Consider the following 57,162-nt stretch of genomic DNA (forward strand, 5'->3'; position numbering starts at 1 on the left):
GCGCTTGAGCAAGAACAATTAGAACATTTTGAAGCAGTAGCCCAGCAATTAGGCATGAGCGTATTGTTAGAACTGCATGATGCTTCTGAATTGGAAAAATGCCGAAATCTGACAACACCCTTATGGGGCGTAAACAACCGAAACCTGCGGACATTCGACGTATCTTTACAGCAGACTCTGGATTTACTGCCTGCGCTGGCAGGTAAAACCGTCGTTACTGAAAGCGGCATCCGCGGCAAATCCGACGTGGATTTTATGCGCAGCCACGGCGTGCATACCTTCTTAATCGGCGAAACTTTTATGCGCGCCGACGATATTGAAGCGGAAGTGCAGAAGCTGTTTTAAGGTTTCATATTGCGCAATCATGTAAAAAGTCGTCTGAAAACAGATTTTGGTTTTCAGACGACCTTTTCTTCAAACTCAAATAACGGGCAAAACCCTCCTTAATATCCAAATAAAAACTCAGACGGCGTCATTCCAATCCACACCATACCAATAATCCCGTTCCTCAAGAAACTTGCCGTATGGGTTCTGCCTGCAAGGATAATAAAAAAGAGGCCGCCTGAAAAGTTGCAACGGCATTGAAGCTGCATTTTCAGACGGCCTTTGCGGGTATTTTGCCGCAGGCGGATGTTCAAGAGATGTAAATCACGAGGCCGGTAATCAGCACTAGCTGGGCACCCAGCTTTATCAGCGCGGTACGGCTGACGAAGTAGATAAACCAAGTGCCGGTCAGAAGCAACAGTAGAATAATCAGCCACGGCCGCCATTTGTTGAGGTGGACGGTTTCGGTAAAGCAGGTATGAATATGGAGTAAGACGATGGCGACAACGAGCAATATAGGCACGATGAAGGCCATAATCTGATTTCCTTTTGATGAGGCCGTCTGCAAGGGGGTTTCAGACGGCCTTTGGGTAGTTTAGGCTGTAAACCCAACAAGTTTTGCGGATTTTAAGAAGTTGTTGGGTCTTGACCCAACCTACGCTTACTGAATTGATATAAAATAACAAGTATTCTCTTGATTGCATATTTTAAATTTGACAAGTTTAAGTAAACCTTCTGTTGTTAAATCCAGTTGATTCACTTCTATAAATTTCATTTCTTTATTATCTCTTAAAATATTAGTTGCCAAACGGTATATTTCACGTGCGATACTCTGCATTTTTATAGTATGCATGATGGAAAAGCCAGCCATTGTTTGACCAAGCTTAAAAGGCATATAAGATGTACCGTCATCTAATGTAATAGGGGTATTTATGTTACCGTCTCTAAGATTTTTAATGTCCTTTGTATTTGAAATAGGATTGGATAAATTTTCCATATGAGTAACCTTGCAATGTTCAATTAAATCAGGTCGCTGTTTATGTAAGATTTCAAGAACATCTTTTTCATACCAAATATTACCGTGCCCTTTCCCATGATTTTTGCTTAAGATAAAAAAGACTTCTTTATCTGTTACCAACCCTAGAGCAATTTCTTGTGTTCTTTTAATAAATCCATTTTCAATAGTATCTCCAAGATGGAAATGCTTAATACCAAAATTATCCATCATTCCATCTATACGATTTGCACTCAATGATGATTTACTTAAATATTCATTAACATTTTCCCCAGTAGCCAGCATATTGCATAGATTATCAAATCCTTTCTGATTTTCTAGACTAACTGAAAATTCTTTGGAGCATGTAATTTTGCGCGAAGTAGCTCTAACTAATTTTGCTTGATAATTTAGATATTGGATAAAGAAAGGCACTCTGCCAGTTTTTTCATATTCAACATTTGCTTCAATTAATTTATTTTTAGCCCAATCATTTAAGGCTAATAAAGCATCATTATATGAAAAAATTTTAGTTTTGTTATCCATAAATAATCCTCTTTAAAATTATAAAGCAGCCTGAAAATCCACCCCTCCGTTTTCAGGCTGCCTTTCTTACAACCAAATAACTACTATGCTTTCAACTTCGCCAACTGATTTTGCACTTTCGCCATCTTATCTTCCAATTCCGCCAAATCGGCTTTGTCTTTTTCCACCAGATGCGCGGGGGCTTTTTCGGTGTAGCCGGGTTTGGAGAGTTTGGCGTTGAGTTTGTCCAAGGCTTTTTGCAGCTTCTCGGCTTCTTTGCTCAAACGGGCGGTTTCGGCGGCTTTGTCGATTTCGACTTTCAGCATCAGGCGTGCGCCGTTGCAGACGGCGACGGGCGCGTCTTCGCTTTCGGGCAGGGCGGCGACTTGCTGTGCTTCGGTCAGGCGGGTCATCATCGGCAGGTATTTGAGGTAGTCCGCCAAGTCGTCCGCGCTTTCGACAAACAGCGGGGCTTTGACGTTGGGCTGGATGCCCATTTCGCCGCGCAGGTTGCGGACGGTGCCAATCAAATCCTGTAACACGGTCATTTGCTCGAAGGTCGTCTGAACGATTTGTTCGCGGTCGGCTTCGGGGAAACGGGCGAGCATGATGCTGTCGGCGGTTTTCGCGTCGCACATGGGGGCGACGGTTTGCCACAGTTCTTCGGTGATGAACGGGATAATCGGGTGCAGCAGGCGCAGGGCGGCTTCGAGTACGCGCAATAAGGTATGGCGTGTGGCGCGCTGACGGCTGGCGCAGCCGGTTTGGAGCTGCACTTTGGCGAGTTCCAGATACCAGTCGCAATAGTCGTTCCATACGAAGCTGTACAGGGTTTCCGCTGCCAAATCAAAGCGATAGGTTTCGTAGGCTTGCGTTACTTGCTCGATGGTCTGATTCAGACGACCTATGATCCACATATCGGGGAAAGAATAGCCGCGCGGTTCGGTGGCGGTTGCGCCGTAGCCGCAGTCTTGGTTTTCGGTATTCATCAAGACGAAGTTGGTGGCATTCCAGATTTTGTTGCAGAAGTTGCGGTAGCCTTCGGCGCGTTTGAAGTCGAAGTTCACGCTGCGACCGAGGCTGGCGTAGCTCGCCATGGTGAAGCGCAAGGCGTCCGTGCCCATGCTGGGGATGCCTTCGGGGAAGAGTTTGCGTGTGGCTTCTTCCACTTTCGGCGCGGTTTCGGGTTTTCGCAGGCCGGTGGTGCGTTTTACCAGCAGTTTGTCCAGGTCGATGCCGTCAATCAAATCGACAGGGTCGATGACGTTGCCTTCGGATTTGGACATTTTTTTGCCTTCGTGGTCGCGCACGATGCCGTGGATATACACGTCTTTAAATGGTACTTTGCCGGTGAAGTGGGTGGTCATCATAATCATGCGCGCCACCCAGAAGAAGATGATTTCGTAGCCGGTGACCAAGACGTTGGACGGCAGGAAGGCTTTGAGTTCGTCGGTTTCAGACGGCCAGCCGAGCGTGGAGAACGGCACGAGCGCGGAGGAGAACCATGTATCCAATACGTCTTCTTCGCGGGTCAAGCCTGTTTTGCCGGCTTGTTTTTCGGCTTCTTCCTGATTGCGGGCAACGTAAACATTGCCTGCTTCGTCGTACCATGCAGGGATTTGATGCCCCCACCACAGTTGGCGCGAGATACACCAATCTTGGATGTTGTTCATCCATTGGTTGTAAGTGTTGACCCAGTTTTCAGGGATAAAGCGTACCGCGCCGCTGTCGACGGCTTTTTTGGCTTTGTCGGCGAGGCTCAAGCCTTTGAATTCGCTGTCAGGCTCGCCGCCGTTTGGCGTGGCGGACATGGCGACAAACCATTGGCTGGTCAGCATCGGCTCAATCACCGAGCCTGTGCGGTCGCCTTTCGGCGTCATCAGCGTGTGCGCTTTGATTTCGACCAACAAGCCTTGTTCCTGCAAATCGGCAACCATTTGTTTGCGTGCGGCAAAGCGGTCCAAGCCTGCGTATTTTTCAGGCAGGGCAAAGCCTTGTTGCGCTTCGCCTTTGAAGTTGAACACTTCGGCGTTTGCCAGCACTTTGGCTTCCAAGTCGAACACATTAACTAACCGCGTGTCGTGGCGTTTGCCGACTTCGTAGTCGTTGAAGTCGTGCGCAGGCGTGATTTTTACGCAGCCTGTACCGAAGTCTTTTTCAACGTATTCGTCAGCAATCACGGGAATGGTGCGGCCGGTCAGCGGCAGGATTAATTCCTTGCCGATTAAGTGGGTGTAACGTTCGTCTTCAGGATTGACGGCAACGGCAACGTCGCCCAGCAGCGTTTCGGGACGGGTGGTCGCTACGATAACGGCTTCGGCAGGATTGTCCGCCAGCGGATAGCGGATGTGCCACATAGAGCCTTGTTCTTCCACGCTTTCCACTTCCAAATCAGACACTGCCGTACCCAAAACCGGATCCCAGTTCACCAAGCGTTTGCCGCGGTAAATCAAGTCCTGTTCATACAGGCGCACGAACACTTCGGTCACGGTTTCGGCGCGCACGTCGTCCATCGTGAAATACTCGCGCGTCCAGTCGGCAGAGCAGCCCACGCGGCGCATCTGCTGCGTAATCGTGCCGCCGGAAACTTCTTTCCATTCCCATACTTTTTCCAAGAATTTTTCACGACCCAAATCATGACGGGATACGTTTTGCGCGGCAAGCTGGCGTTCGACCACGATTTGCGTGGCGATGCCCGCGTGGTCGGTGCCGGGAATCCAGGCAGTGTTGCAGCCTTTCATGCGGTAGTAGCGGGTCAGGCCGTCCATGATGGTTTGGTTGAAGGCATGGCCCATGTGCAGCGTGCCGGTTACGTTGGGCGGCGGCAGTTGGATGGAAAAAGACGGTTTGGTCAAATCCATATCGGGCTGGAAATAACCTTGGGTTTCCCAGTTTTGATAGTGTTTGGATTCGATTTCGGCGGGATTGTATTTGTCTAACATGGTAAAAAATGCTGTCTGTAAAAGGGTTTGCGGGCAAACGTCTGTTTAAAAAATAATTGCGGATTATAGCGCAAAAAGGTCGTCTGAAACGGAATATCGTTTCAGACGACCTTTTTGAAACAAATCGAAACGGGCTTATTTGCCTTTGTCGGATTTGGCTTCTTTTTTCAGGGAAGCGTACAACTCAGGGTCGCGGTTTTTCAGCAGGGAGGCAATCGCCAAATCGTCGCGGTTTACTTTTGCCAAGTCAACGCGTTCGATGTGTACCAAGCGCAGCAGCTCGCGCACAGGTTTGGGCATATTGCGACCGGATTCGTAACGTGAACCACCGGATTGGGTTACGCCGATACGGCTCCAAAAGTCCATTTGGTTCAAACCGAGTTTTTTGCGGATATCGCGGATGTTGTCAATTTTCTCAAACGACTTCATGAAAATTCCTTTTTCTTCTGTATTGTTTGTTGATAAGCAAGAATCTGCTTCTCTGCAACGGGATGCGGAAGCCTTCAACACAGACCAATCGTTACACGAATGACAATCGGCTGCGCGATAGAAAACTATCTATACTGAATGTTTAGACAGTATATTCGAAAGAAGTTTTGTCAGATTCTTGATAATTTGCAAAAATATTTCCAAGTCAAATAATTTCAACAAAATTATTCTTATAAATCAAAAATATATATTTTAAGCATCAGTAATATTTTACAAAAATAAACAATCCAAACAGGAATATTGCACCTGTAATTATCAATTTATCATAATATTTTGCACAAAAAATACGCAATAGAACCGTATTCCAATGCGTATTTTCATCTATTCAGTCTCAAAACGCTGCCTAGCGTTTTCTCGGATAAAAGGTAATCGGCTGGACGATGGCGCGTGTCAGCTGTTTCGGCAAGGTCATCATTGCAATCATCCACACGCCCACCGTGTAACACAATATCCCGCCGTTACGCATCCCTCCCAATGCGGTACTGCCTAAAACTGCCTCCAACATCAAGCAAACGGCGGCAGCCACACAAGCTGCCATGCCGGCGAGAAACAGCGCATGGCGGGTATACCTGCGCAACATTTTTTTCAAAGCCGCTTTGACCAAAACGGCAGCAATCAACAGGTTGAAAAAGAAAAACATGCCTGCAACCAGCCATACCGCCGAATCGTTCCAGCCTTTCGCCACGGACCACCCGCCATCCTGCCGGCTAAACAGCAATCCGCCGCCGCCCGCTATCATGGCGAACACATCATGAATCAATAACGCCAACGGCAATGCGGCAAAAATCAATGCAGTCAACAAAGGCCGATAAGGTTTTTCCTGTTCGAGATACATCATGCCGTTCCAAAATCGAAAACAACGGCAATTATAGAACAATCGCTTCGAGGTATCAGCCTGAAGCGGAATCAGAAATGGAACAACACCAAACTCAAGGCGATCACCGCCATGCCGGACGTCAAGCCGTAAACGGTTTCGTGTCCATCGGAATAACGCTTGGCGGCGGGCAGCAATTCGTCCAACGCAAGAAACACCATCACGCCTGCAATCACGCCGAACACTGCGCCGAACACAAAAGGCGATAAAAACGGCTTGAGCAGGGTATAGCCCAAAACCGCGCCCAAAGGTTCGGCAAGCCCTGAAGCGAGGCAGGCGAGGACGGTTTTTTTGCGGTTGCGGGTGGCGAAATAAACGGGAGCGGCAATGGAAATGCCTTCGGGAATATTGTGTATCGCAATCGCGAGCGCCAGCGGCATCCCGACCGCGGGGTTTTCCAGCGTGGCGAAAAACGTTGCCAAACCTTCGGGAAAGTTGTGCGCGGTAATCGCAAACGCCGCCATCATGCCGACTCGGGCGATGTGGCGGCGTTTGTTTTCCTGAAAGGCGGGGTCGTGCGGGTCGAGCGTTTCATGCGGGTTCGGCACAAGGCGGTCAATCAGCGCAATCGAGCCCATGCCTGCCAGAAAAGCCAGCGTCGCGGCGGCGAAGGCTTTGTCTTTGTCGTAAACCTCCACAAAGGCTTCGTTGGATTTGTTGAAAATCTCTGTCAGCGACACATACACCATCGCCCCGCCCGCGAACGCCAATCCGAACGACAATACGCGCGGGTTGGGCGTTTTGGAAAACATCACCAACCCGCTGCCCAATACGGTGAACAATCCGGCGGCGAGGGTGATGCCGAAGGCAGTGATGAGGTTGGGCAAAGCAATATCAAGCATGAAAATCGGTTCTTCAATGAATTCAATGCCATCAGGCTAACACACATTCCCACAAAAGAGAATAGTTATTATTTTCATAAATAAAGATTACGCTGGAAAATTATTGAGACTGTCATTCCTTACTCTCTTACACGAAGGCGGCTGCGCAAGAATGGCAGCACGGGCTTTTCATTTCACTTTAACGTAACAAAAAGGTCGTCTGAAACCTGATTTCAAGTTTCAGACGACCTTTTCTGCTTTATCCCTGCAAGCGTTTTGTTCAACTCAAGAGCATTTCCTGCATCAGCTTCATACCCCATTGCCAGCCGCCGAGTGCGCCGTTGAGCGTGCCGGAATGTGGCGACAGCAGGAGGCGGGCGTTCCACAGGTTGGCCCGTTCTTCCGCCCAGTTGCGCGGCGTGCCGTTTTGTTCGGCGATTACAAGTGCGGTGCGGCAGGGGCAACGAACTCGCCGGAAGGTATGTATTTCATCGTCGGGGAAGGCTTCGGGGCGCGGCGAGACGAGGATGATGTTGACGATTTTTTTCTGCGTCAGGATGTCGGTTTGGTAGAGCCACGCCAAAAAAGCGGACACGCCTGCGCCGTGGGCGACGACGGCGATGTGTTCGCCGCTGATGCCTTCAAACGCCGTTTGAATATTTGCCTGCCATTGGGCGATGCTTTGATTGGCGGAAGCGGCGGCGGTTTGGACGACGGGATAGCTGACCTCCCAGCGGTCTATCCACATTTCCGCTTCGTCCGCGTCGCGTATCAAGAAAAGCGTCAGGTCTTCGAGTTCGAAAGTTCGCATTTCAGACGACCTATTTGAGCAAATCGTGGAGCGTATAGGTAATCAAGATCGCGGCAGGGACGCTTAAAACGGCACAGGTGGCGAGGCAGATCAGGATGTTGGCAATCAACCGCCAGCCTTTCCAGCCGAAACACTTGGCGGCAATCAGAAGACAGGGCAGCGAGAACAGCAGCCACACCAACGCCCAAAGCGGATTTGCGCGGGTCATTTCAACCCAGCCGGACATCCGCGCCAGCATGAATATCGTCCACACCAGCATAGGCAGTACAAACGCGGCGACCACCCATGCCGCGCCTATGCCGGTTTTACCGTTCACATTCCAATCGTATTTGCCGAAAACTTTATTGGGCAGCATAGTCATACTCCACGACCAAAGGTGCATGGTCGGAAAATTTCTCGTCTTTATAAACATGCGCGGATACCGCTTTGGCGGCGAGTTCAGGCGTAACCATCTGATAGTCGATGCGCCACCCGACATCTTTCGCATACGCCTGTCCGCGGTTGCTCCACCAAGTGTAGCCGGGGTTGTCGGGATAGAGCGTGCGCCACATATCCGTCCAGCCGAGCGTATGGATGACTTTGCCTATCCATTCGCGCTCCTCGGGCAGGAAGCCTGAGTTTTTCTGATTGCCTTTCCAGTTTTTTAAGTCGATGTTTTGGTGGGCAATGTTCCAGTCTCCGCAGACAACAATGTCGCGCCCCTCCGCCTTCATGGCTTCAAGCATGGGATAGAACGCGTCTAAAAAGCGGTATTTCAATTCCTGCCGCTCCGGCGCGCTGGTGCCGCTGGGCAGATAAAGCGAAATCACCGACAACTTTCCGAAATCACAGCGCACAAACCGCCCTTCCCTGTCGAATTCTTCAATGCCCATACCGATTTGCACATTGTCAGGCGCGCGTTTGCTGTACACCGCCACGCCGCTGTAACCGCGTTTTTCGGCGCAATGCCAATGGCCGTGCATCCCGTGCGGATTCTTCATTTCGTCGGACAAATCGGCTTCCTGCGCTTTGAGTTCCTGCACGCAGACAATGTCCGCGCCCGATGCGGCAATGTATTCGTAAAATCCTTTTTTGTAGGCGGAGCGGATGCCGTTGACGTTGGCGGAGATGATTTTCAGCATAATTTTGTGCTTTGGAATATTGGTTTAAGGAGAAAAAACGGATTGTAACCGATAGCGGCAAAGGTCGTCTGAAAAACAGGTTCGAACAAATCCATCCTATTCCCGATACTCGAATACCGCACCTAAAAACTGGGCCAACGCCGAAACATGGGAACGCTGCGGATTCTTGACGGCGGTCAGCAGCCATACCCTGCCGTTTTGCTTCTCCAACTCAAGCAGGCGGGCTACGGCGCGCTGTTGCACCTCACCCTGCAATTCTTCGTGATAGCGCGTAACGAAGCCGTCGAAATTCTGCTCCAGGTTTTCATGATACCAACGGCGCAGGGCGGCACTGGGCGTAATGTCTTTGAGCCAGAGGACGGAGGCGAACTTTTCCTTCGTAATCCCGCGCGGATAAAGGCGGTCGATAAAGACGGCGGTTTGTCCGTCTGCGGGGAAGTAGCTATAAATGCGTTGTACTGTAAACATCGTTTTTCTGCTTGCTTATATTGTGAAATCAAGCCCTAGTTTTTTCAGACGACCTTACACCCTCAAGCCTCGTCTGAAACCCGTTTCCATTCCAATGCCAAATCGTACAAGGCTTTTTTGCTTTCGCCGGTAATTTTGGCGGCAAGTTCGGCAGCCTGTTTGGTGGGCAGCTCGGCAGCGAGGGTTTTCATAACGTTTTGCGCGGCTTCGGGCAAGGTATCGTGTTTTTCACGAAGCGCAGGATGGAGGATGACCACCATTTCGCCGCGCGCTTGATTGCCGTCGTTTTTCAGGGTCGTCTGAATTTCAGTAACCGTACCACTGAGGAAGGTTTCGAAGGTTTTAGTGATTTCTCGAGCGAGGGTCAGGCTGCGTTCGGGGAAGAGAGCCGCCATGTCGGCAAGGGTGGCTTCGATACGGTGCGGGGTTTCAAACATCACAACGGGGAAATCAGCCTGCGCCCATTTGGCAAGCAGCTTCTGCCGTTCGCCGGATTTCGGCGGCAGGAAACCGTTGAAGTAAAAATTGGGTTCGGTAACGCCTGCGACGCTCAACGCGCCCATGACTGCGCTCGCACCGACAACGGGGACAACTTTAAACCCTGCCTCGCGCACGCGGCGGGCGAGTTTCGCACCGGGATCGCAGACGGCGGGCGTACCCGCGTCGGAAACTTGTGCGACGGTGAGGTCGTCTGAAAGATGGTTGATGATTTTGTCCGCCATCTGCTGTTCGTTATGCTCGCGCACGCTGACGAGCTTGCCTTGTATGCCGTATGCACTCAGAAGCTGTGCGGTAACGCGCGTATCTTCTGCGCAGATGATGTCGGCTTTTTGCAGGACGGCGAGCGCGCGCAGGGTGATATCCGCCAAATTGCCGATGGGCGTGGCGACAACGTATAATGTCCGTTTTTCAATACTGTCGGTGGCTTTTTGAAGGTGTTTTTGGAACATGGCTTTATCAGGTCGTCTGAAAACAATATAACGATATTATACGGGGTAAACCTCCATGCGTCTGAACCACAAACAAGGGGTGGCGGGCGAAGATGCCGCGCTGGCGTTTCTTCTTTCGCAAGGCTGCAAACTTATCGCGCGCAACTGGCACTGCGCTTACGGCGAAATCGATTTGATTGTCAAAAACGGTAACATGATTCTGTTTGTTGAAGTAAAATACCGCAAAAATCAGGGTTTCGGCGGTGCCGCATACAGTATTTCGCCGTCTAAGTTATTGAAACTGCAACGGTCTGCGGAGTATTATCTACAACAAAACGGCATGACGGATACCGCGTGCCGCATCGATGCGGTACTCATAGAAGGAAACCGCCCGCCCGAATGGATAAAGAATATTACAGGTTGACGATATGACGACTTTACAAGAGCGCGTTGCCGCCCATTTCGCCGAAAGCATCCTTGCCAAGCAGAAAGCCGAAAAAGTGTTGGTTGAGCCGACCGCTCAAGCGGCGGAACTGATGCTGCAATGCCTGATGAACGACGGCAAAATCTTAGCCTGCGGTAACGGCGGTTCGGCTGCCGACGCGCAGCACTTCGCCGCCGAAATGACTGGACGCTTTGAAAAAGAGCGCATGGAACTTGCCGCCGTCGCACTGACGACGGACACGTCCGCACTGACCGCCATCGGCAACGACTACGGCTTCGACCATGTGTTCAGCAAGCAAGTACGCGCGCTCGGACGCGTCGGCGACGTTTTGGTCGGCATCTCTACCTCTGGCAATTCCGCCAACGTTATCGAAGCCATCAAAGCGGCACACGAACGCGATATGCACGTCATCGCCATGACCGGTCGCGACGGCGGTAAAATCGCCGCCATGCTCAAAGACACCGACGTACTGCTCAACGTCCCCTACCCGCGCACTGCCCGTATTCAGGAAAACCATATCCTGCTGATACACGCCATGTGCGACTGCATCGACTCCATGTTGCTTGAAGGAATGTAAGCCTTTTTTCAGACGACCTCTTTTAAAGGTCGTCTGAAACATATCCGCCGAACTCATCATCAAGGAAAAAATATGAACATCAAACGTCATACCGCACCCGTTCTGACCGCCCTCCTCCTCAGCCTGACACTCAGCGGCTGTATCGGCGTACTCCTCGGCGGCGCGGCAGTCGGCACCAAATCCGCCGTCGACCGCCGTACCACAGGCGCGCAAACCGACGACAACGTAATGGCGGTGCGCGTCGAAACCACTGCCCGCTCCTACCTGCGCCAAAACAACCAAGCGCACGGTTACACTCCCAAAATCAACGTTGTCGGTTACAACCGCCACCTGCTGCTGCTCGGACAAGTTGCCACTGAAGGCGAAAAACAATTCGTCGAACAAATCGCCCGCGCCGAACAAGCCGCTGAAGGCGTGTACAACTACATCACCGTTGCCTCCCAAGAACGCACCATCGGCGATGTAACCAACGACACATGGGGTACATCCAAAGTCCGCACGACACTTTTAGGCCTCAAACCCGCCACACAGGCTCGTGTCAAAATTGTAACTTACGGCAACGTTACTTACGTCATGGGCGTACTGACACCCGAAGAGCAAGAGCAGGTAACCCGCCGCGTCAGCACCACCGTGGGCGTGCAAAAAGTCGTTACCCTGTATCAAAACTACACCCAACCCGAATAACACGGCTCTAATCCAGAGGGCGGGAACAACATCCCGCCCGTCCCCATCCACCTTTACACACATCGATCTATGTCCAAAAAACAAAACGAATCTTTCCAACTCAAACCCAAACACCTTATCCGCGCCGCTCTCGTCATCTCCATCATCGCCGTCGGCGCACTGATTGTCGGCATTATCGGTACGCTTAATACCAAACCCGACACAAGCAACACCCAATCCGCCCAACCCGCGCCCAAAGACGAAGGCGTGGAAGTTTGGCGTCCCAACGGCACCGTCGAACCCAAAAAAATCATAGCAGGCTCTGAAGACGAAACAAGCGAACAAGAAAAAACCGCTTCTCAAAACCCCGTCATTCCGCCGCAAAACCAATCCGAAAAGCGCCGTGCCAAAGCACAGCCTGACGCTAAAAATAAAGATAAAAACAACGACCAGCACGACCAAACACCGCCCGCGCAGACAGAAACAGCGGAAATCAAAGCCAAACCTGCCCAAAGTACCCCTGCGGAGCAGCCACAGGCCCAAGCCCCTACCCAGCCTGCCAAAACCGAAGTACACGAAACAAAGGGCGAATCCAAACCCGCACCTCAACCCGCTCCCAAGCCGGCTCAGCCTAAACCCGCTCAACCTAAACCGGTTCAGCCCAAACCTCAGTCCAAAGATGTCATGGACAATCTGTTTTAACCGGACAACCCGCCGGCCTGAGGTTGCCTTATCCGTAATCTGTATCCCCTTCCCTTTCAGACGACCTTTGTGCCGCAACAAGGTCGTCTGAAACCATCAAGGAAACAACATGAACGAAATCATCATCAAAACCCCTGAAGAAATCGAGAAAATGCGCGAACTGGGCAAACTCGTCGCCGAAGCCCTCGACTACATCGGACAATTCGTCAAACCCGGCGTAACCACCAACGAAATCGACAAACTCGTTTACGACTACCACGTCAACGTCCAAGGCGGCTATCCCGCCCCCCTGCACTACGGCAACCCGCCCTATCCCAAATCCTGCTGCACCTCCGTCAACCACGTCATCTGCCACGGCATCCCCGACGACAAGCCGCTCAAAGAAGGCGACATCATCAACATCGACCTGACCATCAAAAAAGACGGCTTCCACGGCGACTCCAGCCGCATGTTTACCGTCGGCAAAGTTTCCCCCATCGCCCAACGCCTGATTGACATTACCCACGAATCCATGATGGCGGGCATCGCCGCCGTCAAACCAGGCGCAACCTTGGGCGACATCGGCTACGCCTGCCAACAAGTTGCCGAAAACGCAGGCTATTCCGTCGTACAGGAATTTTGCGGCCACGGCATCGGACGCGGTTTCCACGAAGCCCCGCAAGTCCTGCACTACGGCAGAAAAGGACAAGGCGTCGTCCTGAAGCCCGGCATGATTTTCACCATTGAACCGATGATCAACCAAGGCAAACGCCACCTGCGCATCCTAAACGACGGCTGGACGGTCGTGACCAAAGACCGCTCCCTCTCTGCCCAATGGGAACATGAAGTTTTAGTGACAGAAACCGGCTACGAAATCCTGACCGTCAGCCCGGCTACCGGCAAACCCTAATCTGCCAAAGCATCTCACTTTCAAAGCAAAAAGGTCGTCTGAAAACTTGGAAATCAAGTTTTCAGACGACCTTTCAATCTTTCAGACTTTATCTTTCAAGCTCAATCAACCTTTGGTGCGCTCCAACAGTTCTTCCGCCAAGGCGAGGTAGGCTTTGGTGCCTTTGGCGTTGGCGTCGTAGGCGAGTGCGGGCATACCGTGGCTGGGTGCTTCGGCGAGGCGGACGTTGCGGGGGATGACGGTTTGGAACATCAGGTTGCCGAAATGTTGGAAAAGCTGTTCGCTGACTTCGACGACGAGGCGGCTGCGGCTGTCGTAGAGGGTGCGGACGATACCGGTGATGTCGAGGCGCGGGTTGATTGCCTGACGGATTTTGCGCACGGTGGCAATGAGGTCGGAGATGCCTTCGAGGGCATAGTATTCGCACAACATGGGGACGATGACGCCGTTGGCGGCGACGAGTCCGTTGAGTGTGAGCAGGGTCAGCGAAGGTGGGCAGTCGATGAGGACGAAGTCGTAGTCGTTTTCGACGGTTTGCAGGGCGTTTTTGAGGCGGATTTCGCGGGCGATTTCTTGCACCAGCTCGATTTCGGCGCCGGCAAGCGCGCGGTTGGCGCCGAGTACGTCGTAGCTGCCGTCTCCGCTGCGGACGACGGCGGTTTTGATGTCGGTATCGCCCAATACGACTTGGTACACGCCTTCTTCGAGGCGGGCTTTGTCTATGCCGCTGCCTGTGGTGGCGTTGCCTTGCGGGTCGAGGTCGATGACGAGGACGCGTTTGCCTTTGGAGGCGAGCGATGCCGCGAGGTTGACGGTGGTGGTGGTTTTGCCGACGCCGCCTTTTTGGTTGGCGACGGCCAGGATTTGTGCGCTCATGTTTTTGCTGCTGTCGGATAGGTGAATGGCGGAATTTTAACGTTTTTTGCTTGAAATGGGTATAAGGTCGTCTGAAAAGGAGCTTCGGTGGGGAGAGGCATCGCAACGCCGTACTGGTTTAAATTTAATCCACTATAAAAAGGTCGTCTGAAACGGAATCGGGTTTCAGACGACCTCTTTAACGGTATTCCGTCTTGTTTAACGCTGTTTTTTGCGGATTTCCGCCGCCATTTCCAAAGCGGTGCGGACAGCTTCAATCAGGCTGCCGGAGGCGGCTTTGCCTGTTCCTGCCAAATCCAGCGCGGTACCGTGGTCAACGGAGGTACGGATAAACGGCAGTCCGAGCGTAATGTTGACGCCTTGCCCGAAACCGGCATATTTCAACGTCGGCAGACCTTGATCGTGATACATCGCCAAAACGGCATCGGCATCTTTCAGCAAAAACGGCTGAAACACCGTGTCTGCGGGATAAGGGCCGCTGACGTGTATGCCTTCGCTTCTGAGGCGGGCCAGCGCAGGGATGATGATGTCGGCTTCTTCGTGTCCCAAATGTCCGCCCTCACCTGCGTGCGGATTCAATCCGGTAACCAGGATATGCGGTTGGGCAATGCTGAATTTGTCGCGCAAATCGGCGTTCAAAATACGGACGACGGACTCGACGAGTGGCTGCGTCACGGCATCAGCGACCGCGCGCAGCGGCAAATGGGTCGTAACCAAAGCGACACGCAGCCCGCCGCCTGCCAACATCATGACGACTTGTTCCGTCTGACTTTTTTCGGCGAGGTATTCGGTATGTCCGCTGAAAAATCCGCCACCCGCACCTGCATCGTTAATGATGCCTTTGTGTAGCGGCGCGGTTACCATGCCGTCGAATATGCCTTCGGTAATGCCTTGATATGCCGTATCCAGCAGTTGCAAGACATAGCGCGCATTGGCGGGATTGAGCATGCCGGCTTCGCAAGGCGCGTCAAGCGGAATATGCAAAACTTCCAATTCCCCATGGCACAACGGGGCTTTATCGGCATCACTAGGGACAAAATTCCGCAAGACAACGTTTTTGCCCAACATCTCCGCCCGCTGCACCAATAGGTCTTTGTCGCCCAAAACGACGGGGCGGCACGGCAACTCAGCAAACGCCAAATCCAAACAAATATCGGGACCGATACCGGCAGGCTCGCCGGAGGTAACTGCTAATACGGGAAGGGACATGATGCGATTCCTTAATCTGGATAAAGGTCGTCTGAAAGTGGTTGATGGGGATTTCAGACGACCTTTGTTTTCATCTTTGCAATGTAGGGCGGATTCCAATAAGACCCCGCCATCCCGTCATACCCACGCGCGGGAATGACGGCAGAGTCCGTATCAAAAAACGAGTAGATCAACCTTATTGTATAGTGGATTAAATTTAAATCAGGACAAGGCGACGAAGCCGCAGACAGTACAGATAGTACGGAACCGATTCACTTGGTGCTTCAGCACCTTAGAGAATCGTTCTCTTTGAGCTAAGGCGAGGCAACGCCGTACTGGTTTAAAGTTAATCCACTGAGACCTTTGCAATAACATAGGTTACTAAAATTTTATGTTCAATCTCATTTTCAAAATTCAAATCCTTTCTGATTTTTCCTACTTTTTGCTCAATATTAGGAAGGTTTTAGTCAATTGAAAATTTTTTTGGCGCATTTTTATGCGTAAAATTTCGTTAATAGACTATTTTTGCAAAGGTCTCCCACTATATTATCGGGTTTCAGACGACCTCCCATCCCATCCAACCAAAGGAAACCCGCATGAAAAAATTCTTCTTCCTCACCACCGCCCTCCTGCTCCTCAACGCCTGCGCCACCCAATCCGGACAAGGCAGCTCTGCACAAGTCTATGGTGAAATCAAAAGCGGCGTAGAAAGCAGCCACGTCCACTAAAGCGGGCGGAACAGCAGGCATTTGGTTCATTTAAAAAATGCCGCGCCCAAAATCATCTGTTCCTAAAATACGCATGATCAACATCGTACCCACAAATCAAAAGGTCGTCTGAAACTTGGTTTCCCAGTTTTCAGACGACCTTTTCGATTAGATGGAAGACAGAATCTTGCGCCACCGCCATTCCCACGCCAAACGTGGAAAGGACAAGGCAAATGTTACGAAAACAACGTCGTCTGAAACGGCAAACCTGCAAACTTTTCAGACGACCTTGGTAAGGTTTGTCGGATCAAAAAACCGTCGTTAAAGCGGTCAGGTTTTCAGACGACCTTCAGGCAGATTTTGTCTTCAGCGGATAATCCCGCGCGTGGATTGGGCGAAGAAGTCTTTGAACACCGCCAGCTCTGCCTGCGTTTCGGCGCGGCGGAGGATGTCGGCTTTGGCTTCTTCAAACGGAATGCCGCGGTGGTAGATGGTTTTATACACATCTTTGACGGCGGAGATTTGCTCGGCGGTGAAGCCGTTGCGGCGCATACCTTCGCTGTTGATGCCTGCGGGTTCGGCGCGGTAGCCTGCTGCCATAAAGTACGGCGGTACGTCTTTGTGTACGCCTGCGGCGAAGGCGGTCATGGCGTAATCGCCGATTTGGCAGAACTGGAACACCAACGTGTAGCCGCCCAAGACGACGTAGTCGCCGATGGTAACGTGTCCGGCAAGCGAGGCGTTGTTGGCGAAGATGGTGTGGTTGCCGATGACGCAGTCGTGCGCGAGGTGGCAATACGCCATAATCCAGTTGTCGTCGCCGACGCGGGTTTCGCCGATGCCGGTTACCGTGCCGAGGTTGAAGGTGGTGAATTCGCGGATGGTGTTGCCGTTGCCGATAATCAGCTTGGTCGGCTCGTCGCGGTATTTTTTGTCCTGCGGGATTTCGCCGAGGCTGGCAAATTGGAAAATGCGGTTGTTTTCGCCGATGGTGGTATGACCGTTGATGACGGTATGCGGGCCGATTTCGGTGTTCGCGCCGATTTGGACGTTAGGGCCGATGACGGTGTACGCGCCGACTTTGACGCTGGAGTCGAGTTCGGCTTTGGGGTCAATAACGGCGGTCGGGTGGATGAGGGTCATGTTTTTCCTTTCCTGTCGTGTTGCCGCGAAGATGCGCGACGGCAACAGGTCGTCTGAAACTTTCAGACGACCTTTTTCTGAACACTCAAACCACGCGTTTGGCACACATGATGATGGCTTCGACGGCGACTTGTCCGTCCACTTTGGCGACGGCGCTGAATTTGCCGATGCCGCGTTTGTTGGTCAGCAGCTCGACTTCGAAAACGAGTTGGTCGCCGGGGATGACTTGGCGTTTGAAACGGGCTTCGTCTATGCCGGCGAAGAAGAAGAATTCGTTTTCTTTGCGGCCGCCTTCGCTGAGGATGGCGAGTGTGCCGCAGGCTTGCGCCATGGCTTCGATGATGAGAACGCCGGGCATGACGGGCAGGTCGGGGAAATGACCTTGGAACTGCGGCTCGTTCATGGTGACGTTTTTAATCGCGGTCAGGGTTTTCATGGACTCGAAGGCGGTAATGCGGTCGAGTTGCAAAAACGGGTAGCGGTGGGGAATGAGTTTTTGGATGTCTTTGGCTTCGATGGGGAGTTGTACGTCCATGTTCGTCGTATTCCTTGGTATTTCGGGTTGGCTGGGCAGTTTCATCGCGGGCGGGCTTTAAAACGGCAGAGCTTTGCCGCTTTGTTGGTATTTAAAGCGCATCCGCCATGCAAACCGATTGTGGGATTATTCGTCTTTTTCGCTGTCGCTCAGACGGTTTTCCAATGTCTTGAGGCGTTTGTTCATTTCGCTCAGGCGGTGGATGTAAACCGCGTTGCGCGCCCATTCTTTATGGGTGGACATCGGGAAGATGCCGGCGAGGTGTTTGCCGCTTTCGGTAATGCTGTGGGTGACGGACGTGCCGCCGCCGATGGTGGTTTTGTCGGCAATTTCGATGTGTCCGACCGTACCGACGCCGCCGCCGATGATGCAGTAGCTGCCGATAGTAACGCTGCCGGAGATGCCGGTTTTGGCGGCGATGACGGTGTGCGAACCGATTTTGCAGTTGTGTCCGATTTGGACTTGGTTGTCGATTTTGGTGCCGTTGCCGACGGTGGTGTCGCTCATCGCGCCGCGGTCGATGTTGGTGTTCGAGCCGATTTCTACGTCGTCGCCCAGCGTTACCGCGCCGGTTTGCGGGATTTTAAACCATGAATCGCCGGCGAAGGCGAGTCCGAAACCGTCCGCGCCGATGACTGCGCCACTGTGAATTTCGACGCGGTTGCCCAGTGTGCAGCCGTAATAAACGACGGCGTTGGGATGTAGGACGACTTCGTCGCCCAGTTTGCAATCGTGTTGGACAACGGCGTTTGCCAAGATGCGGCAGCCTTCGCCGAGTACGGTGTTCGCGCCGATGTAGGCGTTCGCGCCGATTTCGCAGCTTGCGGGAACGGTCGCGCCCTCTTCGACGACGGCGGTCGGATGGATGCCGCCGCGCGCTTTGACGATGGGTGAAAACAGGCGGGCGACTTTGGCGAAATAGAGATAGGGGTCGTCGGCGACAATCAGGTTGCGCCCTTCAAATTCGTCCACTGCTTTGGCAGAAACGATGACCGCACCTGCGCTGCTGTCGTGAACTTCGGCTTTGTATTTCGGATTGGCGAGAAAGCTGATGTGTTCCGCCTGCGCGTCTGCGAGCGGGCGCACGGCGGCGACGGAAATGTCCTTGCCGCGCCATTCGCCACCAAGCTGCGCTGTGATTTGGGACAGGGTGTAGGTTTTTGAAGTCATGATGTTTCGTAAGCTTTGAGATGAGGTCGTCTGAAAAGGGACGGCGGGAGCAGTCGGACAGAACGGTTTGCCTAAAACGTATGCCGGCAGGAGTGATAAGACAGGTAATTATATCGTTTATTGGATTTTCAGACGACCCTTCGCTTGAAAGAGGTCGTCTGAAAACAGGTTTGCTGTATCTCGTTCAGCCTTCCGATTAACGTGTATTCAGGGCTTTAATCACGCTGTCGGTAATGTCGTAACGCGCGTTGACGTAAATCACGTCCTGCAAAATCACATCGTAGCCTTCGCGTTTGGCAAGATCGACGATGATACGGTTGGCGTTTTGCTGGAGGGCGGCAAATTCTTCATTGCGGCGCAGGTTGTAGTCTTCTGCCAGCTCCGCCTGTTTCTTGCGGAACTGCTGAACCAGCTCGCCCCAGCGTTTTGCCGCAGCTTCACGCTCTTTGCCCTGCAATTTGCCTTCGGTCAGGGATTTTTCGAGCTTTTCACCTTCTTGCTGCAATTTCTGCAAAGCGTCCTGACGGCCGCGGAATTCTTTTTCCAAGGTCGTCTGAATGCGTTGCGCCTGCTTGGACTCAAGATAAACGCGCTCGGTATTGATAAAGCCGATTTTCTGTACGGCTTCCGCCGCCACAGCTTGGTTCATCAACCCGAAGCCCAATAAAGCCGCGCCGCCGAGGCGGAAGGCGTTGGCAATGATGTTCATCTGGATTTCCTTGATTTTGTATCCCACCCATCAGCGGGATGACGGTTTGTTTTTTAAAAAGAGGCAGGACGCCCTGCCCCTTTTCCTTCAGGTCGTCTGAAAACGTTTTGCCGCATAGGGATTTCGGTTTTCAGACGACCTTTTTCTGCCTACATCAGAATGTTGTACCCAATTGGAACTGGAAGCGTTGGATTTCGTCGCTGTCTTTTTTCTTCAGCGGGTAGGCGTAGCTGAACTTCATCGGACCCAGCGGCGAGAGCCAAGTTACTGCCGCACCGGCGGAGTAGCGCAACTCTTCCTTGAAGGTCGATTTGTGGGTCTTACCTAAGCCGTATGGGTTTTGAGCGGCATTGTTGGTGTAGTAGGTATTGCTGCTGCTGTCGTTATACGTTTTACCGTCCCATACGCTGCCTGCGTCGGCAAAGAGGCTCAGACGGACGGAACGGGAATCTTTGATGCCCGGCATCGGGAACAGCAACTCGGCGGAAACGTTGGCTTTTTTGTTGCCGCCGTAGCTGATTTTCTCGCCGTATTCGTCATAAACTTTCGGACCCAGCGTACCGCTCTCGTAACCGCGTACGGAGCCTAAGCCGCCGCCGTAGAAGTTTTCAAAGAACGGCATGGTTTTGGTTTTGCCGTAGCCGTTGCCGACGCCGACTTCGCCGCCGAGCATCAGGGTGAAGTCTTTGGTCAGCGGGAAAAACCAAGTTTGGTTGTGGGTCAGCGTGTAGTATTGCAGGTCGCTGCCCGGCAGGGCGATTTCGCCGTTGATGCCGGTCATGTAACCGCGGGTCGGCCACAATGCGCTGTCGGTTTTATTGCGTCCCCAACCAATCGTACCTTTGTACAACCAGCCTTTAAAGCTGCCCACGCCGTCCGTGCCTTTACCGTATTGGTTGATAAAGTCGGCATAACGTTTAGGTGCGCCTTTGTAGGTATTCACGGTCAGGTGTTCCGCCGCCAGACCTAAATTGACGCGGTCGTATTCGGTCACGGGGATACCCATGCGCACGCCGCCGCCTGCGGTGGTGGTTTTATACTGTTTCGCGCTGGAAGAGGCTTTACGCGGGTCGTAAGACTTGCCGTAAATATCGTAACCGAGGCTCACGCCGTCGGGTGTGAAATACGGATCGGTAAACGACAGCGAGCCGTTAAGCGTGGTTTTGCTTCGTGAAGCGCGCAGGGAAACGGATTTGCCCGTACCGAACAGGTTGTCTTGGGAAACGCCCACAGACATGACCAAGCCGGTATCCTGAACCCAGCCCGCGCTCATATCCAAAGAGCCGGTAGAACGCTCGTTCACGCTCATGTTCAAATCGACTTGGTCGGGCGTATTGGCAACCGGCACGGCATCGAATTGTACGTTGTCAAAGTAACCCAGCAACTCGACACGCTCTTTGGAACGTTGCAGCTTGGAGGTGTCGTAAGGTGCGGATTCCATCTGACGCAATTCACGGCGCACGACTTCGTCACGGGTTTTGTTGTTGCCGGTGATGTTGATTTCGTTCACATAGATTTTGCGGCCGGGTTCGACGTTCAGGACAAAATCGACAGTTTGGGTCTCGGCATTGGGAACAGGCTGGACATTGACTTCGCTGAACGCGTAGCCTGCCGTACCCATGCGGTTTTGGATGGATTCGAGCGATTTGACCATTTGGGCGCGTTCGTACCATTTGCCCTTTTTCATGGTCAGCAGTTTTTGCAGCTCTTCTTTCGGCACTTCGCGGGTGTCGCCTTCTATGCGCACATCGCCCCAACGGAAGCGTTCGCCCTCGTCAACCGTGATTTTGATGGTTTGCTTGGTTTTGTCTTCGTTGGTCTGGATGTCGGTATCCAGAATGCGGAAATTGAAATAGCCGTTGTTTTGGTAGAACTCGCTGACGCGCTCCATGTCTTGCGAGAATTTCTGCTCGTTAAACTGGTTGCTCTTGGTCAGCCAAGTCCACATGCCGCCTTCGCTCAAAGACATTTGCTTCATGAGCTTGCGGTCAGAATAGACTTTGTTGCCTTCAAATTCGATTTCGGTAATCTTGGTGGTTTTACCCTCGTCGATGGCGATGTCGATAGAAACGCGGTTACGCGCGAGTTTGGTGACGGTCGGCGTGATTTGGACCGACTGTTTGCCGCGGCTTTTGTATTCTTCCTTCAGGCTGGCGACAGACTGGCTCAGCGTGGCAGGATTGAAGTATTGGGATTGAGCCAAACCGAAGGATTCAAGGTTTTTCTTGATCACATCGTTTTGCAGCATTTTCGCGCCGGTGATGTTCAGCGTGCTGATGGTCGGGCGTTCGATAACGGTCAGCAAGACCTGATTGCCCATGGTCTCTACGCGGACATCGTCAAAAAAACCGGTCGCATACAGAGTTTTGATGATTTCTTCACTGCGTGCGTCGCTGAATTGGTCGCCGACTTTGACGGGCAGGTAGTTGAAGACCGTACTCGGTTCGGTGCGCTGCAAACCTTCGACGCGGATGTCTTGAATGGTGAAGTCGGCAAATGCCAAAGGCGACATGCCCAATACCATCAAAGCAGAAGCAATCTGTTTCAATTTCATAAAATTATCCAAACAAACGGTTGATGTCATTAAAGAAAGCCAGTGCCATCATTAACAGCATGGCAGCCAGTCCGAGGCGTAGGCCGATTGCCTGTATGCGCTCGCTCAAGGGCTTTCCGCGTATCCATTCGGCAGTGTAGAACACCAAATGCCCGCCGTCCAACACGGGGATGGGCAACAAGTTCAACACGCCTAAACTAATGCTGACCAATGCGAGGAATTCCAAATAGCTTTGAAACCCCAGCTGTGCCGTTTTTCCGGCGACGTCGGCAATGGTCAGCGGGCCTGAAATATGGTTCAGGGAGGCATTGCCTGTAATCAGTTTTCCGAAGAATTTTACCGTCATCCAAGCGTTGTTGACGGTTTTGTCCCAGCCCATCGCAAATGCTTCTGCGACAGACGGCTTATATTCGCGCTTGATTTCTTTTGTCCACTCTTCGTCGCCCTGAGAACCGAAGCCTACCCTGCCGACCAGCGTTCTGTCGGGTTGTTGGATGCTGTCGGGACGGATGGTCGTCTGAAAAGTTTTACCGTCGCGCTCGTAGCTCAATGCGATTTTCTTACCCGGGCTTTGGCGTACAATTTCTACCCATTGCTGCCAAGACTCAATGTCTTGTCCGTCGGCGCTGATCAGCTTGTCGCCTTTTTTCAAACCGGCTTTTTCGGCAGGGCTGTTTTCTTTCATTTCTCCGACACGGGTGGTGATTTTAAAAGGCGACAACCCGATATAGCCTTGGTTTTTCGCAATTTTACCTGCTTCGGGCGTGCCTGCGGCATCGATAATCCGCATGGTTTCTTGTCCCGAGGTCGTCTGAACGGCAACATTTACCTTGCCTGACTCGATGTTCAACACGATTTCTTGCTGGGCTTTTTCCCACTCGCCGACGTTAACGCCGTTAACCGAAATAATTTTGTCTCCGGGCTGAAAACCTGCTTTTGAGGCAATGGTATTTTGCTCAACCATGCCGACATAAGGGCGGATTTCGGTAACGCCGAAGGAAAAACTCAAGCCGTAAAGCAGAACCGCCAGCGCGAGATTGGTCAGCGGACCTGCGGCGACGATGGCGATGCGTTTGGCGGGATGCTGTTTGTCGAAGGCGTAAGGCAGGTCTGCCTGCGCCACTTCGCCCTCGCGCGTATCGACCATTTTGACATAGCCGCCCAAGGGGATGGGCGCCAAACACCATTCGGTATCGCCGCGTTTTCTGCTGAAAAACGGTTTGCCGAAGCCGACGGAAAAGCGGACGACTTTGACGCCGCACAATCTGGCGACGATGTAGTGTCCGAATTCGTGCAGGCTGACCAAAATCAGGATGGCAAAAATAAAAGCTAGAAGGGTTTGCAAAAGAATCTCTCTGGTTGGGTATGGGTTGACGTTGTCGATGTTTCAGACGACGTATCAAGGCAGGGGTCGTCTGAAAAGCATTCGCAATGTGTAGAAAATATTATTGGCGTTATTTTGCCGATTATAAAATCAGTCTGCCGTTTTGTCCGCCACACATGACGGATGGGCGGGTTTTCAGACGACCTGTCATTTTTTATCGTTGCGGCACGGTTTATCCCAATGCGGCGATAAATTCCTGCGCCTGTCTGCGGGTAACGGCATCTTGCGCCAGCAGGTTTTCGATGTTGCCGAGGTCGTCTGAAAAGTCTTGTGCAAGACAGTGGGCAACGGTTTTGGCAATGTCGGTAAACTTAATCTGTCCGTCTAAAAAGGCGGCGACGGCAGCTTCGTTGGCGGCGTTCAATACGCAGGGCGCGGCTCCGCCCGCATTCATGGCTTCATAGGCGAGCTTCAGGCAGGGGAAGCGGTCAAAGTCGGGTTTTTGGAAGGTCAACGCAGACAATGCGTCGAAATCCAGGTCGCCGACACCCGAATCGATGCGCTCGGGCAAACCCAAACAATAAGCGATGGGCGTACGCATATCGGGATTGCCCAGTTGCGCCAACACGGAGCCGTCGCGGTAGCGCACCATGCTGTGTATCACGGACTGCGGATGGATGACGACTTCAAGCTTGTCAGGCGGGCAGTTGAACAGCCAATGCGCTTCAATCAGCTCCAAACCTTTGTTCATCATGGTGGCGGAATCGACGGAGATTTTGCGCCCCATGCTCCAATTAGGGTGTTTGACCGCTTGGGCGGGCGTAATGCTGTCGAACGTGCCTAAATCGGTCGTCAGAAACGGACCGCCTGAAGCCGTCAGGATAATCGAACGGATGCCGTGTTCGTTCAGACGACCTGTGTAATCGCGCGGCAAAACTTGGAAAATGGCGTTGTGTTCGCTGTCGATGGGCAACACTGCCGCGCCGTTTGCGCGCGCGGTTTCCATAAACAACGCGCCGGAAACCACCAGCGTCTCTTTGTTCGCCAGATAAATGGTTTTGCCTTTTTGCGCCGCTGCCAGCGCGGAAGGCAGCCCCGCCGCACCAACGATGGCGCACATGACACCGCTGACTTCGTTGGCAGAGGCAACGTCAACCAATGCCTGCGCGCCGTGTAAAACCTGAGTCGCCGTGCCGTCGTGTTTCAACAGGGCTTCAAGCCGGGCGGCGTGTTCCGCATCGGCGACGACGGCATATTCGGGGCAGAGCGTCCGGCATTGCGCCGCCAGTTTCTCAACCTGCTTATGCCCCGCCAGCGCGAATACGCGGAATTTTTCAGGGTGGCGCGAAACAACGTCCAGCGTGCTTTCGCCTATGCTGCCGGTGCTGCCTAATATGGTCAGGACTTGTTGTGTCATGGTGTGTTCTTTATGTACTGCTTTCGGATTTCAGACGACCTTTGGGCTTGGGGTCGGAAAGGTCGTCTGAAAACGCTTATTCGATATTGTGTTTGATGTGTTCCAACGATTTTTATAGTGGATTAACTTTAAACCAGTACGGCGTTGCCTCGCCTTGTCGTACTATCTGTACTGTCTGCGGCTTCGTCACCTTGTCCTGATTTAAAGTTAATCCACTATAACCGCTTCAGAACAAGCTTTCAAAGGCGGCATAGACGCTGACAACGGCAATCAGGCTGTCCACGCGGTCGAACACGCCGCCGTGCCCGGGCAGCAGATTGCTACTGTCTTTGATGCCCGCCGCGCGTTTGAGCCAGCTTTCCAACAGGTCGCCGCATACGCTGACAACGGTCAACACCAAACCGATCAACACGGTATTGAACCAGCCTGCGTTAAACGTCAGCCAACCTGACCACCACACCACAGTCATGTACACTGCCACGCAAACCGCGCCGCCGATTGCGCCTTCCCAGCTTTTACCGGGGCTGACGGTCGGTGCGATTTTGTGTTTGCCGAACGCTTTGCCGCTGAAATACGCGAAAACATCGGCAACCCACACCAAACCCATCACGGCAAGCAGCGACAAGGCATAATCGGGATGCGGACGCAGGGACATGAGTGCGAACCAAAACGGCATGACCAAAAGCCAGCCGACGGTATAAGCCTGCCAGCCGCCGTTCAATTTCCATTTGAATTTCAGCCACAAAGGCATGACGACCAGCCAAAACGCCAAAACGGCGTACCAGACGATATCCGGCAGCATCCAACCGCCTGCGTAGGCAATCACACCGAACACCAGCGTCGCGGCGAGATAATGATTGGTTTTCAGTTTTTCCAGTCCGCTCATGCGAGAGTATTCCCATAGCGTAACCAGAGAAATCAATCCGCAAAATGCCGCCCACAGCCATTGCGGCGCGTAAAACAGCATACCGAGCATCAACGGCAGCATCCACAGCGCCGTGATAATCCGTTGTTTCAACATTTTTAACCCCTTTGCTGCTCTACCGGCAGCTGTTCCGAAGTGCGCCCGAAGCGTCGTTCGCGTTTTTGGAACGAGGCGACAGCATCGTCCAAGGCTTTGCTGTCAAAATCGGGCCACAGAGTATCGGTAAAATAAAGTTCGGCATACGCCATCTGCCAAAGCAGAAAATTGCTGATGCGCGTTTCGCCGCCGGTACGGATGAACAAATCCGGTTCCGGGGCATCGCCCAGCATCAAGTGTTTCGCCAGCGCGTCTTCCGTAATCTCGGATACGCCTTCGGCAATCAGTTTGTTTGCCGCCTGCAAAATATCCCAGCGACCGCCGTAATCCGCAGCGATGCTCAGGGTCAGGCCGGTATTGTTTGCCGTTAAGGCTTCCGCTTCTTCGATACCTTGCAGAATCTGCCGGTTGAAACGTTCGCGACTGCCCAACACCTTCAGGCGCATATTGTTTTCGTGCAGACGGCGCACCTGCTTTTGCAAAGCCTGCAAAAACAGCCCCATCAGAAACGACACTTCGTCTTCGGGGCGGCGCCAGTTTTCAGTCGAAAAGGCAAACACGGTCAGATATTGCACACCCAGTTTGGCGCAATGCTTCACCATATTTTCCAACACGTCCAAGCCGCGTTTGTGCCCCATCACGCGGGGAAGGAAACGCTTTTTCGCCCAACGGCCGTTGCCGTCCATAATCACGGCGATATGCTTCGGAACCGAAGTATGTTCCAAAATGGTCTGCGTGCTGCTCTTCATCTCTGCCTTTCGCAGCGCGGCGGTTCGAAGGTCGTCTGAAACGCCGCGGACAAGGGTTTAAATCGCCATCAAATCTTCTTCTTTGGCAGCCAGCGTTTTGTCGGCTTCGGCGATGTATTTGTCGGTCAGTTTTTGAACCGCCTCTTCGCCGCGACGTGCCTCGTCTTCGGAAATTTCTTTGTCTTTCAAGAGTTTTTTGATGTGGTCGTTTGCATCGCGGCGTACATTGCGGATGGACACGCGCCCTTCTTCCGCTTCGCTGCGTACGACTTTAATCAAATCTTTACGGCGCTCTTCGGTCAGCATAGGCATAGGTACGCGGATCAAATCGCCGACGGCTGCCGGGTTCAGACCCAAGTTTGAATCGCGGATGGCTTTCTCGACTTTCGCCGCCATATTGCTTTCAAAAGGTTTCACGCCGATAGTGCGCGCGTCCAGAAGCGTCACGTTGGCAACTTGGCTGACCGGAACCATGCTGCCCCAGTATTCGACTTCCACTTGGTCCAACAGACCGGTATGCGCACGGCCGGTACGCACTTTCGCCAAATTCTCTTTCAGCACTTCTACCGAGCGCTGCATTTTGCTTTCCGCTGTTTTTTGAATATCGTTAATCATTTTATGCTTTCAAATAAGATACTGAATTTAAAACCTCGCCCGGACGCATAACCATCCGAACGGCAATCAAGCTGTTAACTGCGCATAGTACCGTCATTCGGCGATTCCGACAAGGCAGGGGCGGTTTTGAGCTTTGTTTCTTAACTGATATTTAAATGCCGTTACAAATGGGATGCATAGGGGGCTGCGTCAGCAAAAAAGGTCGTCTGAAAACGGTTTTTCCGCTTTCAGACGACCTCCCTTTATCCGCCAAACTTATTTCTGCTGCTGACGCGTGTACACCAGCGAAGTGAGGATGGATGCGCCCAGTGCGCCGAAGACGACGGAGAGGGAAATGGAGATGGGGATGTGCACCCAGTGCATAATCAGCATTTTGATGCCGATGAAACTCAAGACGAAGGCGAGGCCGTATTTGAGGAAGATGAAACGGTCGGCGACATCGGCAAGCAGGAAATACATGGCACGCAGCCCGAGTATGGCGAAGATGTTGGAAGTGAGAACGATGAAAGGGTCGGTGGTTACGGCGAAGACGGCGGGAATGCTGTCCACGGCGAAGATGACGTCGCTCAACTCTACCATGATGAGGACGAGCAAAAGCGGGGTGGCGATGCGCTTGCCGTTTTCGACGGTAAAGAATTTTTCGCCTTCAAACTGATGGCTGACGGGGATGACTTTTTTAAGCCAGCCCAAAATCTTGTTTTGCGAGAGGTCCTCTTCTTCGGATTCCGGTTTCATCATATGGATGCCGGTATAAACGAGGAATGCACCGAAAATGTAGAGAATCCATTCGAACCGCTGCACCAGTGCCGCGCCGATGAAAATCATAATGGCACGCAGGACGATGGCGCCGAACACGCCGTAAAGAAGGACGCGGTGCTGGTATTTCGGAGAAACTTTGAAGTAACCAAAAATCATCAGGAAAACAAAGATGTTGTCAACGGCAAGGGATTTTTCGAGGATGTAGCCGGTGAAAAATTCGAGGGTTTTTTCTTTGGCAACAACGGCGCCGTAAAGGGGGTTGCCTGCCAGCTCGAAATAGAGCCAGCCTGCGAAGGCGCAGGATACGGCGACCCAGACGCAGCTCCAGGCGACGGCTTCTTTGACGCTGACTTTATGCGCACCGCTTTTTTTAAGCGAGAGCATGTCGATGATGATCATAATGAAAACGGCGGCGAAGAACACGCCGTAGAAAAGGGGCGAGCCGACGGAAGGGTGTTCGGTCATGTATTCGGATTCCTTGTGATGAGGTGGTTGGATGGCGGCTTTTCAGACGACCTGTCGGGAAAGGTCGTCTGAAACAGGCTTACCAAGACAAATAAAACATGGCTTTGGCGAAAAATACGATAAACAGCATATGGGAAAACACGACGGCGTGGATGTATTTGGACCAGCCGACGGTCAGGGTGTGCCGCGCCATTTTGACGACGGCGATGGCGAAATGGACGAGGACGCTGACTGCCAACAGGATTTTGAGGGTGAGGAGCGTGCCGAGTGAGGTGGCGAAGGGTTCACTCAAAAAGGGCAGGTAGCGGTTGAATGCCATGACGATGCCGCTGATGAAAAGCGTAATGACGACGGGCGGCATAACACGGACGGCGCGGTGGGACATGGCGCGTTCGACTTCGCGGCGCGATTCGCGCGAGACGCGGCCGGTGTGCATGACGGACAAGACCAGCATTTCGAAAAATACGCCGCCGACAAAGGCAATGGCGCAAAAAAGATGGATGATGTGGGCGATGGCGTAGAGACTCATGACCGTGTTCCAAGTGGGATATTCGGGTGAAATTGTATCATCAGTCGGACGTTTTCAGACGACCTCTTCTTCCAAATCGCCTTTGCGGGTTTCGCGCAGGTGTTCGAGCAGGCGTTGGAGTTCGTGTTTGTCCAGCCACTTGCGGCGGCTGCGTTGCAGGAGGATGACGAGCGCGGAGATTTCGTTGCGCATATTGGTGCTGAGCCAGAGGAAGCCTTGCCATTCGTAATGGAGGCGGGCGGCGAGTTTGCCCAGCTCGGGATTGATGGAGGTGTCGATGCGGATGCGGCGGGCGTAGTGGCCTTTGATGAGGCGGACGGTCAGGCGCAGGTCGCGTTGGAGGCGGTTGAAATGGCGGTCGAGCAGGCGGATTTCGTGTTCGTTGAGGGTGGGGGCTTGCAGCTTGGCGGCAGTGGTGAGGAGCAGCTCGGTGGTGTTGACGATTTTGCGGTGGGCGTGCTGCATGGCTTCCATCATGGCGGGGCTGATGTGGCTTTCGCCTGAGGTGGCGGCGAGGTGGCTGCGGCTTTTGACCATGCGGGCGTTGATTTGGCGCATTTTGACCATGTTTTGCTCCAGCCGCTCGCGGGTCATGCGTTTGCCGTTGCTGATTTCGGCAATCATTTTGCCGCATTCGGTCAGGTTGTCGGCAAGCATGAACCGCCACATGAGCGTGGAGCGCAGGGGGAGGAGTTTGGCGGAGACGATGGCGATGGCGGCGCCGATGAGAACGTTCATGGCACGCATAAGGCCGCTGTCGAGCCAGTTGTTGCTGTTGTCGCCGATGAGCATGCACATGGTCAGTCCGGCAAGCATGGGGACGTAGCCGTTTTTGCCGACCGCTGCCCAACCTGCGGCTGCGCTGGCGGTGCCGACGGTCAGGTAAAAGAGAATGCCGCCGTGGAAGTAGTGTTGGTTGAGCCACAACAGGGTCAAACCCGCGCCCAAGCCGATGACGGTGCCGAGCATACGTTCGACGGCTTTGGAGTAAATCGCGCCTTGAAATTGGAGCATGCCGAGTACGACGAATACGGTCATGCCTATCCATTCGCCGTGTTGGAGGTGGAGGAGTTTGGCGAGCAGGGTAGAGAACAGTACGGCAAGTCCGAGCCGGACGGCGTGTATGAGGCGGCGGTAGCGGTAGCGTTCGTAGGAGTTGAGCCAACGTTTGACGAAGCGTTCGCGTTGTGAGGCGTTCATGATTGGGGCTATCTTGTTGAGATTTTTGGGTTTATCGGGCGATATTGTAACGGGAATCAGGCAATACGGACAGGATGGAAGGCAAGGTCGTCTAAAACCCCCAATACTGCTTTCAGACGACCTTTAAGGCGCGACGACGGGCGGCGGATAGCCGTGTGCGTCAATTTCAGACGAGGCGAGCCACGGGGTATGGACGAGATTGACAGGTAAGTGCGCCAATTCGGGGATGTGGCGGCGGACGAATGTGCCGTCCGGATCAAGCCGGCGGGCGGTTTGGATAATATCGATGGAACGTCGGCGGGCATTTCGGGCGGCGGTTTGCCAATTGCCCTCGTTCAGCGCAGGATCAAAATCGGTTTGCTGCGCGGCGAACCAGGCGATGCCGTGTTCGGACGGCTGATGCAGGACGCCACACAAAAATTCTGCCGTCAGGGAACGCAGAGCGGGATGCAGCCAGCCGCTCAATTTCAGGCTGCGCATGGCGGCATCGATAAGCGGGAAACCTGTTTCCCCCTGCCGCCAGCGTTCCGTCAGGTCGTCTGAAAACGGCGCAGATTCGGCAGCAGATTCAGGCTCGATGCGGGCGCGGTGGTAAGCAAGCTGCTGATAGAAATCGCGCCGAATCAAGTTGTCCAACCAAGCATCTGCACCCTGCCCTGCGGCTTCTGCCGCCAACACGCGCGGCGAAATGCAGCCTGCGCTCAAATACGCGCTCAAGCGGCTGGTGCCTTTTCTGGCAGGGAAATCCTTCATAATCGGATAAAACCCGATATTTTCTTCAAACTGCCGCCATTGTTTGTCCGCTTCATCTTCTCCGCCGCGCTGCGCAGAAACCATATCCTGCTGCCCGTTCCACGCAGGAAATGACGGCATTTCAACAGAGGCCGTCTGAAAAATTTCAGTGTGTCCGCCTCCCGCATCCCGCCCGCCGAACCGCTGCCGAAACAAAGCCAGCCACGCTTCTTTATAATGCGGGAAGTCGGTATAAGGCGCGCCGTGACTGCCCATGATGTCTGCCTTGGCGAATATGACACGGTCGTTAACACGCTCGAACGCAACGCCTTGTTCATCCAAAATCCGCCAAATGCGGTTATCTTGCCCGATTTCAGACGACGTATAGGCTTCGTCTGCAATTACGGTCTGAACATTCAACCGCGCCGCCAAAGCAGGCAATTCTTCCACACGGTTCACCGCATACAAAGCCACGCCGCGCGCCGCCAGCGAGCCATGCAAAGCCGCCGCCGCCTGATAATGAAACCAATCCTGACGCGGATTGGGGATTTCAGACGACCCCTGCGCCACCCACACGCCTGCCACAGGCAATCCCCGCTTCACGGCGGCGGACAACGCGGCGTTGTCGCGTATGCGCAGGTTGCGGCGGAACCAGACCAATGTATGTGCTTGCATGGCTATGTCGTCTGAAAGGGATAAGGCGTTTGATTTTAGCAGAAATTTTGCGAGGACAAGGCGGACGGTTTTCAGACGGCCTTTAGGCAGATAACAGATGAAATGGATTCGGAATAACGCAGCTATAGCAAACATACTTAACTTTAAATCCGGCATGCCATCAAATTCCGTCATTCCCGCGCAGGCGTGAATCCATCTTAAAACTTGAGAAACCTTGATTTGAAAAACAGTTTCTGAGTTTCAAAAATGGATTCCCGCCTGCGCGGGAATGACGAAAACCGATAATTTGCGTATCGAAAATAAAGTCATTTAGCTAAATGTTCATCCACTATCGTTTTAACCGGGTTCGAAGCGGCAAATCGAATTTCCAAAGCCGACATTTCATCGTCGTGAAGAAGCAGGGAAAACCTCAACCTCTCCACCGAATACGGATATCCGGCCTGCAATCTGAATTTGTCTGCCCAAACAAACCAAAGGTCGTCTGAAACCGCATTTTTGAGTTTCAGACGACCTTATATATTTACTTTTCCCCTTCCCTACCCATGCGACGCCATATTGTCGCGGTGGATGAGTTCGTCTTCGTGGGCGTAGCCTAATTTTTCGGCGATGCGCTCGGACGGGGTTTGCAGGATTTTGGCGGTTTCGCCGCTGCTGTAATTGGTGAGGCCGCGGGCGATTTCTTTGCCGTCAGTATCGAGGATGGCGACGAGTTCGCCGCGGTGGAAATGTCCGTCCGTGCGGATGCAGCCGACGGGCAGCAGGCTGGCGTGTTGTTCGGTCAGGGCTTTTGCCGCGCCGCTATCGACGGTCAGGCTGCCGGCGGTTTGGACGTGTCCGAGCAGCCATTGTTTGCGGGCGGCGACGCGGCTGTGTGCGCTGGTAAAGAGCGTGCCTATACTTTCGCCTTGTTTGAGGCGGACGAGGACGTCGGGTTCGCCGCCCCATGCGACGACGGTGGCGGCTCCGCTGAGTGCGGCGCGTTTGGCGGCGGTCACTTTGGTGTACATGCCGCCGGTGCCGACGCTGCTGCCCGCGCCGCCCGCCATGCTTTCGAGATCGGGATGGCCGGCTGCGATGGTCGGAATCAGTTTGGCTTGCGGGTTTTTGCGCGGGTCGCTGTCGTACAGGCCTTTTTGGTCGGTCAAAAGGACGAGGGCGTCGGCTTCGATGAGGTTGGTCACGAGCGCGCCGAGGGTGTCGTTGTCGCCGAGCTTGATTTCGTCGGTGGTCACGGTGTCGTTTTCGTTGATGACGGGGACGATACCTTTGGACAGCAGGGTTTGCAGGGTACTGCGGGCGTTGAGGTAGCGGGTGCGGTTGCTCAAATCGTCATGCGTGAGCAGGATTTGGGCGGTGCGGATGCCGTGCGGTGCGAACGCGGCTTCGTAGGCTTGGGCGATGCCGGTTTGTCCGACGGCGGCGGCGGCTTGCAGCTCGTTGATGGCGGTGGGGCGTTTGCTCCAGCCCAGACGCTTGATGCCTTCGGCGATGGCGCCGCTGGAAACGAGGACGGTTTGCACGCCTTGTTTGCCCAGTTCGGCGATTTGCGCCGCCCAGCGGTCGAGTGCGGCTTGGTCTATGCCTTTGCCGCCGGCGGTAACGAGGCTGGAGCCGACTTTGACGACGAGGGTGCGGATGTTGGAAAGGTTTTGCAGGGACATGGTTTTTCTCGTGTATTCGAGGTGGCAGGATAGGCGGGAGGCCGTCTGAAAAGCTTATTCGCGGTTACGCGCGTGCCAGAAATAACGCCATACGAAACAAGGGAAGGCGAATATCAGGTAGAGGCAGACTACGGTGGCGTAAAACTCCCAGTCTTGATGCTGAACCGCGCCGGCGCGGGATTCGAGGATGTAGGCGAGGATGGCGGTCAGAATGAAACCCGCCGCCAATTCGACGAGATGATGCCCGAAATGTTTGCGCTTGAGCGGAAACACGCCGAAAAATTTGGCGGTAACGAAAGGAGCGTTGGCGAAGATGAGTGCCAATACCAAAAGGATGTACATGGATGCGGTCATGATGTATGTGTCTTTCTGTTTTCAGACGACCTTTTTAAGGTAAATTCTGATAAAGCTGTTTATTAAACCCCGTCATTCCCGTCCCCGCCCGTGCGGGGACAGGCTCCAGCGAGAATCTAGAACGTAGAATTTAGGAAATTTCTTACCCAATAGGTTTCCGGCTGGACAGCCCTGGATTCCCGCCTGCGCGGGAATGACGACGGTCGGTTGCCGTATTGAAAACCCAAGTATTGAACAAGAAAAAGGTCGTCTGAAAAAACAATCTTGGGCTGCATATCTTAACAAAAACGGCAGCCTCTGACATGGCTGCCGTTTCGGTTCATCGCTTTACAAGGTGTTTTCCAAAGCCCTGGCGCACCAGTCAATCACCGTTTGCGGCATGATGCCCCACAAAATCAACAAGAACGCGTTGACGCTTAGGAAGAATTTGGCGGCATAGTTGCTGCCTACGGGCTGGTCATGGGTGGCTTCGTCAAAATACATGACTTTGACTACGCGCAGGTAGTAGAACGCGCCGATTAACGACATCACCACGGCGAACACGGCAAGTACGATGTATGTGCTGCCCGCCATGGCGGCGTTTTGGGCGGTCGATGCGCTCAACAAAGCCTTAATCACGCCGAATTTGGCGTAAAAGCCCATCAGCGGCGGAATACCGGCCATGGAGAACATCGCCAGCAGCATCAGGAAGGCAAACCAGGCATGGCGTTGGTTCAAACCTGCCAAATCTTTGATTTCTTCACACTCGATATTGTCGGTGGACAATACCATCAATACGCCGAAACCGACCGCTGCCATCAGCGCGTAAGTAATAGCGTAATACAAACCCGCCGCAAAGCCGACCGCCCCCGCCATAAACGCCAGCAGGATAAAGCCCATATGCGATATGGTGGAATAGGCGAGCATACGTTTGATGTTGGCTTGCATGATGGCGGCAAGGTTACCGATCAAAAGCGATGCCACCGCCAACACGGCGAACATCTGCGACCAGTCGTGATGCACCGTTCCCAAACCGGTAACCAAGATGCGGAAGGCAAAGACGACGGCGGCGATTTTCGGCGCCGTACCGACAAAGGCGGCGACGGATGTCGGCGCGCCGTGATACACGTCGGGCACCCACATATGAAACGGCACCGCGCCCAGTTTGAACGCCACCGCCACGACGATAAACACCAGCCCCAGTTTCAACAGCCATTCATTGGCAAGTTCGCTATAAGACGACGCCAAAACAGTGGCGAATTCCAGCGAACCTGTTGCGCCGTACACCATCGAAATGCCGTAGAGCAGCAGGCCGGAAGCCAGCGCACCCAAGACGAAATATTTGAGCGCGGCTTCGGCGGAGCGGCCGGAATCGCGGCGCAGCGCAATCATGGCGTAAAGCGACAGCGACAAAAGTTCCAAACCGATATAGGCGGTCAGGAAATGCGCCGCACTCACCATCACGCTCATGCCTAACAGGGCGAACAGCGACAAAGTGTAAAACTCGCCTTTAAAAATACCGCGGGCCTGATTGTACGGTTTGCTGTAAACAAACAGCCCGAAGGTCAGCCCGTACAGCACCAGCTTGGACAGGCGCGACATACCGTCGGCGATATACATTCCGTGAAACGCCAGCGTACTGCCCTGCTCCCACACCGCCAGCTGCGTAACCGCCACGATAATAACGGTTCCCAAGCTCATCAGATGGGTCAGATAGCGGTTTTTATCGCTAATCCACAAATCTGCCAGCAATACGGCAATCAAGAACGCAAACAGCACGATTTCGGGCATGGCAGGCATTAAGTTCAAATCAATCAAGTTCATTCGCACACCTCAAATCTTGCTTTGCGCCACATGGGCAATCAAATCGTTTGCCGCCTGATGCACCACTTCGATAAACGCCTGCGGATACAGGCCCATACCCAATACCGCAACCGCCAAAATCGCCAGAATCGCAAATTCGCGGCAGTTGATGTCTTTCATATCGGCAACATGCGAATTGCCGACCGCGCCGAAAATCACGCGCTTATACATCCACAGCGTGTAAGACGCACCGTAAATCAGCGTCAGCGCCGCCAGCGCGCCCACCCAGAAATTCACTTTGACCGCGCCCATAATCACCATGAACTCGCCCACGAAGCCCGAAGTCGCCGGCAGACCCGCGTTTGCCATCGCAAACAGCATCATAAACGCCGCAAACTTGGGCATCACGTTCACCACGCCGCCATAATCGGCGATATTGCGCGTGTGCAGGCGGTCGTACATCACACCGATACACATAAACATCGCCGCCGACACGAAACCGTGCGAAATCATCTGGATGACCGCGCCTTTCAATGCCCAGTCGTTCAACTGCCCGTTAATGAATAAAAACATCCCCAAGGTAACGAAACCCATATGGCTGATGGACGAATACGCCACCAGTTTTTTCATATCGGTCTGCACCAGCGCGACCATACCGATATACACCACCGCAATCAGGCTCAACACGATGATGACCGGCGCGAAATAGCGCGACGCATCAGGCAAAATCGGCAGGATGAAGCGCAAAAAGCCGTATGCGCCCAATTTCAGTGTAATCGCCGCCAATACCATCGAACCGCCCGTCGGCGCCTCAACGTGGGCATCCGGCAGCCAAGTATGCACGGGGAACATCGGCACTTTCACCGCAAACGACAGGAAGAACGCCACAAACAAAAGCTGTTGCACGCCCAGCGGAATCTGTTTGATGTTTTGGAAATCCTCAATCGAAAAGCCGCCCGCTTGGTAAGACAGGTACACAATCGCCACCAGCATCAGCAGCGAACCCATCAGCGTATAGAGAAACAGCTTCACCGACGCATACACGCGGCGCGGACCGCCCCACACGCCGATAATCAGGTAGAGCGGAATCAGCATACCCTCGAAGAACACATAAAACAGCAGGGCATCCCGCGCCGCAAACGCGCCGTTAATCAGGCCCGACATGATTAAAAACGCCGCCATATACTGTGCCGGACGCTTCTGAATCACTTCCCAACCCGCCAGCACCACCATCAGCGTGATAAACGCGTTCAGAATAACAAACAGCACCGAAATACCGTCCACACCCAGCGAGTAGTTGATCCGCAAAAGCGGAATCCACTCGTGGAACTCGGTAAACTGATAGCCGCCGCTCAAACGGTCGAAACCCGTAAACAAGGGCAGCGTTACCAAGAAACCGGCAAGCGCACCGATTAAAGCGAGCACGCGGGCAAGCGGCGCACGGCTGTCCGGCCCCGTCGCCAAAACCAGCACGCCCGCAGCGATGGGTATCCATATTGCCAAGCTGAGTAGGTAGTTGGAAAACATAGTGGTTAACCTGTGGTTAAAATAAAAATATAGTTGTGTGGGTTGGTTTTTCAGACGACGTTTATAAGAGGTCGTCTGAAAAAGATTTGTTCAGGCTTCTGCTATTTGTCTCAAGCTAATTCTGCCGAATCTTCCAGCCGTAGGTCGGATTCTCGAATCCGACACGCTGTACTGTTTTCTTTTTCATGTCGGATACAAGTATCCGACCTACAACTACAACTGAAAAAGATTATGTGTATTTTGTGTATGGCTGAATCAATAAAACCGCATATCTGCCGTTATTCTTTCATTCCATTGCCATCTGAAACCCTCTTTTCAGACGACCTCAAACACTGCCTTCTTTCTCGATCACCAAAATCCGCGCTTCGCCGCACGGATGGGCGACGTGTTCCGTGCCGATTCCCGCGTAGAAGATGTCGCCGCTTTTCAACCGAACGATGTACTCTTCGCCGTTTTCTCGGTAGTGCATATCGACTTCGCCATCCATCACGGCAAACACTTCCTCGCCGTCGTTGACGTGCCATTTGTAGGGCTGGTCCGTCCAGTGCAGGCGCACGGTGGTGCCGTTCATATTGGCGATGTCGAGTACGCCCCATGCGCGGGAAGCGGTAAATTCGGCGGAGCGGATGGTGTGCGTGTCGGGCATTTTCGCGCCTCTTTGATTCTGTATCTAGATAAACCTGTCGATACAACTGTTTCTTAAATCCCGTCATTCCCGCGCAGGCGGGAATCCAGAACGTAAATTTTAGGAAACCTTTTCCCTTGACAGGTTTATGCACCGATAGGTCTGGATTCCCGCCTGCGCGGGAATGACGGCAGTCGGCAAATTCCGTATCTATCCAAGTAAATCAATTATGACCGAAATGTTGACTACGCCCCGTCGGTACGGTTGGTTTCCATCTCCAGTTTAATGAACGCATCAATCATACTGCGCCAAACTGCTTCGGCAACTTCGGGCGACAAACCGGCCTTTTCGGCATAGGCACGGCGCGAGGCAATCACTTGCGCTACCCGTTCGGGCGCGGAAACCGCCTGCACATCGTTTTTAGGTTTCAGACGGCCTGCCTGCCGTACCAGCTTCTGCCGGCGGGCGAGCAATTCTATTAATTCCTTGTCCAAACCGTCGATGGCTTCACGGACTTCGTCTAGGGTTTGCGGTAATTTGTCTTCAACCATTGTTTCTCGTGTTTCCTTTTTCAGACGACCTAAACGTCGTCTGAAAATCTCATTTTTACCTGAACAATCCCGATATGCCGTAGGTCGGATTCTCGAATCCGACACGCTGTACTATTTTCTTTTTCATGTCGGATACAAGTATCTGACCTACAACTTGAATAGTTCTTTTTCAGACGACCTCTAGACCGACTACGGACAGGTCGTCTGAAACCCCGCCTTTATCTGAACAATCCCCAGAAAGTCATGCCGAGCAATACCAATACGCCGAACACCATAGCGGCGGCGTAGGTGTAGATAAAGCCGGTTTGGACTTTGCGTATCTGAGCGGCAATCGCGCTGACCAGTTTGGCGGAACCGTTGACGATGCCGTTGTCGATAATGGCGGTATCGCCGACTTTCCAGAAGAAGTTGCCCAACGCACGCGTGCCTTTGGCGAAGACGTTGAAATACAGGGCGTCGAGGTAGTATTTGTTTTCAAACAAAACGTAAACCGGACGGAACGCCTGCGCGATTTTGGCGGGCAGGTGCGGCAGTTTGACGTACAAAAGCCATGCGCTCAATACGCCTGCGATTGCGAGGTAGAGGACGGGCGAATGCAGGCTGTGCGACACCATCGCCAATGCGCCGTGGAACTCTTCCTTCATGATGTGCATGGTCGGATGCGCGTCGGCGTTGACGAAAATCACGTCTTTGAAGAAATCGCCGTAGAGCATGGGTTCGATGGCGATGTAGCCGATGATGACGGACGGAATCGCAAGCAGAATCAGCGGCAGGGTAACGACCAGCGGGCTTTCGTGCGGATTGTCGTTTTTGCCCAAGCCGTGATGTTCTTCGCCGTGGTCGTCTGAATGGTGTTCGGGCAGGCTGCGCCATTTTTCTTCGCCGTGGAACACCATAAAGTATTGGCGGAACGCGTAAAACGCGGTAACGAACACGCTGGCGAGGACGGCGAAATAGGCAAAACCGCTGCCCGGCAGGGTGCTGTATTTCGCCGCTTCGATAATCGAATCTTTGGAGTAGAAGCCGGAGAAGAACGGCGTACCGATCAGCGACAAGTTACCGATCAGCATGGTCAGCCAAGTAATCGGCATGTATTTTTTCAGATTGCCCATATGGCGCATGTCTTGGTCGTGGTGCATACCGATAATCGCGCTACCCGCAGCCAAGAACAGCAAGGCTTTAAAGAAGGCGTGGGTCATGACGTGGAACATCGCCACGGAATAGGCGGACGCGCCCAAAGCCACAGTCATATAACCCAGTTGCGACAGGGTGGAATACGCAACCACGCGCTTGATGTCGTTTTGAATCACGCCCAAGAAGCCCATAAACAGGGCGGTAATCGCGCCAATCACCATAATGACCGACAGCGCAGTGCTGCTCATTTCGTAAATCGGCGACATGCGCGATACCATGAACAGACCCGCCGTAACCATCGTCGCGGCGTGAATCAATGCGGAAATCGGGGTCGGGCCTTCCATCGAATCGGGCAGCCAGACATGCAGCGGGAACTGAGCCGATTTACCCATCGCGCCCACAAACAGGAGCAAACAGGTTACAGTAATCAAAGACCATTCCACACCGGGGAAAAGCTGGATAGTGGCATTTTGTACGTTGGGCAGATAGGCGAATACGTCCTGATAACGCAGGCTGCCGCCGAAATAGGCAAGCACCAAGCCGATACCGAGCAAAAAGCCGAAGTCGCCGACACGGTTGATCAAAAAGGCTTTCAGGTTGGCAAAAATCGCGCTCGGACGTTTGAAATAGAAACCGATTAAGAGATACGACACCAAGCCCACCGCTTCCCAACCGAAGAAGAGTTGGACGAAGTTGTTGCTCATAATCAGCATCAACATGCTGAATGTAAACAAAGAAATATAGCTGAAGAAGCGTTGGTAGCCGACTTTTTCATCGTGCATATAGCCGATGGTGTAGATATGCACCATCAACGACACGCCCGTTACCACGACCATCATCATCGCCGTCATCGTATCGACCAAGAAGCCGACGGAAAAATCCAAACCGCCCATCGTCAGCCAAGTATAGACATTTTCGTCAAACTTGGCGCGGCTGCCGTCGATAAAGCCCCACAACACATAAGCCGACAACACGGCGGACACCGCCACGCCGAGTATCGTAACCGTATGCGCGCCGGCACGTCCGATTTTATTGCCGAACAAACCCGCAATCAGCGAGCCTGCCAACGGAACAAGGGCAATGATGAGATATAGAGTCATGTCGTTCATTTTGGATGAACCTTTTTGATTTAAAAATCTATGTTTGTTTTGTCGGTCGGATTCCCTAATCCGACTAATCTACTTTGTCTTGGTTTTCAGACGACCTCACGCCATAAAGCAGGTTGTCCAACCTTAAATTTTTTTCCTTACAGGCTTCAGATTTTCAGCCAAACCGTGCAACAGCATTCAAATCCGATAAAGCTGCCTGTCTTGGCAACGCGCCCTAATCGCTTTAGTGATGATGTCGTGGGGATCTGCCAATTTGAAACCGTTCCTGTCTAAGTCCAAGCGGTGCAGGTCAGTCAGCATTATTGTATCCAAAACCACGCCTGTTTCAGGGCTACGGTATTCCATCGCAATGCCTTGACAGCCCCTTGTATGAACTTGATACACAGAGCGTATCCATGCGTATTTCACCTTACCCGCCCCACAGCCGTGTATGCAATAAGACAAACCGTCTTCGTCCAAACGTATGAATTCCCGATCTCTGCCCGTATTGCGGCGCGAATTTTGCCACATCTTCCATCCGGCAATCCCGATACCCGCACACAAAACCGACAATAAGCCAAACAGCCAGCCCAACCGCCCCGCCCATGCAAACGCAAACCACACCAGCCAGGTCGACAGGAAAAACGGAACAGCAACCCAGCACAAAACTAAAAGCGAACGCGGTTTAAACACCCATTGCTCGATATTCGCTTGATCGGTTTGTTCAGACGGCATCCGCCCTACCCTTTCAACTCATCCAAATCGGCAACATTAATCGTTTGTCGGTTACGGTACACCAGCACCATAATCGCCAAACCGATGGCGGATTCGGCAGCAGCGACGGTCAATACGAAGAATACGAAAATCTGTCCGGCGGTATCGCCCAGATGCTGCGAGAAAGCGATAAAGTTGAAGTTCACCGCCAAAAGCATCAGCTCGATGGACATCAGCAAGACCAGCACGTTTTTGCGGTTCATAAAGATGCCCATCGCGCTGATACCGAACAGGAGCGCGCCCAATACCAAATAATGCGTCAAGGTAATCATGCTTTGCCCCCCTCTTTCGGCTTGAGGTCGTCTGAAACTTCGTTTTCTTCGAGAGATTCGATTTGTGGTTTCACAGCTTCCATTTTCACCAAGCGCATACGGCCTTGGTCGGCGCGTACTTTAACTTGGTCGGCAGGATCCATGCGTTTCGGATTGGTGGTTTTGCGGTGAACCAGCGCAATCGCCGCCACCATACCCAACAGCAGCAATACCGCCGCCAGCTCAAACGGCAGCAGATAATCGGTATAAATACGGCTGCCCAAATCGCGGATGTTGTTGTAATCCGCAGGAATGTCTTTCATCAGACCAAATGCGGCAAGGTCGGTTTTCGGGTTGACCAGAATCAGAATCAGGGCAACTGCCAACAATGTGCCGACAACACCGGCAACAGGCGCGTGCCGCCAGAATCCTGCGCGCATTTCCTCGATGTCGATGTTCAGCATCATCACGACGAACAGGAACAGCACCATCACGGCGCCGACATACACGACCACCAGCGTAACGCCCAAAAACTCAGCCTGCATCAGCATCCAAATCATCGCACTCACGCAGAAGGTCAGCACCAGATGCAAAGCGGCATGGACAGGGTTTTTCGCGGTAACGGTACGCAGCGCGCCGTATAGGACGATGGCGGCAAGGATATAGAACAGAATCGCGGAAAAAGTCATTCGTCTGCTCCTTAACGGTACGGCGCGTCAGCGGCTTTGCGTTTGGCGATTTCGGCTTCGTATTTGTCGCCGATTGCCAAGAGAATCGGCTTGGTCATGTGCAAGTCGCCTTTTTTCTCGCCGTGGTATTCAAAAATATGGGTTTCCACAATCGCATCGGTCGGGCAGGCCTCTTCGCAGAAACCGCAGAAGATGCACTTGGTCAGGTCAATGTCGTAACGCTTGGTGCGGCGCGTGCCGTCTTCGCGTTCTTCCGATTCTATGTTGATCGCCATTGCCGGACACACCGCCTCGCACAATTTACATGCGATGCAGCGTTCCTCACCGTTCGGATAACGGCGTTGCGCGTGCAGGCCGCGGAAACGCACGGATTGCGGCGTTTTCTCTTCTGGGAAATAAATCGTGTCTTTGCGGGCGAAAAAGTTTTTGAGCGTTACGCCCATGCCTTTTACCAACTCGCCGAGCAGAAAGGTTTTTACTAAATTAGCCATATTCTGTTCCCTCAAAACAGGGATTCCGTTAAATATTCAAAACTGCGTTTTCAGACGACCTTGATACGTCGTCTGAAACTTATTTCCACAAATTCAGCGGCGAAATCATCCACACACCCAAAATCACGATATAGGCGAAGCCGATGGGAATCAGTACTTTCCAGCCCAAGCGCATGATTTGGTCGTAGCGGTAGCGCGGGAAGGTGGCGCGTATCCACAGATACCAGTACAGCACAGCCGCCATTTTCACGAACATCCAGAATGCGGAAGGCGTGCCGACAATGCCCCAACTTTGCGGAAATGGAGACAGCCAGCCGCCGAGGAACATCAGCGAGGTCAGTGCGGCAATCAGAATCATGAAAATGTATTCGGCAAGGAAGAACAGCGCGAACGCGAAGCCGGAATATTCAACGTGGTGTCCGGCAACGATTTCAGACTCACCCTCTGCCACGTCAAACGGTGCGCGGTTGGTTTCGGCAACGGCGGAAATCAGATAGACGATGAAGATGGGGAACAGCGGCAGCCAGTTCCACGAGAACACAGAACCGCCCGCGATGCCTTTTGCCTGCGCGGCAACGATGTCGGAGAAGTTCATGCTGCCCGACACCATCACGACGCACACCAGCGCGGCACTCATGGCGATTTCGTAAGAAATGCTTTGCGCGGAGGCACGCATTGCGCCCAGGAACGAATATTTGGAGTTGGAAGCCCAGCCCGCGATAATCACGCCGTAAACCGACAGCGAGGTAATCATCAGGATATACAAAAGGCCGATATTGATATTGGTCAGCACCCATTCTTCGTTGAACGGAATCACCGCCCACGCCGCGAAAGACGGGGCGAGCGACATAATCGGGCCGATGTAGAACAGGGCTTTGTTTGACAGCTTCGGACGGGTAACTTCTTTAAACAAGAGTTTGAACACGTCGGCAAACGGCTGAATCAGACCCCACGGGCCGGTTACGTTCGGGCCGACGCGAAGCTGCATGAAGCCGATGACTTTACGTTCGAAATAAGTCAGGTAGGCGACGGTCAGAATCAGCGGAATCAGGATAATCACAATTTTGACGATGACGGACACCACCAAGCCCACGGTGATGCCCAAATCGCCCAGACCGAGCGTTGCGGCAAAGAGGTTTTGGAACCATTCCTGCATAATCAAGCTCCCGCCAGTTCAATAGTGTCCATCAACGCACCCAACGCGGCATTTTCGGTATGCAGCGGCAGATGCACCACGTTTTCAGGCAGTCCGGCATCGGCTTTGACCACCACGGACACGCCTGCGCCATTTTGTTTGGCAATGGCGGTTTGCCCGTCTTGCAGGCCTAAGCGCGCCAAAGTGTTTGGATTCACACGCGCGGCAGGCACGGCGGCATGGCTGGTCGCTTGTAACGGCGCGGAACGGCGCACGATGGCATCGGTGTGATAAATACCGACTCCGCCCACGCGCACGAGGCGGTTTGAGGTCGTCTGAAAATCTTTTTGAGTCGATGCGGCACGGTTGCTCAGTTTGGACGGCAGGCTTTCCGCGTCCAACGCGTCTTTCAGAATCGCGGCGGTATCGTGGTATTCAAAGCCTTGCAGGTCAAACAGGTTGCCCAATACGCGCAACACTTTCCACAGCGGACGCGAGTCGCCGAAGCCCTGAACGACACCGTGGAAGGATTGCAGACGGCCTTCCATATTGATGAAGCTGCCCGATGTTTCGGTAAACGGCGCAATCGGCAACAATACGTCGCACACGTCCAGCAGTGTTTCGCTGACAAACGGCGTAAACGCCATCACGCTTTTCGCCTGTTTCAACGCGGCTACGGCTTTTGTGCCGTCCGCCGTATCGATTTCCGGTTCGACGTTGAGCAGCAAGACTGCCTGTTTCGGCGCGTTTGCCATTTCGGCAACGCTCTCGCCTGAGTTCACGCCCAATACGTCCGCACCGACGCTGTTGGCAGCCTGCGGCAAAATACCCAGCACCGCGCCGGTTGCGTCCGCCAGCTCTTGTGCGGCGGCGTAAATCGCAGCGTAATCGGGATGGTTTTGCACTTCCGCGCCCAAAATCACCGCTGCTTTTTCAGCGTTTTTCAGGCTCACGGTAATCGCGTTTTCCGCATCGGCAGACAGGTTTTTCAGACGACCTGCCCACTCGTCGGGATGCACCGCTTCCTGAGCCAGAAGCGGCATAAACAACTCTTCCTTGCTGCTTGCCAACACGCTCAAGGCCATGCGCTCTTTAGCAGCGCGACGTAGGCGGGCGGTCAGAAGCGGCTGTTCTTTGCGCAGGTTCGCACCGACCACCAGTACGGCTTCGTTGTCCGCCAGCGATTCGATACTTTGTCCCAGCCATTGCGCACCATTGAGGTCGTCTGAAAGACGTTTGTCCTGTTGGCGCAGACGGGTGGCGAAATTTTTAACGCCCAAACCGTCGGCGAGTTTTTTGGCCAGATACAGTTCTTCAACCGTATTCATCGGGTTCGCCCAAATGCCGACTTGGTTTTGGTTGCCGTCTTTGGCGATACATTCAATTGCGCTGCGGACATATTCCAACGCAGTTTTCCAATCCACGTCCATCCATTCGCCGCCCTGTTTGATTTTCGGGTTTTTCAGACGGCTTTCGTGATACAGGCCTTCGTAGGCGAAACGGTCGCGGTCGGACAGCCAGCATTCGTTAATCGCTTCGTTTTCCAGCGGCAGCACACGGCGGACGGTATGGTCTTTGGTTTGTACAATCAGGTTGCTGCCCAAAGCGTCATGGGCGGAAACGGATTTGCGGCGGTTCAGCTCCCAAGTACGCGCGTTGAAACGGAACGGTTTGCTGGTCAGCGCGCCGACGGGGCACAAATCGATGACGTTGCCCGACAGCTCGGTTTCCACCGCTTTGCCGATAAAGGGCATGATTTCGGAGTGTTCGCCGCGATTCGCCATCGCAATTTCTTGCAAGCCGGCGATTTCTTCGGTGAAACGTACGCAGCGAGTGCAGTGGATGCAGCGGCTCATTTCCTCGGCGGAAACCAAAGGCCCCATGTCTTTGCCGACGACGGAACGTTTTTCTTCGGTGTAGCGGCTGGTGGTTTTACCGTAGCCCACCGCCAAATCCTGCAACTGGCATTCGCCGCCTTGGTCGCAGGTCGGACAGTCGAGCGGATGGTTGATGAGCAGGAACTCCATCACACCTTCCTGCGCCTCGCGGGCCTTCGCCGAATGCGTGCGCACAATCATGCCGTCCGTTACCGGCGTGGCACAGGCGGGCAGCGGTTTGGGGGCCTTTTCCACATCCACCAGACACATACGGCAGTTGGCGGCGATGGAGAGCTTTTTGTGGTAACAGAAATGCGGAATATAAGTACCGAGCTTGTGCGCGGCCTCAATCACCGTCGCGCCCTGCTCCACAGATACCTGTTTGCCGTCGATTTCGATTTGTAACATGGTTCGTTCCTAGTTACGGGTATTTGATAAATAATTCTTTTAGAGGCCGTCTGAAAACTTAGCACCACTTATTCGGCTTCATCGGTCCGCCGTGTTCAATGTAATGCACAAATTCATCACGGAAATGCTTGGTAAAGCTGCGGACGGGGAAGACGGCGGCATCGGCGAGGGCGCAGATGGTGCGGCCTGCCATTTGGTTGCCGACGGAATCCAGCAAATCCAAGTCTTCCATGCGGCCTTTGCCTTCTACGATGCGGTGGACGATGCGGTAGAGCCAGCCGGTGCCTTCGCGGCAGGGGGTGCATTGGCCGCAGGATTCGTCGTAGTAGAAGTAGCTTAACCGTTCAAGGGCTTTGACCATGCACACGTCTTCATCCATCACGATAATCGCGCCGGAACCGAGCATCGAGCCGGCTTTGGAAATCGAGTCATAGTCCATATTGGTCTGCATCATGATATCGGCAGGCAAAACTGGCGCGGACGAACCGCCGGGAATGACGGCCTTGAGTTTTTTACCGCCGCGCATACCGCCCGCCATTTTCAGGATTTCGGCAAACGGCGTGCCTAGCGGCACTTCATAGTTGCCCGGACGCTCGACATGACCGGAAATACAGAACAATTTAGTACCGCCTGCATTCGGAATGCCTTTGTCGGCAAACGCCTGACCGCCGTCGCGGACGATAAACGGTACGGAAGCGAAGGTTTCGGTATTGTTGATGGTGGTCGGCTTGCCGTACAGGCCGAACGAGGCGGGGAACGGCGGTTTGAAGCGCGGCTGGCCTTTTTTGCCTTCCAGCGATTCGAGCAATGCGGTTTCTTCGCCGCAAATGTATGCGCCGTAGCCGTGGTGGGCGAAGAGTTCGAATTCGAAGTCCGAACCTAAAATATTTTTACCCAAAAAACCTGCGGCGCGCGCTTGAGCGAGTGCGGTTTCAAAGCGTTGATAACCTTCAAAAATTTCGCCGTGAATGTAGTTGTAGCCCGCTTTCGCACCCATCGCGTAACCGGCGATAATCATGCCTTCAATCAGGGCATGGGGGTTGAACATGATGATGTCGCGGTCTTTGAACGTACCCGGTTCGCCTTCGTCTGTGTTGCAGACGACGTATTTTTCGCCGGGGAAGGAACGGGGCATAAAGCTCCATTTCAAGCCGGTCGGAAAGCCCGCACCGCCGCGCCCGCGCAGACCGGAGGTTTTGACTTCGTCAATCACGTCGGTTTGCGAGATGTTTTCGGACAGGATTCTACGCAGCGCGCTGTAACCGCCGCGTTTGACGTATTCGTCCAATGTCCAGCAGTCGGGATTGGCGGTATCCACTTGGTCAAAAATCACGCCTGATTGGTAAATAGCCATTTTTGGTGTGCCTGTTCGTTTTCGTATCGGTTGCGGCCGCTGTTTCAGACGACCTTAAGATGTCTTTGTGTATCGGCTTGTAACGTCGTCTGAAATAAAATCTAGTTTATCAAATCGATATTTTCAGACGACCTTCTATTCGTTTTGGTTGGATCTCGACCACTTTACTTGTCTGCCGTCATTCCCGCGCAGGTGGGAATGACGGCATTTCGGTATTTTAGTAGGTCGGATTCTTGAATCCGACATTTTGCCTTTTTACCCACTCTGTCGGATACAAGTATCCGACCTACGTTTAAATCGTCGTTTCAGACGACCTATTCCAACTCCGCCAGTTTCTTCTCAATCGCCTCTTCAGTCATAAAGCTGCACATGCTGTGGTTGTTTACCAGCATAACGGGGGCATCGCCGCATGCGCCCATGCATTCGCCTTCGACGAGGGTGAATTTGCCGTCGGGCGTGGTTTCGCCGTAGCCGATACCGAGTTTTTTCTTCAGGTATTCGCCGGTATCCATGCCGCCACGGAGGGCGCAGGGCAGGTTGGTGCAGACGGTCAGTTTGTATTTGCCGACAGGCTCGAGGTCGTACATATTGTAGAAAGTGGCGACTTCGTATGCCTGCGCCGGCGTGATGCCGATATAGTCGGCAACAAAGGCGATGGTTTCGGGAGCGAGCCAGCCTTTTTCGGTTTGGGCAATGCGCAACGCGCCCATGATGGCGGAACGGCGTTGGTCGGCGGGATATTTCGCCAACTCGATGTCGATTTGTTTTAAGGATTCTGCGGATAACATTATCGGTCAACCTCCCCGAATACGATGTCCTGCGTACCAATGATGGCAACAACGTCGGCGAGCATGTGGCCTTTTGCCATTTCGTCCATGCCTTGCAGGTGGGCGAAGCCGGGTGCGCGGATTTTCAGGCGGTAGGGTTTGTTTGCGCCGTCTGAAATGATGTAAACGCCGAACTCGCCTTTCGGGTGTTCGACAGCGGTGTAGGTCTCGCCCTCGGGAACGTGCATACCCTCGGTGAAGAGTTTGAAATGGTGAATCAGGTCTTCCATGCCTGTTTTCATTTCGGTGCGTTTGGGCGGGGCGAATTTGTGGTTTGTGGTGATGACCGGGCCGGGATTGACGCGCAGCCAGTCGGCACATTGTTTGATAATACGTACGGATTGGCGCATTTCTTCCATACGGCAGAGGTAGCGGTCGTAGCAGTCGCCGTTGACGCCGACGGGGATGTCGAAATCCATTTGGTCGTACACTTCATACGGCTGTTTCTTACGCACGTCCCACTCCACGCCCGAACCGCGCAACATGACGCCGGTAAAGCCTTTCTGCATGGCGCGTTCGGGGGAGACAACGCCGATGCCGACGGTACGTTGTTTCCAGATGCGGTTGTCGGTCAGGAGAGTTTCGAGTGTGTCGATGTTTTTCGGGAAGCGTTCGCAGAAGGCGTCGATGAAGTCGAGCATGGTGCCTTCGCGGGATTCGTTGAGCTGCTTCAATACTTTGGCGTTGCGGAATTTGCTGCTCTCGTATTTGGGCATAAAGTCGGGCAGGTCGCGGTAAACGCCGCCGGGACGGAAGTAGGCTGCGTGCATACGCGCGCCGGAAACGGCTTCGTACAAGTCCATCAGCTCTTCGCGGTCGCGGAAGGCGTAAAGGATGGCGGTCATCGCGCCGATGTCGAATGCGTGCGAACCGATGCCCATCAGGTGATTGAGGATACGCGTTACTTCGGCGAACATCACTCGGATGTATTGGGCGCGAATAGGCACATCAATTCCGGCGAGTTTTTCTACTGCCAAGCAGTATGCCTGCTCATTGACCATCATGGAAACGTAATCCAGCCTGTCCATATAAGGCAGGGCTTGCAGGTAGGTTTTGGTTTCCGCCAGTTTTTCGGTGCCTCGGTGCAGGAGGCCGATATGCGGGTCGGCACGGACGATTTGTTCGCCGTCCAACTCCAAAATCATACGCAATACGCCGTGCGCCGCAGGGTGTTGCGGGCCGAAGTTGATGGTGTAGTTTCTTAATTTATTGGCCACCGTAGTTCTCCTCACGGACGATACGCGGCGTGATTTCGCGCGGCTCGATGGTAACAGGTTGGTAAATCACGCGTTTTTGTTCTTCGTCGTAACGCATTTCCACATAGCCGGAAATCGGGAAGTCTTTGCGGAACGGGTGTCCGACGAAGCCGTAATCGGTCAGGATGCGGCGCAGGTCGGGATGGTTGTTGAACATAATGCCGTACAAATCGAAGGCTTCGCGCTCGTACCAATCCGCGCTGTTGTAAACGGGAACCACGGATTCGACCACGGGGAAATCGTCGTCTGAAACCCAGACGCGCACGCGGATGCGCTGATTGTTTTTAACGGAAAGAAGCTGGCTGACAACGGCGAAGCGTTTGCCCTGCCATGCTTCGTTTTTGTAAGTGCTGTAATCGACGCCGCACAAATCGACCAAAAGCTCGAAATGCAGTTCTTCATGGTCGCGCAACGTAGTCATCACTGAAATATAGTGTTCGGGCAGACACTCAACGGTAATCTCGCCCAAAGCGGAAATGACTTTGCTTGCCTGATTGCCCAAAACGCGGCTGACGGTATCGTATAAGTTTTGAATGCTTGCCATATCGTCCTCCCCTTACTCGTCCCGCGCGATGGTGGAAGTGCGCTTGATTTTTTGTTGGAGCTGCATCAGGCCGTAAATCAGGGCCTCCGCAGTCGGCGGACAACCCGGCACATAAACGTCCACAGGCACGACACGGTCGGCACCGCGCACGACGGAATAAGAATAATGATAGTAGCCGCCGCCGTTGGCACACGAACCCATGGACAATACCCAACGCGGCTCGGCGAGCTGGTCGTACACGCGGCGCAGGGCGGGCGCCATTTTGTTGGTGAGCGTACCCGCCACAATCATCAGGTCGGCCTGACGGGGCGACGGACGGAAAATAATGCCGAAACGGTCAAGGTCGTAACGCGCCATACCCGCGTGCATCATTTCCACGGCGCAGCAGGCCAAACCGAAAGTAACCGGCCACAGCGAACCGGTACGCATATAGTTCAGCACCGTATCCGCGCTGGTGGTGATGAAACCTTTTTTCAAAACGCCTTCTATTCCCATTCCAGCGCACCTTTTTTCCATTCGTAAACAAAGCCTACCGTCAGAACGACGATAAACACCAGCATAGACCAGAAACCGTATGCGCCCAAATCTTTGAACACCACCGCCCACGGCAGCATAAACGCAACCTCCAAATCGAAGAGGATGAACAGGATGGCGACGAGATAATAACGCACGTCAAACTTCATCCTGGCGTTTTCAAAGGCTTCGAAACCGCATTCGTAAGCCGCGTCTTTTTCGGCGTAGTGGTGTTTCGGACCTAAAATCGTGCCGAGCAGGATAAACAGCACGCCGGCAGCGAGGCCGACGAGGATGAATACGAGGACGGGAAAGTAACTGGCCAACATGGTTTATGCCTAACTGGTTGACAGACAAATCTTAATATCCTGCTATTTTATCGAATTTCAAAATCCATTTAAAGGTAAATGTCGGTCAACTGTTAAAAAAATCCTAATAAATTCAATAAGTTTATGATAACGATTCTTATTTGTGTTTTGTTTCTTACCGTTTTATTTACCTCTTGCGGACAGTTCGCTATCCTTTTTGCAGGTAATGCTTAACGATCCCGAAACCCTGCCCGATTTGATTTTCAGACGACCACCCCTATGCTTCATAAGCATTTGCATCCTTTAACACCTCCATGCCTTGTTTTAAGTCTGAATACCCATATGATTTAAAAACCCACCCTCAAAAAGGACAATCACAATGAATTTCAACAATCTGCTCAACCAAATTTTGGGAACGGTTCAAAAAAACAGCCGATCCGTATCCGACAGCCCGCTTAATTCTTTCGGCGGCGGCGCATTAGTGGCAGGACTGGCTTCTATGCTGATGAAAAAGAAAAACACCAAAAAACTGGTCAAGGCCGGTTCGGTCGCAGCTTTGGGTTATATTGCCTACAAAGGCTATCAAAGCTGGCAGCAAAACCGCAACCAACCCGAATTGCCGCAACAAGCGTTCGAACCTGTCGGTCAACTTGCCGAAACACACAGCCGCGTCATCCTGCGCACCATGATTGCAGCCGCCGCATCGGACGGGTTGATTGATGAAGCGGAAAAACAGGTTATTGCCCATGAAAGCGGTACAGATACAGAAACCGCCGCCTGGCTAGCCGCCGAATATGAAAGACCGGCAACAGTCGAGGAAATCGCAGCAGCCGTCGGCAACGATGAAGCTTTGGCCGCAGAAACCTATCTGGCGGCAAGATTGGTGTGTGCCGATTTATCCCGTAAAGAAATCGTGTTCTTAAGCCGGCTGTCGCAAGCCTTGAAACTGGATGACCAGTTGGTGGAAAATTTGGAAAAGCAGCTTGATTTGGCTTGATAATAAGCAGGCAGACTTAAAAATATAAAGAAGGTCGTCTGAAAACCCTAAAGTGTGGTTTTCAGACGACCTTTTCCTTTCCGTCGGCGTTATTGCGTTTGCGCGGCTTTTTGTTTTTCCGCTTCTTCGATTTTTCGGTCGTTTTCGTAATCCGAACGGAAGAGCCTGTCGAAACGGATGGTGTATTTCAACTCGCCGCCGTATGAACGGCTGCCGACGCGGGCGATGACTTGGATGGCGCGCGTGAGCTGGTACACGAGTTTGACGGACTGTTCGGCACTGGAAATACCGTATTCGTAACCTACGTAGAGGTTGTTGGTGAACTGTTTGCCGACGGTCAATACTTGTTCGGCAGGGTTGAGTTCGCCGGTTTGGGCATTGCGGCTGCGCTGGCTGGTAATGCCCAAATCGTCCACCAGTCCGAGCCTGTCGTTGACTTGTCCGGCAAGCAGCGCACCTGCTGCTGCGGAAAGTGCGGCATTGTCGCCGTCGCTGCCGCTGCTGGCGCGGTTGAGGATGAGCCAAGAGAGTTTGTCCTTTTCGCTCATCGCTTCCTTGGCAACAAGGGTCACGCGCGGATTGGCGAGGCTGCCGAGAACTTCGACGCCTGCACCGACAGGGGAAAGACGGCGTTCGGCGCGGATGTTCAGGTTGGGGTTATTCAACGGACCAACGAAAGAAACCGTACCTTTGGTGATGTCGAGGTCTTGACCGTAGGCTTTGTAGCGGCCTTTGACGACTTTCACCGTACCGACGCCCTGAATGGTTTCCCCCGGTCGGGCAATGATATTCAGCCTACCGCCTATGGTGATGTCTGCGCCGTAACCGACAAAACGGATATTGTCGTTGAGGTTGAGCGTGAGGTTAAGGTTGATAGGCGTCACGGCGGCGGTTTGTTTTTGCTCTTCACCCAAGACGACGACATCGTCGTCCAACGAGGGCATGGAGGATTTTTGCGAACCGAACATACCGTAGTCGCTGTTTAACGTACCGTTGAGGAACACGCCTTTTTGCTGGTTGTATTGCACTTTCGCGCTGCCGGAGAGGCGCAGGCGGCGGTTCGGACGGGAAAGGGTGTCGTATTTGTCGAAGACGACATCCACATCAACGTCAGGGTCGGCGTTGGCAAGGTTGACGGAGCCTTTCAGCTCAAGCGTACCGCCTTTGTGGAACTTGAGGCTGTCGATGACCCAGCGTTGTCCCTGCAAATGAGAACGTAAAACGCCGTTGTCGAGGATGAGGCCTTGGGTTTGGTTGCGGTAGTAGAGGTTTTCGCCGTTGAGCGTACCGGAAAGCTGCGGTTCGCCGACGCGTCCGCCAAGGCTGACGGCGGCATTCAGACGACCTTTGACGGTTTGTCCGACGGGTAGGAAGTTGCGGAAGACTTCGAGGTCGGCGACGTTGAGGTTGAGTTTGCCGCTCAAAGGCGCGGTGTCTATGCTTGAGCCTTGTCCGATGTTGACCGTACCGTCGGCAGCGCCGTAATTGCTGGTGCCGTTTAGGGTGGCGGCAACGGTAGGTGCGCCGACGCGCCCGCCTATGGTGGCGGCTACGTTCAGACGACCCGTAATGCCTTGCGCGGTGGCGGGCAGGAAGGTTTTGATGGCACCCAAGTCGGGGACATTGAGGTTGATTTTGCCGCTTATGGGCGCGTTGGCGATTTTGTTGCCGAACTGCTGGCTGATGCCCAGATTGGCGTTGACGTTGCCGAAACGGGTGCTGCCGTCAAGCGTGCTGTCGATGCGGCCGTTTTGGAAACGGGTGCGCAGGGAGAGCGCGCTCAAGCCCAAAGGCATCTGTTTTTTCGGATCTTTGTTCGGCAGGATGATGTCGCCGCTTTGGCGGTTGATGTTGAGGTAGCCGCGGGCATTTTGACTGTACGCCAAATCCCAATCGCCGCCGAGTACCAAGTTGTGTTCGACGGGGATTTTGACGAAGTTTTGCAACTCGGTGATGTGCAGGCTTTGCGCGCTGCCCTTGCTGGTGATGCCGGCTTTTTTGTCCCAAACGAAGTTTTGCAGGTTGAGGCTGCCGCCCATCACACTCCAGCGCGCCGCGCTCATGGAAACGCGTTCCGCACCTGCTTCGAGGTTCATACGGTTTTGCAGTTTGAGGTTGAACGCGCCGCCGATGTCGAGCGTGTCCACGCTGCCCTTCCACTGATTGAAGTCTTTGTTCAGACCGCCCGCCGCGTTGACTTCGAGTTTGTAGGGTTTGCCGTCCAACGCCATGCTGCTGCTGCCGTGTATGCGGTGTTGCGCACCCGTACCGTTAAGGGACAGGTTGACCGCATCGATGACGGTCGCGCCGCCGGAAAGGGCGATGTGGCTGCCTTTTATGTCGGCGGCAAGCGGACGGTTGATGTCGGGCGTGCCTTTGAGTTTGAAGTCAAGCATACGGATGTTGACGGCATCGCCGACTCGCAGGGCGCGCGCTTCGCCGGAAAGGTCGGCTTCGTAGGTTTTCAGTCCGCCCTTGAGGTCGCCTGAAATATAGCCGCGCGTATTGAGCAGCCCGCCCAGTCCGAAACCGAAACGGGAAAGGTCGGGAGCGGTGATGTCAAGATTGAGGCGGTCGCCTTTTTTACCGAAGCTGCCGTTGGTTTTAACGATATTGTTGCCCAAACGCAAATCGGTCAGCGCGCGCGGGAGGTGTCCGGATTCGTAAACGACGTCGGCTTTACCGCTGAGGGGAACGTTATTTAACGTACTCGGTGCAAACTGCATTTTGCCGGCGAATTTTTCTTTCGCCAGTTCGCCTGAAAGATTGATGGTGCCGTTGACGCTGCCTGCGGGCAGTTTCGGGTCGAGGCGGGACGGGTTGAACGCCTTGCTGGAAATGTCGAGCTTGAGCAGGCGGTCTTTGAAAAGTTCGAGCGAACCTTGCGCCGTCAGTTCGCCGCCGTTTTGCGGAGCGACGCGGACGCGGTCAAGTTTGAGGGTGCGCTGTCCGAGTTTTCTGTCAGTGGCGAAGGACAACAGGCCGGAAAGTTGCGCGTTGCTGCTTTCAAGATTCCAGTCCACAGCGGGCGATGAGGTTTCACCTTTGACACCGATAAACCCGTTCCACTGACCGGCAACATTGGTGCGGACGAGGTCGTCTGAAACGAGGTTGTTCACATTAATCTTGAGCGCCAGCGCGTTTTTCACCGTATCGACCGTACCGGCAACATTGAACGAACCTTCCTCCAACAGCCCGATTTCAGATTCTTGGACGGTTACCACGCCGTTGTCGTTGATGGTGAAGTCCGCCAGAATGTTGCGCACCGGAATGGATTTTGCATCGGCAAAACCCGCCGCCTTGTTTTCCAAGTCGAGCGAGCCGTCCAACGCGATACCGTGCGTAAACGAAGGCACAACGGTCGCGTCAAATGTCAGGTTTGCCTTGGGCAGCGACGGCAGGAACGCGGTCGGATTGATGTTGAAACCCTTGATCAGCACCTCGCCGATCATCTTGTCCAACGAAGCGGCAAACGGATGCACCGTAGATTTCGCCGACAAATGCACATTCTCGCCGTCCAGCAGGATTTCAGTCTGCACGTCCTGCAAGCTGCCCCACAGGCGCGCCTTACCCTCTATCGTCTCGCCTTCCAGCTCGCCCTTCGTCTGAATCGTCGTATTGAGCGCAAACGGCTTCTCCAGCCCTACCACCGCCGAACCCGTCGAATTGCTCCACGGCGTATCGAGGGTTTTCAAATCCAAGCGGTGTTCTTTCTGATCATAATGGTATGCCGCATTCAGATGGTCGAGATAGGCCGTCTGCTTGTCAAAATTTTTGCCCACGCTGAGTCTGCCCGTTTCCAAACGGTCGATAAACACCAACACAGGCAAATCAATGCTCTCAGGCAGCCCTTTGGACGGCTTTTTCTCTTTCGGCGGCGTCGGCTTCGGCACGACCGCAATATCGCCCGCCACAATTTCAGTAATGTGCAGGCTGCGCTGAAACAGCTCGGACGGGTTCCAATCAAAACGGAACGCGCTGATTTTCACATCCGCCCCATCCGTTTCAATCATCCACTTATCGCCGTGAAAACCCTTAACCAGCGTACCTTCCAGCGTTTCCGACGCAATCTTCACGCCAAACCACGACGGAATCTTGTACAAACCGAAACGCAAACCCGATTCCGTCCCCACCAGCCAAGCAATAAAGCCCGCCAGCGCACACACCAACACAACCAACGTCAGCAACAGACCCCGCAACCAGCGTCTCTTGCGCTTGGGCGGGGTGGGTTGTGTTTCAGACGACGTAGGCACACTGTTTGGCGTTTCTTGGGTTTCTTGGACTGCTGTTTCGGACATCTTGACTTTCTTGTATGACTTAACGGCTGCACAGGACTCCGCCGCACCTGACGGAATCGACTTTTCAGACGACCTATAGTGGATTAACTTTAAACCAGTACGGCGTTGCCTCGCCTTGCCGTACTATCTGTACTGTCTGCGGCTTCGTCGCCTTGTCCTGATTTAAAGTTAATCCACTATATATTACCTATTATATTAAGGACAGGTCGTCTGAAAAAGGATAATCATATCCCATTGCGGCGAATTGTGCTTGGGAAAGACAGCATTTCAGGTTTCAGACGACCCCATATACCCAAACGCCATGCCCACAGCGGTAAAATGCCAACAAATGTAAAAAGGTCGTCTGAAAAGATTGCAGGGATTAAAACCCACATTTTTCAGACGACCTCTGCCTATTTCAGCAACCCAACGCAAATCAATGAAAAGAAACGCGTCAAGTTGCCTTAAGCTGCGGTTTACCTTCCCGACAATACCGCCGCACCTGCTTTCGCGACGCTTTCGTCTTCATCGACCGAGCCGCCGCTCACGCCGACACTGCCGACGATAACACCGTTTTTATCCACCAGCAGCACACCGCCGGGAAAAATCACCAAACCATCATTGGTCACCTCAATACCGTAAAGCTCGCCGCCCGGCTGCGAAGCCTTGCCCAAATCGCGGGTGGACATATTGAAATAGCGTGCTGTTTTCGCCTTTTTCTGCGCAATATCAATGCTGCCGATAAACGCATCGTCCATACGCGCAAACGCCTTCAAATTACCGCCCGCGTCCATGAC

General features: G+C 53.3%; 57 protein-coding genes (2 of these 57 cut by a window edge). 9 read left to right on the top strand and 48 right to left on the bottom strand.

Going from position 1 to position 57,162, the window contains the following annotated elements:
- Positions 1-345 carry the final stretch of an indole-3-glycerol phosphate synthase TrpC gene (gene trpC, locus DBY90_RS00655; protein WP_070491227.1) on the top strand. The gene continues 438 nt to the left of window position 1, outside the view, so the window shows 345 of its 783 coding nt (coding positions 439-783); its start codon lies beyond the left edge, outside the window; it ends in the stop codon at positions 343-345.
- A 289-nt stretch (positions 346-634) separates the two neighbouring features.
- Here the strand turns inward: trpC and DBY90_RS00660 are convergent, their stop codons facing one another.
- The 11 genes from DBY90_RS00660 to rsmI all read right to left on the bottom strand — a co-directional run bounded on the left by DBY90_RS00660 (position 635) and on the right by rsmI (position 10,319).
- Positions 635-859, bottom strand: coding sequence for an enterochelin ABC transporter (locus tag DBY90_RS00660; protein ID WP_234405083.1), 225 nt, complete (start codon positions 857-859; stop codon positions 635-637).
- A 126-nt stretch (positions 860-985) separates the two neighbouring features.
- A complete protein-coding gene (locus DBY90_RS00665) occupies positions 986-1,864 on the bottom strand; it encodes a hypothetical protein (RefSeq protein WP_070491225.1) in 879 nt (292 codons plus the stop codon).
- An 83-nt stretch (positions 1,865-1,947) separates the two neighbouring features.
- Positions 1,948-4,785 (bottom strand): valine--tRNA ligase, encoded by a 2,838-nt coding sequence (locus DBY90_RS00670; RefSeq protein WP_070491222.1) that lies wholly within the window; start codon positions 4,783-4,785, stop codon positions 1,948-1,950.
- 135 nt (positions 4,786-4,920) lie between these two features.
- Positions 4,921-5,214, bottom strand: a complete 294-nt coding sequence (locus tag DBY90_RS00675; RefSeq protein WP_003744960.1) for a helix-turn-helix domain-containing protein — start codon at positions 5,212-5,214, stop codon at positions 4,921-4,923.
- 403 nt (positions 5,215-5,617) lie between these two features.
- A complete protein-coding gene (locus tag DBY90_RS00680; RefSeq protein WP_107986381.1) occupies positions 5,618-6,109 on the bottom strand; it encodes a hypothetical protein in 492 nt (163 codons plus the stop codon).
- 71 nt (positions 6,110-6,180) lie between these two features.
- The gene (zupT, locus tag DBY90_RS00685; RefSeq protein WP_107986383.1) at positions 6,181-6,990 is read right to left on the bottom strand and encodes a zinc transporter ZupT; all 810 of its coding nucleotides are present in this window, start codon (positions 6,988-6,990) and stop codon (positions 6,181-6,183) included.
- 259 nt (positions 6,991-7,249) lie between these two features.
- Positions 7,250-7,780, bottom strand: coding sequence for an alpha/beta hydrolase (locus tag DBY90_RS00690; protein WP_107986385.1), 531 nt, complete (start codon positions 7,778-7,780; stop codon positions 7,250-7,252).
- Between the two features lie 10 nt (positions 7,781-7,790).
- Complete coding sequence (locus tag DBY90_RS00695) at positions 7,791-8,135, bottom strand: hypothetical protein (protein ID WP_107986387.1); 345 nt, start codon at positions 8,133-8,135, stop codon at positions 7,791-7,793.
- Positions 8,122-8,901, bottom strand: a complete 780-nt coding sequence (locus DBY90_RS00700; RefSeq protein WP_003758273.1) for an exodeoxyribonuclease III — start codon at positions 8,899-8,901, stop codon at positions 8,122-8,124. The genes DBY90_RS00695 and DBY90_RS00700 overlap by 14 nt, the downstream gene beginning before the upstream one ends.
- A 96-nt stretch (positions 8,902-8,997) precedes the next feature.
- A complete protein-coding gene (locus DBY90_RS00705; protein ID WP_070492828.1) occupies positions 8,998-9,369 on the bottom strand; it encodes a DUF488 domain-containing protein in 372 nt (123 codons plus the stop codon).
- Positions 9,370-9,431: 62 nt separating this feature from the next.
- Positions 9,432-10,319, bottom strand: coding sequence for a 16S rRNA (cytidine(1402)-2'-O)-methyltransferase (gene rsmI / locus DBY90_RS00710; protein ID WP_070492830.1), 888 nt, complete (start codon positions 10,317-10,319; stop codon positions 9,432-9,434).
- A gap of 55 nt (positions 10,320-10,374) precedes the next feature.
- Here rsmI and DBY90_RS00715 point away from each other — a divergent pair, with 55 nt between their 5' ends.
- The 5 genes from DBY90_RS00715 (at position 10,375) to map (ending at position 13,574) form a co-directional block, all read left to right on the top strand.
- Complete coding sequence (locus tag DBY90_RS00715) at positions 10,375-10,722, top strand: YraN family protein (protein WP_049230717.1); 348 nt, start codon at positions 10,375-10,377, stop codon at positions 10,720-10,722.
- Positions 10,723-10,726: 4 nt separating this feature from the next.
- Positions 10,727-11,320 carry a phosphoheptose isomerase gene (locus DBY90_RS00720; protein WP_003744940.1) on the top strand — a complete coding sequence of 198 codons (594 nt, stop codon included), beginning with the start codon at positions 10,727-10,729 and terminating at the stop codon, positions 11,318-11,320.
- A gap of 72 nt (positions 11,321-11,392) precedes the next feature.
- A complete protein-coding gene (locus DBY90_RS00725; protein WP_003744937.1) occupies positions 11,393-12,004 on the top strand; it encodes a BON domain-containing protein in 612 nt (203 codons plus the stop codon).
- A 69-nt stretch (positions 12,005-12,073) separates the two neighbouring features.
- On the top strand, positions 12,074-12,685 hold the full coding sequence (locus tag DBY90_RS00730) for a hypothetical protein (protein ID WP_003744935.1): 612 nt from the start codon (positions 12,074-12,076) through the stop codon (positions 12,683-12,685).
- A 109-nt stretch (positions 12,686-12,794) separates the two neighbouring features.
- Positions 12,795-13,574 carry a type I methionyl aminopeptidase gene (gene map, locus DBY90_RS00735; protein ID WP_019270779.1) on the top strand — a complete coding sequence of 260 codons (780 nt, stop codon included), beginning with the start codon at positions 12,795-12,797 and terminating at the stop codon, positions 13,572-13,574.
- Positions 13,575-13,679: 105 nt separating this feature from the next.
- Here map and DBY90_RS00740 read toward each other — a convergent pair whose 3' ends face one another.
- Together DBY90_RS00740 and pdxA are read right to left on the bottom strand one after the other, a co-directional pair.
- Positions 13,680-14,450: a ParA family protein gene (locus tag DBY90_RS00740; protein WP_003741993.1), complete on the bottom strand. Its 771-nt coding sequence runs from the start codon at positions 14,448-14,450 to the stop codon at positions 13,680-13,682.
- A 198-nt stretch (positions 14,451-14,648) separates the two neighbouring features.
- The gene (pdxA, locus tag DBY90_RS00750) at positions 14,649-15,659 is read right to left on the bottom strand and encodes a 4-hydroxythreonine-4-phosphate dehydrogenase PdxA (RefSeq protein ID WP_107986389.1); all 1,011 of its coding nucleotides are present in this window, start codon (positions 15,657-15,659) and stop codon (positions 14,649-14,651) included.
- On the opposite strand from pdxA, the gene DBY90_RS12525 reads away from it, so the two are divergent.
- Together DBY90_RS12525 and DBY90_RS13470 are read left to right on the top strand one after the other, a co-directional pair.
- On the top strand, positions 15,658-15,798 hold the full coding sequence (locus DBY90_RS12525; RefSeq protein ID WP_159069398.1) for a hypothetical protein: 141 nt from the start codon (positions 15,658-15,660) through the stop codon (positions 15,796-15,798). The genes pdxA and DBY90_RS12525 overlap by 2 nt on opposite strands.
- A gap of 436 nt (positions 15,799-16,234) precedes the next feature.
- Positions 16,235-16,366 carry a hypothetical protein gene (locus tag DBY90_RS13470; RefSeq protein ID WP_267894269.1) on the top strand — a complete coding sequence of 44 codons (132 nt, stop codon included), beginning with the start codon at positions 16,235-16,237 and terminating at the stop codon, positions 16,364-16,366.
- A gap of 345 nt (positions 16,367-16,711) precedes the next feature.
- Here DBY90_RS13470 and lpxA read toward each other — a convergent pair whose 3' ends face one another.
- From lpxA to DBY90_RS00935, 33 genes are all read right to left on the bottom strand, one after another.
- The gene (gene lpxA / locus DBY90_RS00765; RefSeq protein WP_016686908.1) at positions 16,712-17,488 is read right to left on the bottom strand and encodes an acyl-ACP--UDP-N-acetylglucosamine O-acyltransferase; all 777 of its coding nucleotides are present in this window, start codon (positions 17,486-17,488) and stop codon (positions 16,712-16,714) included.
- 85 nt (positions 17,489-17,573) lie between these two features.
- The gene (gene fabZ, locus DBY90_RS00770; protein WP_003741990.1) at positions 17,574-18,023 is read right to left on the bottom strand and encodes a 3-hydroxyacyl-ACP dehydratase FabZ; all 450 of its coding nucleotides are present in this window, start codon (positions 18,021-18,023) and stop codon (positions 17,574-17,576) included.
- 126 nt (positions 18,024-18,149) lie between these two features.
- The gene (lpxD, locus tag DBY90_RS00775) at positions 18,150-19,193 is read right to left on the bottom strand and encodes a UDP-3-O-(3-hydroxymyristoyl)glucosamine N-acyltransferase (RefSeq protein ID WP_070491283.1); all 1,044 of its coding nucleotides are present in this window, start codon (positions 19,191-19,193) and stop codon (positions 18,150-18,152) included.
- A gap of 196 nt (positions 19,194-19,389) precedes the next feature.
- Complete coding sequence (locus tag DBY90_RS00780; protein ID WP_411713442.1) at positions 19,390-19,893, bottom strand: OmpH/Skp family outer membrane protein; 504 nt, start codon at positions 19,891-19,893, stop codon at positions 19,390-19,392.
- Positions 19,894-20,056: 163 nt separating this feature from the next.
- Complete coding sequence (bamA, locus tag DBY90_RS00785; protein WP_107986391.1) at positions 20,057-22,456, bottom strand: outer membrane protein assembly factor BamA; 2,400 nt, start codon at positions 22,454-22,456, stop codon at positions 20,057-20,059.
- A gap of 4 nt (positions 22,457-22,460) precedes the next feature.
- Positions 22,461-23,801: an RIP metalloprotease RseP gene (rseP, locus tag DBY90_RS00790; protein WP_107986393.1), complete on the bottom strand. Its 1,341-nt coding sequence runs from the start codon at positions 23,799-23,801 to the stop codon at positions 22,461-22,463.
- Positions 23,802-24,012: 211 nt separating this feature from the next.
- Positions 24,013-25,197 carry a 1-deoxy-D-xylulose-5-phosphate reductoisomerase gene (gene ispC / locus DBY90_RS00795; protein WP_003741982.1) on the bottom strand — a complete coding sequence of 395 codons (1,185 nt, stop codon included), beginning with the start codon at positions 25,195-25,197 and terminating at the stop codon, positions 24,013-24,015.
- 226 nt (positions 25,198-25,423) lie between these two features.
- On the bottom strand, positions 25,424-26,218 hold the full coding sequence (locus DBY90_RS00805) for a phosphatidate cytidylyltransferase (protein ID WP_003741981.1): 795 nt from the start codon (positions 26,216-26,218) through the stop codon (positions 25,424-25,426).
- Between the two features lie 2 nt (positions 26,219-26,220).
- Positions 26,221-26,967 (bottom strand): isoprenyl transferase, encoded by a 747-nt coding sequence (locus tag DBY90_RS00810; RefSeq protein ID WP_003741979.1) that lies wholly within the window; start codon positions 26,965-26,967, stop codon positions 26,221-26,223.
- A gap of 57 nt (positions 26,968-27,024) precedes the next feature.
- A complete protein-coding gene (gene frr, locus DBY90_RS00815) occupies positions 27,025-27,582 on the bottom strand; it encodes a ribosome recycling factor (RefSeq protein WP_003758927.1) in 558 nt (185 codons plus the stop codon).
- 255 nt (positions 27,583-27,837) lie between these two features.
- Positions 27,838-28,806 carry a TerC family protein gene (locus DBY90_RS00820; protein WP_039855632.1) on the bottom strand — a complete coding sequence of 323 codons (969 nt, stop codon included), beginning with the start codon at positions 28,804-28,806 and terminating at the stop codon, positions 27,838-27,840.
- A 79-nt stretch (positions 28,807-28,885) separates the two neighbouring features.
- On the bottom strand, positions 28,886-29,335 hold the full coding sequence (locus DBY90_RS00825) for a CopD family copper resistance protein (RefSeq protein WP_003741972.1): 450 nt from the start codon (positions 29,333-29,335) through the stop codon (positions 28,886-28,888).
- Between the two features lie 54 nt (positions 29,336-29,389).
- On the bottom strand, positions 29,390-30,535 hold the full coding sequence (locus DBY90_RS00830) for an FUSC family protein (RefSeq protein WP_070491275.1): 1,146 nt from the start codon (positions 30,533-30,535) through the stop codon (positions 29,390-29,392).
- 123 nt (positions 30,536-30,658) lie between these two features.
- Positions 30,659-31,942 carry an FAD-binding domain-containing protein gene (locus tag DBY90_RS00835; protein ID WP_107986397.1) on the bottom strand — a complete coding sequence of 428 codons (1,284 nt, stop codon included), beginning with the start codon at positions 31,940-31,942 and terminating at the stop codon, positions 30,659-30,661.
- Between the two features lie 536 nt (positions 31,943-32,478).
- The gene (gene proB, locus DBY90_RS00840; protein WP_107986399.1) at positions 32,479-33,603 is read right to left on the bottom strand and encodes a glutamate 5-kinase; all 1,125 of its coding nucleotides are present in this window, start codon (positions 33,601-33,603) and stop codon (positions 32,479-32,481) included.
- Positions 33,604-33,657: 54 nt separating this feature from the next.
- Positions 33,658-33,957 carry a DUF2818 family protein gene (locus DBY90_RS00845; RefSeq protein ID WP_070493523.1) on the bottom strand — a complete coding sequence of 100 codons (300 nt, stop codon included), beginning with the start codon at positions 33,955-33,957 and terminating at the stop codon, positions 33,658-33,660.
- 327 nt (positions 33,958-34,284) lie between these two features.
- Positions 34,285-35,760: an NADH-quinone oxidoreductase subunit NuoN gene (gene nuoN / locus DBY90_RS00850; RefSeq protein WP_070493526.1), complete on the bottom strand. Its 1,476-nt coding sequence runs from the start codon at positions 35,758-35,760 to the stop codon at positions 34,285-34,287.
- Between the two features lie 9 nt (positions 35,761-35,769).
- Positions 35,770-37,266 carry an NADH-quinone oxidoreductase subunit M gene (locus tag DBY90_RS00855; RefSeq protein WP_070493529.1) on the bottom strand — a complete coding sequence of 499 codons (1,497 nt, stop codon included), beginning with the start codon at positions 37,264-37,266 and terminating at the stop codon, positions 35,770-35,772.
- A gap of 325 nt (positions 37,267-37,591) precedes the next feature.
- A complete protein-coding gene (locus tag DBY90_RS00860; protein WP_070493532.1) occupies positions 37,592-37,912 on the bottom strand; it encodes a cupin domain-containing protein in 321 nt (106 codons plus the stop codon).
- Between the two features lie 224 nt (positions 37,913-38,136).
- A complete protein-coding gene (locus DBY90_RS00865) occupies positions 38,137-38,442 on the bottom strand; it encodes a chorismate mutase (protein WP_003741955.1) in 306 nt (101 codons plus the stop codon).
- Between the two features lie 218 nt (positions 38,443-38,660).
- Positions 38,661-40,685 carry an NADH-quinone oxidoreductase subunit L gene (gene nuoL, locus DBY90_RS00875; protein WP_070493249.1) on the bottom strand — a complete coding sequence of 675 codons (2,025 nt, stop codon included), beginning with the start codon at positions 40,683-40,685 and terminating at the stop codon, positions 38,661-38,663.
- Between the two features lie 177 nt (positions 40,686-40,862).
- Positions 40,863-41,399: a hypothetical protein gene (locus DBY90_RS00880; protein WP_070493252.1), complete on the bottom strand. Its 537-nt coding sequence runs from the start codon at positions 41,397-41,399 to the stop codon at positions 40,863-40,865.
- Between the two features lie 5 nt (positions 41,400-41,404).
- Positions 41,405-41,710, bottom strand: coding sequence for an NADH-quinone oxidoreductase subunit NuoK (gene nuoK / locus DBY90_RS00885; RefSeq protein ID WP_002215628.1), 306 nt, complete (start codon positions 41,708-41,710; stop codon positions 41,405-41,407).
- The gene (locus DBY90_RS00890) at positions 41,707-42,378 is read right to left on the bottom strand and encodes an NADH-quinone oxidoreductase subunit J (RefSeq protein WP_003741951.1); all 672 of its coding nucleotides are present in this window, start codon (positions 42,376-42,378) and stop codon (positions 41,707-41,709) included. Before DBY90_RS00890 ends, nuoK begins: the two co-directional genes overlap by 4 nt.
- A gap of 11 nt (positions 42,379-42,389) precedes the next feature.
- Positions 42,390-42,869: an NADH-quinone oxidoreductase subunit NuoI gene (gene nuoI, locus DBY90_RS00895; RefSeq protein WP_002216341.1), complete on the bottom strand. Its 480-nt coding sequence runs from the start codon at positions 42,867-42,869 to the stop codon at positions 42,390-42,392.
- Between the two features lie 79 nt (positions 42,870-42,948).
- Positions 42,949-44,025, bottom strand: coding sequence for an NADH-quinone oxidoreductase subunit NuoH (gene nuoH / locus DBY90_RS00900; protein WP_002218648.1), 1,077 nt, complete (start codon positions 44,023-44,025; stop codon positions 42,949-42,951).
- Positions 44,026-44,027: 2 nt separating this feature from the next.
- The gene (gene nuoG, locus DBY90_RS00905) at positions 44,028-46,289 is read right to left on the bottom strand and encodes an NADH-quinone oxidoreductase subunit NuoG (RefSeq protein WP_070493255.1); all 2,262 of its coding nucleotides are present in this window, start codon (positions 46,287-46,289) and stop codon (positions 44,028-44,030) included.
- 58 nt (positions 46,290-46,347) lie between these two features.
- Positions 46,348-47,643 (bottom strand): NADH-quinone oxidoreductase subunit NuoF, encoded by a 1,296-nt coding sequence (gene nuoF, locus DBY90_RS00910; protein WP_070493258.1) that lies wholly within the window; start codon positions 47,641-47,643, stop codon positions 46,348-46,350.
- Positions 47,644-47,957: 314 nt separating this feature from the next.
- A complete protein-coding gene (gene nuoE, locus DBY90_RS00915; protein WP_003741945.1) occupies positions 47,958-48,431 on the bottom strand; it encodes an NADH-quinone oxidoreductase subunit NuoE in 474 nt (157 codons plus the stop codon).
- Positions 48,431-49,687, bottom strand: a complete 1,257-nt coding sequence (gene nuoD, locus DBY90_RS00920; RefSeq protein ID WP_009310869.1) for an NADH dehydrogenase (quinone) subunit D — start codon at positions 49,685-49,687, stop codon at positions 48,431-48,433. The genes nuoE and nuoD overlap by 1 nt, the downstream gene beginning before the upstream one ends.
- Positions 49,677-50,270 carry an NADH-quinone oxidoreductase subunit C gene (locus tag DBY90_RS00925; RefSeq protein ID WP_003765094.1) on the bottom strand — a complete coding sequence of 198 codons (594 nt, stop codon included), beginning with the start codon at positions 50,268-50,270 and terminating at the stop codon, positions 49,677-49,679. The genes nuoD and DBY90_RS00925 overlap by 11 nt, the downstream gene beginning before the upstream one ends.
- Before the next feature lie 12 nt (positions 50,271-50,282).
- The gene (locus DBY90_RS00930; protein ID WP_003677002.1) at positions 50,283-50,765 is read right to left on the bottom strand and encodes a NuoB/complex I 20 kDa subunit family protein; all 483 of its coding nucleotides are present in this window, start codon (positions 50,763-50,765) and stop codon (positions 50,283-50,285) included.
- The gene (locus tag DBY90_RS00935; RefSeq protein WP_003741940.1) at positions 50,756-51,112 is read right to left on the bottom strand and encodes an NADH-quinone oxidoreductase subunit A; all 357 of its coding nucleotides are present in this window, start codon (positions 51,110-51,112) and stop codon (positions 50,756-50,758) included. Before DBY90_RS00935 ends, DBY90_RS00930 begins: the two co-directional genes overlap by 10 nt.
- A 358-nt stretch (positions 51,113-51,470) precedes the next feature.
- Between DBY90_RS00935 and DBY90_RS00940 the strand changes: the two genes are divergently transcribed.
- Positions 51,471-52,088, top strand: coding sequence for a tellurite resistance TerB family protein (locus DBY90_RS00940; RefSeq protein ID WP_070493261.1), 618 nt, complete (start codon positions 51,471-51,473; stop codon positions 52,086-52,088).
- Positions 52,089-52,177: 89 nt separating this feature from the next.
- On the opposite strand, the gene DBY90_RS00945 is transcribed toward DBY90_RS00940, so the two are convergent.
- Positions 52,178-56,386 carry a translocation/assembly module TamB domain-containing protein gene (locus DBY90_RS00945; protein WP_070493264.1) on the bottom strand — a complete coding sequence of 1,403 codons (4,209 nt, stop codon included), beginning with the start codon at positions 56,384-56,386 and terminating at the stop codon, positions 52,178-52,180.
- A 455-nt stretch (positions 56,387-56,841) separates the two neighbouring features.
- Positions 56,842-57,162 carry the 3' portion of a GlcG/HbpS family heme-binding protein gene (locus tag DBY90_RS00950; protein WP_070492883.1) on the bottom strand. The gene runs 174 nt beyond the window's last position, so only the last 321 of its 495 coding nucleotides appear in the window; its start codon lies beyond the right edge, outside the window; the stop codon is at positions 56,842-56,844.

It is taken from the genome of Neisseria mucosa, assembly GCF_003044445.1.
GTDB classification, from domain to species: Bacteria; Pseudomonadota; Gammaproteobacteria; order Burkholderiales; family Neisseriaceae; genus Neisseria; species Neisseria mucosa_A.

Bases quoted from the DNA above. Each gene is read 5' to 3' on its own strand.
- DBY90_RS00940 (WP_070493261.1), top strand. From the start codon at position 51,471: ATGAATTTCAACAATCTGCTCAACCAAATTTTGGGAACGGTTCAAAAA.
- DBY90_RS00860 (WP_070493532.1), bottom strand. From the start codon at position 37,912: ATGCCCGACACGCACACCATCCGCTCCGCCGAATTTACCGCTTCCCGC.
- DBY90_RS00690 (WP_107986385.1), bottom strand. From the start codon at position 7,780: ATGCGAACTTTCGAACTCGAAGACCTGACGCTTTTCTTGATACGCGAC.
- DBY90_RS00845 (WP_070493523.1), bottom strand. From the start codon at position 33,957: ATGACCGCATCCATGTACATCCTTTTGGTATTGGCACTCATCTTCGCC.
- nuoL (WP_070493249.1), bottom strand. From the start codon at position 40,685: ATGAACGACATGACTCTATATCTCATCATTGCCCTTGTTCCGTTGGCA.
- rsmI (WP_070492830.1), bottom strand. From the start codon at position 10,319: ATGTTCCAAAAACACCTTCAAAAAGCCACCGACAGTATTGAAAAACGG.
- DBY90_RS00675 (WP_003744960.1), bottom strand. From the start codon at position 5,214: ATGAAGTCGTTTGAGAAAATTGACAACATCCGCGATATCCGCAAAAAA.
- DBY90_RS00725 (WP_003744937.1), top strand. From the start codon at position 11,393: ATGAACATCAAACGTCATACCGCACCCGTTCTGACCGCCCTCCTCCTC.
- DBY90_RS00730 (WP_003744935.1), top strand. From the start codon at position 12,074: ATGTCCAAAAAACAAAACGAATCTTTCCAACTCAAACCCAAACACCTT.
- nuoE (WP_003741945.1), bottom strand. From the start codon at position 48,431: ATGTTATCCGCAGAATCCTTAAAACAAATCGACATCGAGTTGGCGAAA.
- DBY90_RS00705 (WP_070492828.1), bottom strand. From the start codon at position 9,369: ATGTTTACAGTACAACGCATTTATAGCTACTTCCCCGCAGACGGACAA.
- DBY90_RS00825 (WP_003741972.1), bottom strand. From the start codon at position 29,335: ATGAGTCTCTACGCCATCGCCCACATCATCCATCTTTTTTGCGCCATT.
- nuoG (WP_070493255.1), bottom strand. From the start codon at position 46,289: ATGTTACAAATCGAAATCGACGGCAAACAGGTATCTGTGGAGCAGGGC.
- DBY90_RS00930 (WP_003677002.1), bottom strand. From the start codon at position 50,765: ATGGGAATAGAAGGCGTTTTGAAAAAAGGTTTCATCACCACCAGCGCG.
- DBY90_RS00660 (WP_234405083.1), bottom strand. From the start codon at position 859: ATGGCCTTCATCGTGCCTATATTGCTCGTTGTCGCCATCGTCTTACTC.
- nuoF (WP_070493258.1), bottom strand. From the start codon at position 47,643: ATGGCTATTTACCAATCAGGCGTGATTTTTGACCAAGTGGATACCGCC.
- DBY90_RS00925 (WP_003765094.1), bottom strand. From the start codon at position 50,270: ATGGCAAGCATTCAAAACTTATACGATACCGTCAGCCGCGTTTTGGGC.
- DBY90_RS00865 (WP_003741955.1), bottom strand. From the start codon at position 38,442: ATGGTTGAAGACAAATTACCGCAAACCCTAGACGAAGTCCGTGAAGCC.
- lpxD (WP_070491283.1), bottom strand. From the start codon at position 19,193: ATGACTTCAAAAACCTACACCCTGTCCCAAATCACAGCGCAGCTTGGT.
- fabZ (WP_003741990.1), bottom strand. From the start codon at position 18,023: ATGGACGTACAACTCCCCATCGAAGCCAAAGACATCCAAAAACTCATT.
- ispC (WP_003741982.1), bottom strand. From the start codon at position 25,197: ATGACACAACAAGTCCTGACCATATTAGGCAGCACCGGCAGCATAGGC.
- proB (WP_107986399.1), bottom strand. From the start codon at position 33,603: ATGTCCCTGCAAAACCTTTCCAACATCCGCACCCTCGTCGTCAAAGTC.
- DBY90_RS00700 (WP_003758273.1), bottom strand. From the start codon at position 8,901: ATGCTGAAAATCATCTCCGCCAACGTCAACGGCATCCGCTCCGCCTAC.
- pdxA (WP_107986389.1), bottom strand. From the start codon at position 15,659: ATGTCCCTTCCCGTATTAGCAGTTACCTCCGGCGAGCCTGCCGGTATC.
- nuoH (WP_002218648.1), bottom strand. From the start codon at position 44,025: ATGCAGGAATGGTTCCAAAACCTCTTTGCCGCAACGCTCGGTCTGGGC.
- DBY90_RS00810 (WP_003741979.1), bottom strand. From the start codon at position 26,967: ATGAAGAGCAGCACGCAGACCATTTTGGAACATACTTCGGTTCCGAAG.
- DBY90_RS00890 (WP_003741951.1), bottom strand. From the start codon at position 42,378: ATGACTTTTTCCGCGATTCTGTTCTATATCCTTGCCGCCATCGTCCTA.
- DBY90_RS00740 (WP_003741993.1), bottom strand. From the start codon at position 14,450: ATGAGCGCACAAATCCTGGCCGTCGCCAACCAAAAAGGCGGCGTCGGC.
- nuoN (WP_070493526.1), bottom strand. From the start codon at position 35,760: ATGAACTTGATTGATTTGAACTTAATGCCTGCCATGCCCGAAATCGTG.
- DBY90_RS00855 (WP_070493529.1), bottom strand. From the start codon at position 37,266: ATGTTTTCCAACTACCTACTCAGCTTGGCAATATGGATACCCATCGCT.
- map (WP_019270779.1), top strand. From the start codon at position 12,795: ATGAACGAAATCATCATCAAAACCCCTGAAGAAATCGAGAAAATGCGC.
- DBY90_RS00820 (WP_039855632.1), bottom strand. From the start codon at position 28,806: ATGACCGAACACCCTTCCGTCGGCTCGCCCCTTTTCTACGGCGTGTTC.
- DBY90_RS00830 (WP_070491275.1), bottom strand. From the start codon at position 30,535: ATGAACGCCTCACAACGCGAACGCTTCGTCAAACGTTGGCTCAACTCC.
- lpxA (WP_016686908.1), bottom strand. From the start codon at position 17,488: ATGACCCTCATCCACCCGACCGCCGTTATTGACCCCAAAGCCGAACTC.
- frr (WP_003758927.1), bottom strand. From the start codon at position 27,582: ATGATTAACGATATTCAAAAAACAGCGGAAAGCAAAATGCAGCGCTCG.
- DBY90_RS00670 (WP_070491222.1), bottom strand. From the start codon at position 4,785: ATGTTAGACAAATACAATCCCGCCGAAATCGAATCCAAACACTATCAA.
- DBY90_RS00680 (WP_107986381.1), bottom strand. From the start codon at position 6,109: ATGTATCTCGAACAGGAAAAACCTTATCGGCCTTTGTTGACTGCATTG.
- DBY90_RS00935 (WP_003741940.1), bottom strand. From the start codon at position 51,112: ATGTTGGCCAGTTACTTTCCCGTCCTCGTATTCATCCTCGTCGGCCTC.
- DBY90_RS00715 (WP_049230717.1), top strand. From the start codon at position 10,375: ATGCGTCTGAACCACAAACAAGGGGTGGCGGGCGAAGATGCCGCGCTG.
- nuoI (WP_002216341.1), bottom strand. From the start codon at position 42,869: ATGGCTAATTTAGTAAAAACCTTTCTGCTCGGCGAGTTGGTAAAAGGC.
- DBY90_RS12525 (WP_159069398.1), top strand. From the start codon at position 15,658: ATGATGCGATTCCTTAATCTGGATAAAGGTCGTCTGAAAGTGGTTGAT.
- DBY90_RS00945 (WP_070493264.1), bottom strand. From the start codon at position 56,386: ATGTCCGAAACAGCAGTCCAAGAAACCCAAGAAACGCCAAACAGTGTG.
- DBY90_RS00880 (WP_070493252.1), bottom strand. From the start codon at position 41,399: ATGCCGTCTGAACAAACCGATCAAGCGAATATCGAGCAATGGGTGTTT.
- DBY90_RS00835 (WP_107986397.1), bottom strand. From the start codon at position 31,942: ATGCAAGCACATACATTGGTCTGGTTCCGCCGCAACCTGCGCATACGC.
- zupT (WP_107986383.1), bottom strand. From the start codon at position 6,990: ATGCTTGATATTGCTTTGCCCAACCTCATCACTGCCTTCGGCATCACC.
- DBY90_RS00695 (WP_107986387.1), bottom strand. From the start codon at position 8,135: ATGCTGCCCAATAAAGTTTTCGGCAAATACGATTGGAATGTGAACGGT.
- DBY90_RS13470 (WP_267894269.1), top strand. From the start codon at position 16,235: ATGAAAAAATTCTTCTTCCTCACCACCGCCCTCCTGCTCCTCAACGCC.
- bamA (WP_107986391.1), bottom strand. From the start codon at position 22,456: ATGAAATTGAAACAGATTGCTTCTGCTTTGATGGTATTGGGCATGTCG.
- DBY90_RS00720 (WP_003744940.1), top strand. From the start codon at position 10,727: ATGACGACTTTACAAGAGCGCGTTGCCGCCCATTTCGCCGAAAGCATC.
- DBY90_RS00665 (WP_070491225.1), bottom strand. From the start codon at position 1,864: ATGGATAACAAAACTAAAATTTTTTCATATAATGATGCTTTATTAGCC.
- nuoK (WP_002215628.1), bottom strand. From the start codon at position 41,710: ATGATTACCTTGACGCATTATTTGGTATTGGGCGCGCTCCTGTTCGGT.
- DBY90_RS00805 (WP_003741981.1), bottom strand. From the start codon at position 26,218: ATGTTGAAACAACGGATTATCACGGCGCTGTGGATGCTGCCGTTGATG.